46 protein-coding genes (1 of these 46 running past the window's edge) are annotated in these 57,671 nt (G+C 40.0%); 27 read left to right on the top strand and 19 right to left on the bottom strand.

Going from position 1 to position 57,671, the window contains the following annotated elements; all coding sequences use genetic code 11:
• Positions 1-1,147, top strand: the 3' portion of a protein-coding gene (locus B554_RS0102900; RefSeq protein WP_004698986.1) for an electron transfer flavoprotein-ubiquinone oxidoreductase. 566 nt of this gene lie to the left of the window's left edge; 1,147 of the gene's 1,713 nt are visible here — the last part of the coding sequence; the start codon falls outside the window, past its left edge; the stop codon is at positions 1,145-1,147.
• Between the two features lie 42 nt (positions 1,148-1,189).
• Here the strand turns inward: B554_RS0102900 and B554_RS18985 are convergent, their stop codons facing one another.
• Both B554_RS18985 and tusA read right to left on the bottom strand, forming a co-directional pair.
• Positions 1,190-1,570 carry a hypothetical protein gene (locus B554_RS18985; RefSeq protein WP_019456907.1) on the bottom strand — a complete coding sequence of 127 codons (381 nt, stop codon included), beginning with the start codon at positions 1,568-1,570 and terminating at the stop codon, positions 1,190-1,192.
• A 132-nt stretch (positions 1,571-1,702) separates the two neighbouring features.
• Positions 1,703-1,960 carry a sulfurtransferase TusA gene (gene tusA / locus B554_RS0102890; protein ID WP_002053527.1) on the bottom strand — a complete coding sequence of 86 codons (258 nt, stop codon included), beginning with the start codon at positions 1,958-1,960 and terminating at the stop codon, positions 1,703-1,705.
• Between the two features lie 184 nt (positions 1,961-2,144).
• Between tusA and B554_RS0102885 the strand changes: the two genes are divergently transcribed.
• Together B554_RS0102885 and lnt are read left to right on the top strand one after the other, a co-directional pair.
• A complete protein-coding gene (locus B554_RS0102885; RefSeq protein WP_004698992.1) occupies positions 2,145-2,984 on the top strand; it encodes an HlyC/CorC family transporter in 840 nt (279 codons plus the stop codon).
• Entirely contained in the window at positions 2,981-4,540 is a 1,560-nt protein-coding gene (gene lnt / locus B554_RS0102880; RefSeq protein ID WP_019456906.1) for an apolipoprotein N-acyltransferase, read from the top strand. Before B554_RS0102885 ends, lnt begins: the two co-directional genes overlap by 4 nt.
• A gap of 1 nt (position 4,541) precedes the next feature.
• Here lnt and B554_RS0102875 read toward each other — a convergent pair whose 3' ends face one another.
• Positions 4,542-4,880 (bottom strand): tRNA-binding protein, encoded by a 339-nt coding sequence (locus tag B554_RS0102875; protein ID WP_019456905.1) that lies wholly within the window; start codon positions 4,878-4,880, stop codon positions 4,542-4,544.
• 232 nt (positions 4,881-5,112) lie between these two features.
• Here B554_RS0102875 and B554_RS0102870 point away from each other — a divergent pair, with 232 nt between their 5' ends.
• On the top strand, positions 5,113-5,373 hold the full coding sequence (locus tag B554_RS0102870) for a DUF2798 domain-containing protein (RefSeq protein WP_019456904.1): 261 nt from the start codon (positions 5,113-5,115) through the stop codon (positions 5,371-5,373).
• A 59-nt stretch (positions 5,374-5,432) separates the two neighbouring features.
• On the opposite strand, the gene B554_RS0102865 is transcribed toward B554_RS0102870, so the two are convergent.
• The 3 genes from B554_RS0102865 to gspF form a co-directional block, all read right to left on the bottom strand.
• Complete coding sequence (locus tag B554_RS0102865; RefSeq protein ID WP_019456903.1) at positions 5,433-5,777, bottom strand: hypothetical protein; 345 nt, start codon at positions 5,775-5,777, stop codon at positions 5,433-5,435.
• A gap of 265 nt (positions 5,778-6,042) precedes the next feature.
• The gene (gspG, locus tag B554_RS0102860; protein WP_019456902.1) at positions 6,043-6,627 is read right to left on the bottom strand and encodes a type II secretion system major pseudopilin GspG; all 585 of its coding nucleotides are present in this window, start codon (positions 6,625-6,627) and stop codon (positions 6,043-6,045) included.
• A 23-nt stretch (positions 6,628-6,650) separates the two neighbouring features.
• Positions 6,651-7,856 carry a type II secretion system inner membrane protein GspF gene (gene gspF, locus B554_RS0102855; protein ID WP_004699003.1) on the bottom strand — a complete coding sequence of 402 codons (1,206 nt, stop codon included), beginning with the start codon at positions 7,854-7,856 and terminating at the stop codon, positions 6,651-6,653.
• 148 nt (positions 7,857-8,004) lie between these two features.
• On the opposite strand from gspF, the gene B554_RS0102850 reads away from it, so the two are divergent.
• The 6 genes from B554_RS0102850 (at position 8,005) to B554_RS0102825 (ending at position 15,395) form a co-directional block, all read left to right on the top strand.
• Positions 8,005-10,233 carry a primosomal protein N' gene (locus B554_RS0102850; protein ID WP_019456901.1) on the top strand — a complete coding sequence of 743 codons (2,229 nt, stop codon included), beginning with the start codon at positions 8,005-8,007 and terminating at the stop codon, positions 10,231-10,233.
• Positions 10,234-10,308: 75 nt separating this feature from the next.
• On the top strand, positions 10,309-12,150 hold the full coding sequence (locus B554_RS0102845; RefSeq protein ID WP_019456900.1) for a monovalent cation:proton antiporter-2 (CPA2) family protein: 1,842 nt from the start codon (positions 10,309-10,311) through the stop codon (positions 12,148-12,150).
• 165 nt (positions 12,151-12,315) lie between these two features.
• Positions 12,316-13,191 carry an Hsp33 family molecular chaperone HslO gene (locus tag B554_RS0102840; protein ID WP_004699009.1) on the top strand — a complete coding sequence of 292 codons (876 nt, stop codon included), beginning with the start codon at positions 12,316-12,318 and terminating at the stop codon, positions 13,189-13,191.
• A gap of 138 nt (positions 13,192-13,329) precedes the next feature.
• On the top strand, positions 13,330-13,941 hold the full coding sequence (locus B554_RS0102835) for a LysE family translocator (protein ID WP_019456899.1): 612 nt from the start codon (positions 13,330-13,332) through the stop codon (positions 13,939-13,941).
• Between the two features lie 150 nt (positions 13,942-14,091).
• Positions 14,092-15,054, top strand: a complete 963-nt coding sequence (locus B554_RS0102830) for a DnaJ C-terminal domain-containing protein (protein WP_019456898.1) — start codon at positions 14,092-14,094, stop codon at positions 15,052-15,054.
• 11 nt (positions 15,055-15,065) lie between these two features.
• Complete coding sequence (locus B554_RS0102825) at positions 15,066-15,395, top strand: chaperone modulator CbpM (protein ID WP_019456897.1); 330 nt, start codon at positions 15,066-15,068, stop codon at positions 15,393-15,395.
• 228 nt (positions 15,396-15,623) lie between these two features.
• Here B554_RS0102825 and B554_RS0102815 read toward each other — a convergent pair whose 3' ends face one another.
• The 3 genes from B554_RS0102815 to rpsO form a co-directional block, all read right to left on the bottom strand.
• Positions 15,624-16,835 (bottom strand): magnesium transporter CorA family protein, encoded by a 1,212-nt coding sequence (locus tag B554_RS0102815; protein WP_019456895.1) that lies wholly within the window; start codon positions 16,833-16,835, stop codon positions 15,624-15,626.
• 87 nt (positions 16,836-16,922) lie between these two features.
• Positions 16,923-19,010, bottom strand: a complete 2,088-nt coding sequence (gene pnp / locus B554_RS0102810) for a polyribonucleotide nucleotidyltransferase (RefSeq protein ID WP_171057767.1) — start codon at positions 19,008-19,010, stop codon at positions 16,923-16,925.
• A gap of 256 nt (positions 19,011-19,266) precedes the next feature.
• Entirely contained in the window at positions 19,267-19,536 is a 270-nt protein-coding gene (rpsO, locus tag B554_RS0102805; protein ID WP_001229357.1) for a 30S ribosomal protein S15, read from the bottom strand.
• Positions 19,537-19,748: 212 nt separating this feature from the next.
• On the opposite strand from rpsO, the gene B554_RS0102800 reads away from it, so the two are divergent.
• Complete coding sequence (locus B554_RS0102800) at positions 19,749-21,047, top strand: EstA family serine hydrolase (protein WP_025465061.1); 1,299 nt, start codon at positions 19,749-19,751, stop codon at positions 21,045-21,047.
• Between the two features lie 717 nt (positions 21,048-21,764).
• Here the strand turns inward: B554_RS0102800 and recD are convergent.
• The 3 genes from recD to B554_RS0102785 all read right to left on the bottom strand — a co-directional run bounded on the left by recD (position 21,765) and on the right by B554_RS0102785 (position 30,962).
• Positions 21,765-23,516 carry an exodeoxyribonuclease V subunit alpha gene (gene recD / locus B554_RS0102795; protein WP_019456892.1) on the bottom strand — a complete coding sequence of 584 codons (1,752 nt, stop codon included), beginning with the start codon at positions 23,514-23,516 and terminating at the stop codon, positions 21,765-21,767.
• Between the two features lie 108 nt (positions 23,517-23,624).
• Positions 23,625-27,323 carry a UvrD-helicase domain-containing protein gene (locus tag B554_RS0102790; protein WP_019456891.1) on the bottom strand — a complete coding sequence of 1,233 codons (3,699 nt, stop codon included), beginning with the start codon at positions 27,321-27,323 and terminating at the stop codon, positions 23,625-23,627.
• Between the two features lie 3 nt (positions 27,324-27,326).
• Positions 27,327-30,962 (bottom strand): exodeoxyribonuclease V subunit gamma, encoded by a 3,636-nt coding sequence (locus B554_RS0102785; protein ID WP_019456890.1) that lies wholly within the window; start codon positions 30,960-30,962, stop codon positions 27,327-27,329.
• Between the two features lie 170 nt (positions 30,963-31,132).
• On the opposite strand from B554_RS0102785, the gene B554_RS0102780 reads away from it, so the two are divergent.
• Together B554_RS0102780 and B554_RS0102775 are read left to right on the top strand one after the other, a co-directional pair.
• Positions 31,133-31,645, top strand: coding sequence for a hypothetical protein (locus B554_RS0102780; RefSeq protein WP_004699033.1), 513 nt, complete (start codon positions 31,133-31,135; stop codon positions 31,643-31,645).
• Positions 31,646-31,826: 181 nt separating this feature from the next.
• Positions 31,827-33,131 carry an MFS transporter gene (locus B554_RS0102775; protein ID WP_019456889.1) on the top strand — a complete coding sequence of 435 codons (1,305 nt, stop codon included), beginning with the start codon at positions 31,827-31,829 and terminating at the stop codon, positions 33,129-33,131.
• Positions 33,132-33,170: 39 nt separating this feature from the next.
• Here the strand turns inward: B554_RS0102775 and B554_RS0102770 are convergent, their stop codons facing one another.
• Positions 33,171-34,589 (bottom strand): polyphosphate--AMP phosphotransferase, encoded by a 1,419-nt coding sequence (locus tag B554_RS0102770; protein ID WP_019456888.1) that lies wholly within the window; start codon positions 34,587-34,589, stop codon positions 33,171-33,173.
• Positions 34,590-34,797: 208 nt separating this feature from the next.
• Between B554_RS0102770 and B554_RS0102765 the strand changes: the two genes are divergently transcribed.
• The 5 genes from B554_RS0102765 to B554_RS0102745 all read left to right on the top strand — a co-directional run bounded on the left by B554_RS0102765 (position 34,798) and on the right by B554_RS0102745 (position 39,822).
• Positions 34,798-35,505 carry an FFLEELY motif protein gene (locus B554_RS0102765; RefSeq protein WP_019456887.1) on the top strand — a complete coding sequence of 236 codons (708 nt, stop codon included), beginning with the start codon at positions 34,798-34,800 and terminating at the stop codon, positions 35,503-35,505.
• 147 nt (positions 35,506-35,652) lie between these two features.
• Positions 35,653-36,600 carry a bifunctional demethylmenaquinone methyltransferase/2-methoxy-6-polyprenyl-1,4-benzoquinol methylase UbiE gene (gene ubiE, locus B554_RS0102760; protein WP_004699042.1) on the top strand — a complete coding sequence of 316 codons (948 nt, stop codon included), beginning with the start codon at positions 35,653-35,655 and terminating at the stop codon, positions 36,598-36,600.
• A gap of 11 nt (positions 36,601-36,611) precedes the next feature.
• On the top strand, positions 36,612-37,280 hold the full coding sequence (locus B554_RS0102755) for an SCP2 domain-containing protein (protein WP_004699044.1): 669 nt from the start codon (positions 36,612-36,614) through the stop codon (positions 37,278-37,280).
• A gap of 12 nt (positions 37,281-37,292) precedes the next feature.
• Positions 37,293-38,912 carry an ABC1 kinase family protein gene (locus B554_RS0102750; protein WP_019456886.1) on the top strand — a complete coding sequence of 540 codons (1,620 nt, stop codon included), beginning with the start codon at positions 37,293-37,295 and terminating at the stop codon, positions 38,910-38,912.
• Between the two features lie 100 nt (positions 38,913-39,012).
• Positions 39,013-39,822: a helix-turn-helix domain-containing protein gene (locus B554_RS0102745; RefSeq protein ID WP_019456885.1), complete on the top strand. Its 810-nt coding sequence runs from the start codon at positions 39,013-39,015 to the stop codon at positions 39,820-39,822.
• Here the strand turns inward: B554_RS0102745 and B554_RS0102740 are convergent.
• A complete protein-coding gene (locus B554_RS0102740; protein ID WP_019456884.1) occupies positions 39,793-40,431 on the bottom strand; it encodes a LysE family transporter in 639 nt (212 codons plus the stop codon). The two genes, B554_RS0102745 and B554_RS0102740, sit on opposite strands and share 30 nt — an antisense overlap.
• Positions 40,431-41,729 carry a hypothetical protein gene (locus tag B554_RS0102735; protein ID WP_019456883.1) on the bottom strand — a complete coding sequence of 433 codons (1,299 nt, stop codon included), beginning with the start codon at positions 41,727-41,729 and terminating at the stop codon, positions 40,431-40,433. Before B554_RS0102735 ends, B554_RS0102740 begins: the two co-directional genes overlap by 1 nt.
• Before the next feature lie 242 nt (positions 41,730-41,971).
• Here B554_RS0102735 and hisIE point away from each other — a divergent pair, with 242 nt between their 5' ends.
• The 9 genes from hisIE (at position 41,972) to B554_RS0102690 (ending at position 52,220) form a co-directional block, all read left to right on the top strand.
• On the top strand, positions 41,972-42,745 hold the full coding sequence (gene hisIE / locus B554_RS0102730) for a bifunctional phosphoribosyl-AMP cyclohydrolase/phosphoribosyl-ATP diphosphatase HisIE (RefSeq protein ID WP_019456882.1): 774 nt from the start codon (positions 41,972-41,974) through the stop codon (positions 42,743-42,745).
• Positions 42,746-42,754: 9 nt separating this feature from the next.
• Entirely contained in the window at positions 42,755-44,257 is a 1,503-nt protein-coding gene (locus B554_RS0102725) for a UvrD-helicase domain-containing protein (protein ID WP_019456881.1), read from the top strand.
• A gap of 23 nt (positions 44,258-44,280) precedes the next feature.
• Positions 44,281-45,660, top strand: coding sequence for an AAA family ATPase (locus B554_RS0102720; protein WP_019456880.1), 1,380 nt, complete (start codon positions 44,281-44,283; stop codon positions 45,658-45,660).
• 315 nt (positions 45,661-45,975) lie between these two features.
• Positions 45,976-48,825: a monovalent cation/H+ antiporter subunit A gene (locus B554_RS0102715; protein WP_019456879.1), complete on the top strand. Its 2,850-nt coding sequence runs from the start codon at positions 45,976-45,978 to the stop codon at positions 48,823-48,825.
• Positions 48,822-49,190 carry a Na+/H+ antiporter subunit C gene (locus tag B554_RS0102710; protein ID WP_000624229.1) on the top strand — a complete coding sequence of 123 codons (369 nt, stop codon included), beginning with the start codon at positions 48,822-48,824 and terminating at the stop codon, positions 49,188-49,190. Before B554_RS0102715 ends, B554_RS0102710 begins: the two co-directional genes overlap by 4 nt.
• Complete coding sequence (locus B554_RS0102705) at positions 49,190-51,001, top strand: monovalent cation/H+ antiporter subunit D (protein ID WP_019456878.1); 1,812 nt, start codon at positions 49,190-49,192, stop codon at positions 50,999-51,001. The genes B554_RS0102710 and B554_RS0102705 overlap by 1 nt, the downstream gene beginning before the upstream one ends.
• 2 nt (positions 51,002-51,003) lie before the next feature.
• Complete coding sequence (locus B554_RS0102700) at positions 51,004-51,531, top strand: Na+/H+ antiporter subunit E (RefSeq protein ID WP_019456877.1); 528 nt, start codon at positions 51,004-51,006, stop codon at positions 51,529-51,531.
• Positions 51,528-51,803 (top strand): monovalent cation/H+ antiporter subunit F, encoded by a 276-nt coding sequence (locus tag B554_RS0102695; RefSeq protein ID WP_019456876.1) that lies wholly within the window; start codon positions 51,528-51,530, stop codon positions 51,801-51,803. The genes B554_RS0102700 and B554_RS0102695 overlap by 4 nt, the downstream gene beginning before the upstream one ends.
• A 12-nt stretch (positions 51,804-51,815) precedes the next feature.
• Positions 51,816-52,220 (top strand): Na+/H+ antiporter subunit G, encoded by a 405-nt coding sequence (locus tag B554_RS0102690; protein ID WP_004699064.1) that lies wholly within the window; start codon positions 51,816-51,818, stop codon positions 52,218-52,220.
• Between the two features lie 59 nt (positions 52,221-52,279).
• Here B554_RS0102690 and B554_RS0102685 read toward each other — a convergent pair whose 3' ends face one another.
• From B554_RS0102685 to rimP, 4 genes are read right to left on the bottom strand one after another with little or no spacing between them, the layout of a single operon-like run.
• Complete coding sequence (locus tag B554_RS0102685) at positions 52,280-52,681, bottom strand: ribosome-binding factor A (protein WP_002114836.1); 402 nt, start codon at positions 52,679-52,681, stop codon at positions 52,280-52,282.
• Positions 52,681-55,380, bottom strand: a complete 2,700-nt coding sequence (gene infB, locus B554_RS0102680) for a translation initiation factor IF-2 (protein WP_004699066.1) — start codon at positions 55,378-55,380, stop codon at positions 52,681-52,683. The genes B554_RS0102685 and infB overlap by 1 nt, the downstream gene beginning before the upstream one ends.
• Before the next feature lie 10 nt (positions 55,381-55,390).
• Complete coding sequence (nusA, locus tag B554_RS0102675; RefSeq protein WP_004699068.1) at positions 55,391-56,875, bottom strand: transcription termination factor NusA; 1,485 nt, start codon at positions 56,873-56,875, stop codon at positions 55,391-55,393.
• Between the two features lie 37 nt (positions 56,876-56,912).
• On the bottom strand, positions 56,913-57,437 hold the full coding sequence (rimP, locus tag B554_RS0102670; RefSeq protein WP_002157009.1) for a ribosome maturation factor RimP: 525 nt from the start codon (positions 57,435-57,437) through the stop codon (positions 56,913-56,915).
• Between the last annotated feature and the right edge of the window lie 234 nt (positions 57,438-57,671).

Here is a 57,671-nt window from a genome sequence, read left to right as displayed (position 1 = left end):
TGCTGAAGGTTGCCGTGGTCACTTAGGTAAACGCCTGATTGCAAAATATAACCTTGATAAAGATGCTGACCCTCAGCACTACGGTATCGGGATTAAAGAACTTTGGGAAATTGACCCAGCAAAACATAAGCCGGGCTTAGTGATGCATGGCGCTGGTTGGCCATTGGCTGAAACTGGTTCTTCTGGTGGTTGGTGGTTATACCACGCTGAAAACAACCAAGTGACTTTGGGTATGATCGTGGACTTGTCTTATGAAAATCCACACATGTATCCATTCATGGAAATGCAGCGCTGGAAAACTCACCCACTCATTAAACAATATTTAGAAGGTGGTAAGCGTATTTCTTACGGCGCACGTGCTGTAGTGAAAGGCGGCTTCAACTCATTGCCTAAATTGACTTTCCCAGGTGGTTGCTTAATTGGTGATGACGCAGGTTTCTTAAACTTTGCAAAAATCAAAGGCTCACACACTGCCATGAAATCAGGCATGTTATGTGGTGAGGCTGTATTTGAAGCGATTGCTGCTGGTGTAGAAAAAGGCGGTGACCTTGCAATTGCACGTGTTACTGAAGGCGAAGATTTATTCGTTAAAGAATTGACTTCATACACTGACAAATTTAACAACAGCTGGTTAAAAGAAGAGCTTTATAACTCTCGTAACTTTGGCCCAGCAATGCATAAATTTGGTCAATGGATTGGTGGTGCATTTAACTTTATCGACCAAAACGTCTTTAAAGTTCCATTTACTTTACATGACTTGAAGCAAGACTTTGCTGCATTGAAAACTGTTGATGCAACGAGCTTCAAACCAAACTATCCAAAACCAGATGGCAAGCTTACATTTGACCGTTTGTCTTCTGTGTTTATCTCAAACACTGTACATGAAGAAAACCAGCCAGCTCACTTGAAGCTTACTGATCCTTCAATTCCAGTGAATGTGAACTTACCAAAATGGGATGAGCCTGCTCAGCGCTACTGCCCTGCTGGTGTTTATGAAATCATGGAAAATGATGATGGTTCTAAACGCTTCCAGATTAACGCAGCAAACTGTGTTCACTGTAAGACTTGTGATATTAAAGACCCATCTCAAAACATTACTTGGGTAACGCCTGAAGGCGGCGGTGGTCCGAATTACCCTAACATGTAATAAAAAGCCCCGAATAATCGGGGCTTTTTTATTAGTATCCACTTATTGAAAAGGCGGTATTTTTGATACTTTTAAATTAAAATTCTTTTTATAGAAAATAAATGTGCCTAATAAAAATAAGCTAAGAAAACCAAAATTCCGCGCTACATCAATATACCAAGCTGATTTTCCAAATAATAAATCAATCATTAGCATAAATCCCATGAAACCTGTATGTAAGATGATGCTATTGTTAATTTTTGATTCTGGAGCAAAAGATGTATTTCTATAACCTAATATAATTGAACCGAGAATTATAAAAGTGAATAGAATTATGGTAGCCATAGTCTCAGTTAACCAAGAAACTTCTATACGTAACAAACCAGCAAGACATGCGAACCAAAGGAAAATAAATAAGCTTCGTTTTAGAAAATAATCTTTCATTTTTATATGTCATTTATATACTTAATTTTATAGATTATATAATGATTCTTATTTGTAAAAAATTATCATTTTAAAATAAATTAAATATTTAATGGCTCCCAACACTATTCATTAGAAGCCTTATTTATTCTATTAGCCCTTTTTCACCAAGTAATGAAATTCTTTATGACCATTTTCATCTAAGCGTTCTTCTTGCAAAAGCAACTCATGACCTAAATGCATACAAAATTTAGGAATATCCCACGATGTCGAATTGTCTGTTGCGAAGACCTCAACCACATCTCCAGACTTAGATTTACGAATGGCTTGATGCAACATCATGACAGGTTCCGGACAACGTAAACCACGTGTATTGAGTTGTACAGTAGGTGAAATAGGTTGTTCTGACATAACTAACTCGAACAAATAGAATTTTCACATTTTAGCATAAACCGATCACTGACTTATGAACTGTAACTGGTGTTTACATAACAATATGTGTTTTGTCTTTTACTTTGTTTTATAGATGCATAAGGGCCTTTTCTTCGGTATGATCAATGTATTCATTTGATACATTGAGTCTTTAGGAAAGATCATGCAAGAGGAACCGAGTCCGTCGTGGGGAATGCGAGGCTTACGAAAGTGGTTAGGTACAGCGCCAGAAACCCGAGATGAATTATTAAAACTAGTCCAAAATTCACGTCGTTTTTTAGAACCTGATACTGTTGCCATGCTTGAAGGTGTTCTTGACCTTCCTGCTACAAAAATTCGTGAAGTTATGACGCCGCGAACAGCAATGATCAGTATGCAAGAAGATGATCAGTTACTTGATATTCTTCACGTATTGGTTGAGTCTGCTCACTCACGTTTTCCAGTTTTCTCAGCTGACCAACCCGATAATGTTGTCGGTATTTTATTGGCAAAAGATTTATTGCCATTTTTGACTGAACCAAATACCAAATTAGATATTGGCTCGCTTATGCGCCAGCCATTATTTGTGCCTGAAAGCGCACGTTCAGATCAAGTTCTTCGTATGCTCAAACATACCCAAACCCATATCGCGATTGTCATTGATGAATATGGTTCAACGGCTGGTCTAGTTACGCTTGAAGATATTCTTGAAGAGATCGTGGGGGAAATTGAAGACGAACATGATACTGCTGATGAAGATGCTCAGTACATTGTTCCAGATAGTGACCACAGTGTAGCGAATGCATGGATGGTGCAGGCACTTACACCAATTGAACACTTCAACACTGTTTTAGATGCTGATTTTTCTGACGATGAAGTAGAAACTGTCGGCGGTTTATTGCTTCAAGAAATTGGTTTAGTCAGTGATTTACAAGGTCAGACTGTTGAACTTGGAAAGTGGTTATTTACGATTGTTGAAGCAGATGCCCGCACTATTCATCTGATTCGAGCTGTACGTCAATGAGAGCATACTTTGAAAAGCTGTTAGATACTTCGCAACAACAAAAACAGCTTCCTTTAATTTTTCCTTTGCTCATTGCTTTATTTTCAGGTGCCGTGTTCAGTTTTGCACTGGCACCTTATTATTGGTGGTGGCTGGCAATTTTGTCTCCTGCCCTACTCTATGCGACATTGCATAAACGCTCAGCCAAACAAGCATTTGCGATTGGCTGGAGTTATGGTTTTGGTTTATGGTTTGTAGGGGCTTTCTGGCTCTATACATCTATCCATGTATATGGCGATACCAATGCCTTTTTAAGCGTATGTATGATTGCTGTTATGGCTCTTGTGATGGGGTTATTTACAGCATTTCAAACTTGGGTTTATCGACGCTTCTTCCCTGAAACACCACTGACTTTCGCACCTCTCTGGATTGTTTTTGAGTGGGCTAAAACTTGGGTATTTACGGGTTTCCCGTGGCTATTTGTAGGTTACGCTTTTACTGAACGCCTACTCGATGGTTATGCACCGCTATTTGGTATTTATGCAATTTCCTTCGTGGCAATTGTTCTAGCGTGTGCTTTAGTCGAAGTTCTACGTAAGCGTATTTTTTGGGTTATCCCTGCTGCCCTATTGGTTTTGGGCGCATGGGGAGCATCATATATTCAGTTTGTACAACCTAAAGCCGCTAAACCGCTTAGTGTTTCGCTTATTCAAGGTAACATTCCACAAGATTTAAAATGGCTGACTGAATATCAAGTTAGAACATTAGAAATTTATGCAGGTTTGACTCAATCTGAATGGGGCCGTGACCTGATTGTATGGCCTGAGTCTTCAATTCCACTCTTCCAAACCGACATTGAACCGTTTTTGGATGCAATGGATGCGCAGGCGAAAAAGAACCATACTGCGTGGGTAACTGGCATTCCTTATTGGGATGTCGCGAAATCACATCAAGTTGGTAGTCCTCAGTATTACAACAGTATTATGGCTTCTGGTAGTGACTCAAGCGGTCTCTATAAAAAGCAGCGTCTCGTACCTTTTGGTGAATATATTCCGCTTTCAGGTTTACTGTCATGGGTTCTACCAGCCATGCAAAATGATATTAGCATGAGCGGTTTTACACGTGGCGAGAGCAACCAGAAACCACTCTTAATTAAAGGGCATGCGCTTGCTGCTGCAATTTGTTATGAAGTGGCTTATCCGAACCTGACACGACGTAATGCAGAAGATAGTGACTTCTTGGTGACTGTATCTAATGATGCTTGGTTTACGGGTACTGCTGGCCCATGGCAACATTTACAAATGGTACAAATGCGCGCGAAAGAAAATGGTCGCTGGTTTATACGTGCAACCAACACAGGTGTAACAGCATTTATTGATCAAAATGGTCATATCACTGAACAAGCACCAATTGATAAAGAGTTTGTCTTGAGAGGTGATTTACCGGCCATGCAAGGTCAAACTCTCTATAACCGTCTAGGTGATTACCCAATTTTAGGATTTGCAGTATTACTGTTGGTTTTAGGTTGGATCTATCGTCCACGTCAAGTTGATGTGTCTTATAAATCACGTCGCTAAATTATAATAGCTTTGTACCCAGAGGCACTTCAAACTCTGGGATACAAAGTGCTACATCGCCATCTGCGTTATGAAACCCTGTCACCAAGCATTCTGATTGAATAGGCCCGATTTGTTTTTTAGGGAAATTTACGACAGCAACTACTAATTTACCAATCAAGTCATGAGGTTGATAAAGTTTAGTAATCTGAGCACTCGATTTACGTACACCCAATTCTTCACCAAAATCTACATGCAAAATATAAGCAGGTTTACGCGCTTTTTCAAAAACCTCAGCTTGAATAATTTTACCCACACGAAGCTCTACTTTTAAAAAATCATTCCACTCGATCTGTTCCACTTTATATTTCTCATATTCTTAAATCTTCAAATCAAAAATACATAATATAAAAAAATAAATTATTTATGTTTAATTTGAAAATTCCATGTTAAATTAAGTCCGCTGATTCAAAAGCCGTAAACGTTTACGTCAATCAACGTTCCAACATACCTCCAACAAGGCTTGGAGCTATTTGTTCAAAATATTTTTATATTTTGAATGGCACGGGCGTTTGTTGGTTTACGGAGTCAAAATGGAAAACCAAAAAACTTTCTATAGTTTTAAGAAACTTCCAAGTCGCTATACTGCTATTGTTTTACCTTTTTTTCTATCCATCATTATGACTTTTGTAGTGTCCATGGTCAGTACTTTACGAAGTTTAGGATTAGAAGAGTTTTCTATAAATGTCTGGATGTCAGCATGGATCATTTCTTGGTTAATTGCTTTTCCAACACTACTTTTGGTATTACCTGTCGTTCGTAAAATCACGGCACTATTAGTAGAGCCTGTTTAAAAAATGAAAACGTAGATATTGAGTCTACGTTTTATCTAAAAATTTGGTTTTAAATATCGTTAAAAAGCGATTGATAATTGCAAAGATAAATAAGCAACTAAGCTTGATAAAAAGACCATGGGTACATAGCGATAAGCTTTAAAAAGTAATTGTTCATATTTAGAAGATATTTGTTTAGCTTGCCATACACTCGCTTTTAATGCAGTGAAAAAACTCACCATTAACCATGCGCTCACAATACTTAATGCAAAGAAGCCAATCATGATTTGACTGCTACCTTCTGTACTCAGCCATAGTTTTAATGAAACTTCAGCAATGGGTAATAATGCTAAAATCAATAGGACAGACTTAAGCATCGCCCAATGAAACTGATTTAGTTCATCAAGTACGAGAAATGCTTTCATTTAATCTCTCCCATAGTTTTATAAAGTAATTTTTATTTATTATGCAAAGCTTTTATTTAAATATATAGCTTATTTCCCCTCATATTTTAACTTTCTTGTAACTATTAAATATGGGAATAATTCTTATTTTAAATCTCAAATATAATTATTAACTTTATTGTTTTATTTTCAACAGCTTATTATATTTTTGTGATTAAGAAAGATTATCAATTCGAATTATCAATTTCTCTTACTCTCCGAATCGATAATCTCTCTTATATTTTAATTAAGGCTGATAATAAATATCGGCATCGTTACCTTCACCACCTTCTTTACCATCTGCACCAAATGAATATAAGTCAAAAGGATGGCCGTCTTTTCCAGGAATGACATATTGAATATCATTTTTCCAACTGTCTTTAGGGTAACCACCTTTCACATAACCACCCGGCATCCAGTTTTTTGCTGTAGCAGGTTGGTTAATAAGTGCATCTAGTCCACCTTCTTGCATAGTTGGGAAATGCCCGTTATCAAGCTTGTACTGATCTAAAGCACCCGCTACACCCTTCAAGGTAATTTGAGTCGTATCGATTTTAGCTTTTTCACTACGGCCCATAACGTTCGGTACGATTAAAGCAGCCAACACGCCTAAAATTACAATAACGACCATAACTTCAATAAGGGTAAAGCCTGACGCACGTTTCATTCGAGCACCGCTCGAACGTGCCGCAAGTCCGAAAGCTGTGCTTGAGGAACAAACATCTGATACAGAGCTATGCTCGGAATAGCACGTTGGCTCAAGCTGATTTGAAACCGCAGCTTCACTATGTTGTTTCATCACTGTTTCGCTTTGAATATTTTTTACTTTCATCATTATCTCTAATATCAAAGTTATTAAATCATATTGTTCATATTTACGATTGGCAGCATAACCGCGATTACAATAACCAGCACAATGCTTGCCATTAATACCAGCATAAGCGGTTCAAGTAATGCCAATAAGGTTGAAATAAATGTCGTCACCTCACGGTCTTGCATAGTCGACGCACGTTCCAGCATACGGTCAAGCTCACCTGATGCCTCACCACTTCGAATCATTTGTACCATCATTGGTGGGAAATAACCACTGCGCTCCAATTGCGTGCCCAAGTTACCACCTTCTGTGACACGTTCAGCAGCATGAGCAATTGAGTCACGGATCACCCAGTTATTGGTCACAGCAGCACCAATTTTTAAAGCGTCTACCAAAGGCACGCCTGAACGAGTCAAAATAGATAAAGTACTGGCAAAGCGTGCAGCATTAATACCACGGGACAGTTTACCGAATAATGGCAATTTGAGTGTTAAGCGATCAAAAGCATAATGACCAGCCGTTGTTTTTAAAAACCGCACAAAGGCAACAACGCCTATCACAGCAAAAAGAATAATAAACACCCACGCATGGCGAATAAAATCACTCGCTTTCATTAAAGCGACTGTAATCCATGGTAAGGCATCTTTACTTTGATCGAAGGTTTTTACAATCTCTGGTACAACATAGGTCATTAATCCCATCACAATACCAAATGACATCAGCATTAAAATGATGGGGTAAATCATGGCACCTTGAACTTTCTTTTGCATGGCAAAACGGTTCTCAGTGTAGTCGGACAACTGATCTAAAATCAGATCTAAATGACCTGAACGCTCACCTGCCGCAACCGTTGCAATATAAAGGTCAGGAAAACGACCTGACTGTTGCATGCCTTGCGCGAGTGAATGCCCTTCCAATACTCTTGAACGAACCGAGAGTAAAAGATTTTGCACATGTGCTTTTTCACTTTGCCTGCTCACGGCGCGTAAAGCTTCTTCTAGAGGAATTGCAGCAGCAACCAAAACTGAAAGTTGTCTGGTCATCAGTGCCAAATCATAAGCACTAAACTTTTTCTGGAATAACCCGTGGCTTTGATGCTTATCTTTTTGTTCAACAGGATCAACGCTAATCGGAGTCCATGCTTTATCGCGTAATTGTTGGCGAATCTGACGTGCTGAGTCTCCCTCAAGCACCCCCTTTTGCTGCTTCCCTGAAGCATCAATAGCAGTAAATTGATATGCAGGCATGGTAATGTTCTAATTTTCCAAAAATAATAGTCGCTGCTGTTGCATCTATGCTACGCAATCATTCATATTCATTCTATAGCCTGTGTAGAATACCCAAGTCCTCTTCACGACGCTATGCCGTTTTTTAAAATTGACGAAATGAGCATCTATGACCATAACGCCAAAACCTGATTCAGTTGTTTATCGTGTGCGTGTTGCCGTACCTGTGCATCTGTACGACACTTTTGACTATACACTCACCAAAGCACAATATGAACGGGCTCAGGTAGGTTCACGCGTCGCGATTTCATTTGGACGGCAAAACCTGATTGGTATTATTACTGAAAAAGTTGACCCACAAGAATCATTTACAGGCACCTTTCAGCTTAAAGCCATTTCTGAACTTTTAGATGATGAACCTATTTTAGATGAACAAGTTTTAAGTTTATTGACATGGTCTGCCCAGTATTACCAATTTCCGATTGGTGAAGTGATGCAAACGGCCCTACCCGCGTTATTGCGTCAGGGTAAACCAATGGATGTATTGTTTCATCTATGGAAAATCATTCCTTGTGACAATGTTGAAGCCTTGTTAAAGCGTTCCATTAAGCAACAAGATGCATATCAAATTTTAAAATTACATCCTGCCGGAACTACAGAAAATATTCTTAATTTAAGTGGTGTAGAAACTGCGACACTTAAAGCACTTCAAAAGAAAGGACTGATAGACTGTACACTTGAGCCTCATGATTTTAGCCCAGCACCTGTGCAATTGGCTCAAATGCCACTTACCCTAAATGATGATCAAAAGAAGGCAACTCAGCACGTCATTAATGCACAGCATCAATACCAAGCATTTTTACTAGATGGCTTAACTGGAAGTGGTAAAACTGAAGTTTATTTGCATATCATGCATGAGGTGTTAAAACAAGGTAAGCAAGTCCTAGTATTGGTTCCTGAAATTGGCTTAACCCCTCAAACTATTTCGCGCTTTAAGTCTCGTTTTAACTGCGATATTGCTTTATTGCATTCAGGCTTAAATGACTCTAAACGCTTACAAGCATGGCAACAGGCACAAACTGGTAAAGCATCTATTATTTTAGGGACTCGTTCCGCCATTTATACACCGCTGCCACGTCTGGGCCTCATCATTTTAGATGAAGAACACGACCTGTCTTATAAGCAGCAAGAAGGCTTCCGTTATCATGCGCGTGATGTCGCACTGTACCGAGGCCACTCACAAAACTGCCCTGTTATTTTAGGTTCGGCGACTCCAAGCATCGACAGTTATCACTTAGTAGAAACTGGTAAGTTAACTTCACTGCAACTGAACCAGCGTGCAGGCCACGCGCTTTTACCTAAAATGCATTTGATAGATCTTAAAGTTGTCAAAAAGCAGCATGGTATTAGCCAGCCTTTAATCGAGCAAATTAAAAATACCCTAGCAAGAAAAGAACAGGTTTTAATTTTTTTAAACCGTCGTGGTTATGCACCTGTATTGGTTTGTGAAAGCTGTGGATGGCAAGCAAATTGTCCACATTGCGATGCACATTTTACGTTGCATACTCAGCCTTATTCTTATTTGCATTGTCACCACTGTGGCACAGTTCATCGCTTGCCAGACCACTGCCCTGAGTGTCAGCAGAAGAGTTTAAAAACTTTAGGTGCCGGAACAGCCAAAGTTGAAGAGCACTTACAAGAGTTATTCCCAGATTATGATGTGATTCGAGTCGATCGTGACAGCACCAGTCGTGTCGGTAGTTGGCAAAAAATCTATGATCGTATTCATCAAAACAAACCCACAATTTTGCTTGGTACTCAAATGTTGGCAAAGGGTCACCATTTTCCACATGTGACCTTGGTTGCTATTTTAGATATTGATGCAGGTTTACTGAGTGTCGATATTCGGGCGCCAGAACGTACTGCGCAGTTGATTGTACAAGTCGCTGGTCGTGCAGGTCGTGGAGAACACAAAGGTCATGTTTATTTACAGACTTTAAGGCCAGATCATCCTTTACTCACCACACTCATCGAAAAAGATTATCGGGCAGTCGCAAAACAAACTCTGGCTGAGCGTAAAGTTGCATTACTGCCGCCTTATCGTTATGCAGTTTTAATTCGTGCTGAATCGAAAAATCGTGACTATACATTGCATTTTTTAAATGAAGCTGCCGAGCAACTTCGCCAAATTGCAGGTGATATTATTGATATTTGGGGGCCGATTCCAGCACCAATGGAACGTAAAGCGGGACGTTACCGCGCCCATATGGTGATTTTGTCTGCCGACCGTGCTCGTCTGCATTTTTACTTAAGACAATGGTGGGCTCAGTTGGTTCATGCACCAAGACAGCATCAACTTAGACTCTCTATTGATGTTGACCCGCAAGAATTTAGTTAGATGATTTGAATATCATGGTGTGAAGAAGCCCTTTTGGCTTTACACTTAAAAAGATCAATACATTCGGGGTAATGAATGTCATTCCTACTGCAAGCAACAATTTTTCTTGGAGCTTCTCTGATTTTAGTCCCTTTGGGTAAACGCTTAGGGATTGCAACAGTTTTAGGTTATTTATTTACGGGCATCCTTCTTGGCCCAAGTGTTTTAAATATTGCCCATGACCCTGAAGCCATTATGGAACTGGCTGAGTTTGGGGTCATCTTACTTATGTTCCTCATTGGCTTAGAGTTACGTCCACAACGTTTATGGGAAATGCGTGACTCCATTTTCGTGATGGGAAGTTTGCAAGTGGTGATTACGGGCGTAATTCTCATGCTCACCGTATTGCTACTATTTCAGCAACAACTTGCTGCCAGCTTTGTCATTGGTTTTGCCCTCGCACTGTCTTCTACAGCCTTTGTATTACAACTACTGACCGAAAAACAACAGCTCAACACCACCTATGGCCAGCAATCGTTTTCAATTCTGCTTTTCCAAGATATTGCAGCGATTCCTTTACTGGCAGTGATTCCACTGTTGGCAGGAACTGAATCTACCCATCATGGTATTGCTTATTTTGCGGCCATCATTGCAACATTCAGTGGTCTATTCCTATTTAGTCGTTATGTGATGCGTCCATTTTTCCGTTTCGTTGCAAAAAGTGGTGCAACTGAACTGATTACCGCGGTGGGGTTATTTATTATCCTTGCTGTTGTGCTACTCATGGATACTTTAGGAATTAGCACGACACTAGGCGCTTTTCTTACTGGGGTTCTTTTAGCCGACTCTGAATTCCGTCATGAACTTGAAGCAAGTATTGCTCCATTTAAAGGACTATTACTTGGTTTGTTCTTTATGACTGTGGGTATGACCACGCAACTGTCGTTACTGATTGAAATGCCTTGGCTCATTATTGGTGGAGCGGTCGGTCTGTTGGTGATAAAAACCCTCGTGTTAACTGCGATTGCCCGCTATAAAAAATACAGTTGGAACAATAGTCTGCTGCTTGGAACTTGCTTGGCTCAAGGTGGTGAATTTGCTTTTGTCATTTTAAGTCTTGCGAAAAGTGAAAAAGTTTTAACTGATGCTTTATTAGAGCCTGTTACGCTAATTGTGACGTTGTCGATGGTCCTTACACCAGTAATTTACTGGATTATGGCAACTAAAATCATTCCTTTGTTTAATAAAGAACGTCCACCTGAGTATGATGAGATTCCTCAGCAAGATAATCCAATTATCATCGCTGGGTTTGGTCGCTTTGGACAAATTATTGCACGTATTGCCCGCTTGCAGCACTTAGGCTTTACTGCGATCGACAACAACCTTCATCAAGTGGACTTTGTGCGTCGATATGGCGGTAAACTCTATTACGGTGATGTCACGCAACCTGATTTACTTCGCTCGGCAGGCATTGAAAAAGCCCAAGTATTTATTTTGGCAATTGATGATGTCGAAGACTCTATGAATGTTGCACGACATTTAAGATTGAACTATCCACACATAAAGCTACTAGCACGCGCTCGTGACCGCCATCATGTACACCTGTTAAGAGATTTAGGTGTTGAACATATTTGGCGTGAAACCTATTTATCATCATTAGGTATGGCTTATCGCGCTTTACGCGAACTCGGTATTTCTGATGAACAGGCTTATAATAATATCGAAATCTTTCGAGATTATGATGAGAAATTACTCATACAGCAGCAAAGCATTTATACCGATGAACAAAAGGTTTTTGAAACCCATCGTAATGCGCTGGCTGAACTTGAGCATCTATTTGAAAGCGATGCACAGCAAGCCACATCAAGACATGACGTTAACTTAAAGCGTCATTTACAACCAAATCGTATCGACATTACACGAGATCACGAAGAATAACTTGAGATTTCGCAAAATGGCTATATTAAGGACTTATTCACATTGCCTAAATGATTGAGACAATCGGTACAAAAGTTGCCGTTGTCCTGCTTGCAGCTTCGCTGCATTCCCTAAGCTTGATTAAACCGAAGTTGTTATAATCTGCTTAGGGCCCTGGAGAATATTATGTCTGATTTACGCCAACGCTTTTATATAGAGGACTTTCCTGTTCGCGGTGAAGTAGTTCATCTAGAAGAAGCATTACAAACTATTTTAGCTCAACGCGACTACATGCCTGCGGTTAAAATTCTACTAGGCGAGATGTTGAGCGCGACTGCATTACTTGCAAGTACTTTAAAAATCAAAGGCCGTATCAGCTTGCAAATCCAGGCTAGCGGCTCTTTCAAATGGGCTATGGCTGAATGTAATCACTTAGGTGAAGTTCGTGCTTTAGCAGACTACGAAACAGATCCACGTTTTGTTGAAGCAACTGACAGCAGTACAGTCCTTGGTGCTTTAGTTAATCCAATTTTATTTATTAACATCGAGCCTGAGCATGGTGAGCGTTATCAAGGGATCGTACCTCTTGACCAAACAAATCTAGCAGGTTGTTTGATGCAGTATTATGATTTATCTGCTCAAATTCCAACTCGTATTGTATTGGCAAGTACAGCTAAACGTTCTGGTGGTTTACTCATTCAGTTATTACCTCGTCATGATGAGGAAGAGCAAAAACTGGTTGATGAAGACCTATGGCCACGTTTGACTATGCTGACTGAAACGCTTAAGCCTGAAGAATTAACAGAACTTTCAGCGAATGAGATTTTGTATCGTCTGTATAACGAAGAAGAAGTACGCTTGCCAGAAGTTGAACACTTAAAATTTGGCTGTACGTGTTCTAAAGAACGTTGTGCTAAAGCATTACTTCAAATTGGTGTTGATGCTGTTCATGAAACACTGGAAGCTCAGAACCCAATTCAAATGGATTGTCAGTTCTGTAACACCCGTTATGAGTTCACTGCTGAAGAAGCACTAGGTTTGTTTGGCGAACATTTGAGTTAATTACTCACTTCATAAAAAGGCGGTCAAACCGCCTTTTTTATTTATCTATAGTTTTTTGATGATAATTTTCAGCATCTTATTTTAAATCAGTTAATATGAGCTTACTTTATAGCCTAATAAACAAGATGCTTATATTTCATGAATTATTTTGATTATTTTCTCTTTATTTTTAGTGTCATTATTATGATTGCTACACCTGGCCCAGTCATGATTTTAGTGGCAAGCGCTGGGCTTAAAGGTGGCTATAAAAAAGCACTGGAAACCATTTTTGGTACAAATCTCGCATCACTGGTTTTAATTTTTATTTCAGTACTCGTACTCAAAGGAGTACTCGGTATTAATGAAAGCTATTTAAATATTATTCGTTTTTTAGGCTGTCTCTATATTGGCTATTTAGGATTTAGTATTCTTAAAGAAGTGATTCAAGCTCCACATCCTGAAGCAATACAAACCGTTTCTGCCCAAAATGGTGGTTTTAAAAAGGGCTTTTTGGTCGGTATTTCAAATCCTAAAGATATTATTTTCTTTTCAGCTTTCTTTCCTCAGTTTGTCTCTATTTCACCTAACTTAAATTTCAGTCTAACTGTTCTTACCCTGACATGGATTGTTTTAGATTTTTTAACCCTGTCTTTAGTGTATGTATTTTTCCGCCGTCTTTCTAACAGCCACTTATACCCTAAAATACTCGGCTTATGCGGCCTATTGCTTTTATTAATTGCCTTATACGGTTTATATCAGACTTTTATGTAAAGATTGAGAGGCATAACCCTAATCGACTTATGTCTCTTCCAGCTTGCCTCTCCATTTCTGTAAGAGAACAACTCTTATACAATCTAGCTCATTGAAAGCCTTAAAAATTGTTTCATAATGAAATAAACAACACCATCGTGATAAAACATTATGGCCAAAAATTATTATGAAGAATTAGGGGTTACACGAGAAGCCTCTGCTGATGAAATTAAAAAAGCATATCGGAAATTAGCTCGTAAATATCATCCCGATATCAGCAAAGAAAAAGATGCAGAAGAAAAAATGCAGGCGATTAACGTTGCCTATGACACCTTAAGCAATGCAGAAAAAAAAGCTGAATATGACCAAATGTTAGACCACCCACAGGGCTTTAATGACTTTGGTCAAGGTGCAGCTCAAGGTGGATTTGATGGCGCGCGTTTTTATCGTCAGGGCTTTACGGGCGGCGGTGGCGAACAAGCTGATTTTAGCGGTTTCGAGGATTTGTTCGGCCGTTTTGGTGCTGGTTTTGGCGGTGGGCAACAACAATACCAAAGACAACAACGCAGTTACCGAGGTGAAGATCAGCATGCCAGCATAGAGGTTGATCTTGATATTGCCTACCATGGATCAACACAACAGATTACCTTACAAATTCCGACTGTGAATGTCTATGGTGAGCCTGAGGTACAACGTAAAACCCTACAGGTGAAAATACCGAAAGGCATGAAGGAAGGCCAACAAATTCGCCTAAGCGGACAAGGACAAAGTGGTATCAATGGTGGTGCCAACGGCGATCTTTATATCGAGATTCAATATAAAGATACCGATCGTGTTCATGTCGAAGGCAGTGATGTATATTTAACTGTAGATGTAGCACCTTGGGAGGCTGCATTAGGTCAAGGTATTGAGGTAAAAACACCTGCTGGGTCGTTACATGTCAATTTACCTAAAAATGCAAAACAAGGACAACAGCTACGTTTAAAAGACAAAGGGATACCAAATAAAACGCCAGGCCATCTTTATTTAATTTTAAATATTGTATTCCCGCCTGCACATTCTGAAAAAGAAAAAGAAGCGTATCAGCAATTGGCTGAAGCCTTTGCTTCATTCGAACCTCGTTCATCTCATTAGGGAGCAAGATCATGACAACCATCCATTATCGAGAAATTGTATGTGACGGCCACACCTTTAGTGCTGAAGTCGTTGATGAACAATCTACATTTGACTTACAACAATTTGCCCAAGCCTGTGGTCAAAGCCCGGACTGGATTTTAGAGCTTATTGAGTACGACATTTTAGTGATTGAAAGTACCCCTGAGAAACATCAGTTCATGGGTGAAGATGTCGTTCGTGCTCGTAAAGCTTACCGTTTACAACGAGACTTTGATGCAAGTTTGGCAGCAGTTGCGGTGATGTTAGATTTGATTGATGAAGTGCAACAACTTAGAAAACAGTTGAAGCATTTTCATTAAGATTTTTCTTCTAAATAATATTTCACACAGGTATGAGCTAACGTGATGGGCGGCATGAATGCCGCCTTTTGGGCTGCGGTAACATGGATGTACCGTCAGCCCAAGAAAGGGGTTTTGTTACTTTTGCCCAGTCAAAAGTAAGGATATGCCTATGCAATAAGTATCAAATTAATCCCTAAATTTGAGGCAGTACTAACAAATCAACTTTACTGATTTTGAAAATTCCTATTACTTCAACCGAGTAATCTTCTCCACTTCCTTCAAAGTCTGCTTAATCGGTTCATATTCCAAAAACCAGAACAAATTCATACGCTCTTGGCGGTGCTGCTGAGCCAATAAATCAATAACACTTTTCTCGCCACGCCCTACCAAATGCTGTCGATAGAAGTAGTAAAGCAAGAAAACCGTACTGAGCAACATGACACCAAGCATAATCCAGAACCCCACTGGCGACTTAAGCCCTGGAATAAACTCAAAGTTCATTCCATAAATACCTGTTAAGAGTGTAAGCGGTGCAAATACGGCCGTAATAATGGCAAGAATACGCATATTTTCATTGGTCTGGTTTGCAATCGCTGAGAAATGCAAATCAATTGCCGACTGAATAGCGCTACGTAAACGTAAAGTATGCTTTTGAATACGTTCGACATGACTCATTAAATCATTCAAACGAACTAACAGAAGATCTTGAGAACTATGTGTCCGCTCACCAATCACATGATGATAATTTTCTACAATTTCATCTCGAAACTCTTGTAAGGTTTCGATTTGCTCTTCGCATAAATTTTCGACCTGTTGAAAGGCCATGTTTTCATGAAACAGTTGATGCCATTGTTTAAAACGGCGATTGCCCTGTAATAGCTGTTGTTGCCAATGCTCGACCCTTCTAGTTAAAGGTGAACGAATATCAAGATAACCATCCACCATGCTATTGAGCAGACGTAAACACAAATCTACAGGTGAATTAGGCAACTTACGGGTTTTGTTTTGCTCTTCTAAGGTTTTACATAAAATATTTTCAAGACGCTGAATATAATTTTCAATCGACTTGTTGCCCTGCTCACGTACGCTAATCAGAACTTTAGGCGTAAAAATAAAACTAATTGGCGTGGTAGCTAAGCCAAATACACTCTCGTGAGTTTCCCCATTTTTAATTTCATCATCAGGTGTCACAAGCTTTTTGAAAATGAGCAGATCATATTCTTCAAGCGTATCAAAGGCACAAGGATGCTCAATATTGGCAATATCTCGCATATGAAATTCATTAATTGCGACATCTGAAAGCTGCTGAATTTTTTGTTGCCATTCTTCATTATGGTTAACAACATCAGATCTCACACTATCAATCCAGAAAAACTCTAGAACATGTTCAGTGTGCTTTTCTCGGCTCAAAAAAACATAGCCATCCTTTTGATGACGATAAAAATAATAAATCTGCATACCACGTCGATCTATTTGTGTGTTACTTGCATCATGCCATAAAAAAAGCCCGCATCAAGCGGACTTTTTTATTAGTGAGTTAAGCAATTATGCTTGCTCAATATCTTTCATAGTCAATTTGATACGACCACGGTTGTCAACATCAGCAACTTGTACTTTAACTTCCTGACCTTCTTTAAGAACGTCAGTTACGTTCGCAATACGCTCATTCGAGATTTGCGAAATGTGAAGAAGACCATCAGTACCAGGCATAATGTTTACGAACGCACCAAATTCTACGATACGGATAACTTTACCGTCATAGATTTTACCTGGCTCAACTTCAGCAGTAATCGCTTGGATTTTTGCAATTGCAGCTTTAGCAGCAGCTTTAGTTTCACCAAATACGCGAACTGTACCGTTATCTTCAATATCAATAGCAGCTTTAGTTTCTTCAGTAATTTGACGGATAGTTGCACCACCTTTACCAATTACGTCACGGATTTTGTCCGGATTAATAGTAATTACTTCAAATGTTGGAGCATGCATTGAAATTTCAGGACGAGCGCGTGAAATTACTTTGTTCATTTCATTAAGGATGTGCATACGACCAGCAAATGCTTGGTTTAACGCAACCTCCATAATTTCTTCAGTAATACCTTCGATCTTGATGTCCATTTGAAGTGCAGTAATACCGTTTGCAGAACCTGCTACTTTAAAGTCCATGTCACCAAGGTGGTCTTCGTCACCTAAGATGTCTGAAAGTACCGCAAAACGATCGCCTTCTTTCACTAAGCCCATTGCGATACCCGCAACTGGCGCTTTAAGTGGAACACCTGCATCCATAAGAGATAATGACGCACCACATACAGAAGCCATTGAAGATGAACCGTTAGATTCAGTAATGTCAGATACAATACGAATAACGTATGGGAAGCGGTCAGCAGCAGGAAGAACAGCTTGAACACCACGACGTGCTAAACGACCATGACCAATTTCACGACGTTTAGGACCAGACTCACGACCTGTTTCACCTACAGAGTATGCAGGGAAGTTGTAGTGCAACATGAAGTTGTCAGTTTTAGTGCCAGAAAGCGTATCAACCATTAACGCATCACGAGTATTACCCAATGTTGTTGTTACTAACGCCTGAGTTTCACCACGTGTAAATAATGCAGAACCGTGTGCACGGTCTAATACGCCAACTTGAACGTCGATCGCACGAACAGTTTTAGTATCACGACCATCAATACGTGGCTTACCAGACAAGATGTTGTCACGTACTGTACGGTATTTAAGGTCTTCAAATAATTCGTTTACTTCGTCAGCAAGACCTGTTTCGTCATTTTCAGGAACGAACTGAGCTACAGCTTCTGCATAAAGTGCATCTAATGCTGCATAACGATCTTGTTTAACCGCAATCGTATACGCTTCAGAAATTTTAGCTTCGAAAGCTGCTTTTAATTGCTCACGAAGTGTTTCATTTTTAGCTGGAGCAACCCAAGTTGATTCCACTGCACCGGCAGCAGCAGCAAATTCTTTAATTGCTTGAATCGCGATTTGCATTTCGTCATGACCGAAAAGCACAGCACCAAGCATTTGGTCTTCTGAAAGTTCTTTTGCTTCAGATTCAACCATTAATACAGCAGACTCTGTACCAGCAACCACAAGGTCAAGGTCAGATTGAGCAAGTTGTTCAAAATTCGGATTTAAAACGTATTCACCGTTAATTAAACCAACTCGTGCGCCACCAATTGGACCACGGAAAGGAGTACCAGCAATAGACAATGCTGCTGATGTACCAAGCATTGCTGCGATATCAGCATCCATAGTTTTGTCAGAAGAAACAACTGTTGCTGTTACTTGAATTTCGTTGAAATAACCTTCTGGGAACAATGGACGAATTGGGCGGTCAATAAGACGTGAAATTAAAGTTTCAGCTTCAGACGCTCGACCTTCACGCTTACCGTAACCACCAGGGATACGACCCGCTGCATATTGTTTTTCTTGATAGTTAACTGTTAACGGGAAAAAGTCTTGACCCGCTTTTGCTTTAGGTTGAGCAACAACTGCAACTAAAACAGTTACACCACCCATTGTGATTAAAACTGTATTCGCTTGACGAGCAACGCGACCCGTTTCTAAAACGACTTGATGTTGACCGAATTGGAATTCTTTACGAACGATGTTAAACATTGACATGTATTGTATTTTCCTAATTTTATTCTAGTGAGACCCCTAAGGTTTGGCATTCAGACTACACCAATTGGTAGATAAATGACAAAGCTTAGAAGCCATCACACTAGACCAAAAATTTTAAATAATATTAAACGCAAAGAAGGAGCGCACAAGCGCCCCTTCTATAAATCGCCTAACGGTGATTAGACGAAACTTTCTTTTCAGGAACAAAGCATAACAACATGCGATAAACCGAAAACAAAGCAAAATCGAATTAACGACGTAGACCTAAAGCACCGATCAAAGCAGTGTAACGCTCGTGGTCTTTACCATTTAAGTAGTCAAGTAATTTACGACGTTGGTTAACCATACGGATCAAACCGCGACGGCTATGGTGGTCGTGTTTGTGAGCTTTAAAGTGACCTTGTAAATCATTGATTTGAGCAGTCAATAAAGCTACTTGTACTTCTGGTGAACCAGTGTCGTTTTCAGCGCGAGCAAATTTAGCAATGATCTCTGCGCGGTCTGCATTAGTTAAAGCCATTCGATTTCTCCGAGATGCTTAAAAAATAAAATGATATGAATCAGTTGAGCGCAACTGACTGCCGTGCATCACTACAGCAAGTCGCCTATTTTAAGGTATCTATATATGGATTGCAAAATTGTTTTCAGTTACCTGTCATTTTAGACACTGACATCAGCGTCCGAACCCTGCACACTTGGCCTTCAATAAAAAGAAAGAAGCGCGAGGGACGTGTGAAAATATTTTCGGCTAACACCTGTCCAGTACCAGACGATATTGGATCAGTCATTCATCACAAAGATGAGGTGCCTGCTGAACAAGGTGGAATGAATGAACATCAGGTTCAAAAGATCTGGAAAAGTATTGAGTCGCTTTATAAAACTGGAAATTATCCACTCATTACATTTTGTTTACGCAGACAGGGGAAAATTTTATTAAATCGAAGCATCGGCTATGCTCAGGGGAACTCTCCAGCAGGTCTGCAAAATAATGCACTCATTGCAACGCCTGACACTCCTGTTTGTTTATTTTCAGCCTCAAAAATGATTACTGCCATGCTGATTCATCTTTTAGATGAAAAAGGTGAAATCAACTTACTCGATCCTGTCAGTTATTACATTCCAGAATATGGTGTAAATGGGAAGCGCCGTGCGACGATCTTTCATTTATTAGCACATCGTGGCGGCATCCCTTATATAGACGGCGAAGTCACTCCTGAACTGCTTTTTGATAAAGATGAAATTTTAAAGCGTCTATATGCAGCAAGACCCGTTTCTCCTGCAGGTAATCACCTCGCCTATCATGCTGTAACTGCAGGTTACATTTTGGGAGAAATTATTGAACGGGTCACAGGACAAGATCTTCGTCAGTTTGTACATGAGACCATCGAAAAACCGATGGGTATGCCCTATTTTAACTATGGTTTGAAGCCAGAATATCGTGCAAAAGTCGCACTCAATTGTGCAACAGGCTTACATCCTCGCTTGGGGACAGATCATTATCTCAATCATGTATTAGGCGGCGGTTTACAACTCGCTGTAGATGTCACTAATGACAGCCGCTTTATGGATACGATTTGTCCTGCCGGTAACATTTATACGAGTGCCGAACAGGCTGGACGTTTTTTCGAAATGCTCTTGAGTGGTGGAAGTTATCAAGGCAAACAAGTTTTAAGTGAGAAAACAATTTTTAGAGCAACTCTACCGACCACAGGAGTTAATATTGACCGAACCTTATTAATCCCGATGCGTTATGCATTAGGTCCAATGCTCGGTAGCAATCCGGTAGGTTTATTTGGTCCAATGACTGGTCAAGCTTTTGGTCATCTTGGTTTTTCCAATATTTTATGTTGGGCCGATCCAGAGCGTGATATTAGTGTTTCTCTGTTGACTACTGGAAAATCCGTAGTAGGTACTCATCTGCCTGCTTTGGCAAATCTGCTCTATCAAATTTCTAGCCAATGTCCTCGAATTCCTAGAGATCAACGTCGTTCATTGTTCGGTAGTGACTCACATGAAACAGATCTAGTTTAAATAGCAATAATCTAGCTATAAAATAAAAAACCCAAGCATTTCTGCTTGGGTTTTTGGCGCTGTAGTTCTTATTTATCGTGTTTATCGCTGTTCTTATTGTTATATGTGAGATGCTTTATACATCTTTCTTCTAGTTTTACTCACTTCCGTTGTTTTTATTTCTATTTCCTTATGGGATGTATTCTCTCATATCCAATTATGAAGAAAAGTAGTATTTTTCTTATCATCATGTAAGCAAAAACGTACAGGTCTGTCTAATATTTAGCGTTTGTCTGTAACAGCTAAATAACGTACGGTTCTGTATAACATTTAACTTAACAATTCACAGGAAAAATGACTATTTAAGAATCATATTACAAATAAATATATTAATACGATTGGTTTAAATTGTTGATAATAAGGACAAGAAATCCTGTGAAATACATAAAGATTTATTTAATTTATTTGACATGATAAAAACTCAAAATATAAAAAAGCCCTGTAGTCTCTCCCAAAACTACAAGGCTTAGCGGCTGTAAGTTTCCTCTTTATTCACCTACTTCATTGTAAGTTCGCAGTCTCTCGACTTAAGTTATTATTATTGTGCGATTTTGCCCGACATTCCTTGCCAAGCTCGTTGTGCGTTTATAATCTCAAAAACAGGGGGTGTTCTCTAGCAGCAAATATCTCGAATCTATGTAAGCTTTTTCTTACAAAGGTCAAAATATTAAGTTTGACTTAACGAACTAACCGATTAACCTTTTCAACTAAACCGCTTCTTCTTGTCGTACGAACTGTAAAAGATTGTAATAAAGCCTCAGGGTAAACCAAAAGACTCACTACCTTTTTCGCTCGTGTAATCGCAGTGTAAATAAGTTCTTGGCTTAGCAAATTCTTGGCAGCCTGATCGAGAACTACAGCAGTATGTGTAAATTCAGAGCCTTGCGATTTGTGAATGGTTAAGGCAAATGCACTTTGAATACTTTTAGGTAGTCTGTTTGCAGCAACCCATTTATTTAAACTAGGAAAATACACTTCAAACTGTTGAGGCTGAGTACGGTGTTCAAAACATAAACCAATGTCACCATTTGAAATGCCAAGTTGGTAATCGTTATAAGTCATCATAACTGGACGACCAACATACCATCCTCCTAAGGTCACGATACCTAGCTGTTGTTGTAACCAACGTTCGGCATATTGATTAAGTTGCTGTAAGCCAAATGGTCCATGACGTACAGCAGTTAAAATACGGTAGTCATCGAATGATTTAACTATATTTTCAATATGCTCAATTGAGCGATCATCTTGTAAATAAGCTTTTAGGCTTTGCACATAGCCTTGAAAACCCACCATCAATTTTTGATAGTAAGCTTCTAGCTCTATAGATGCCCCCTCAGGTAAGTATTCAAGCTGAACCACATCGGGCATATTAGCTTCTAAAGGAATTGAACGTAACTCTGAAACCTGAACAATATCAATTTCAAATTGCTGTAGAACCTTCTCATGATTGATCTGACTGGTTTGCATTTGAATAAATCGTGCCACTTGCCCAATTAACGCACCTTCTGCAAAACGGCGGCTGGTTTGAAGGTGAACACGGTTTTCAGACAAAGCGTCGATTTGCTGTAAATCTGCAAGTACCGCTCCAACATCTACTGAAGCAAGCTGGTTGGCATCGCCTAGCAAAATAATTCGGCAAGACTCAGGCACCGCTTCAAATAATAAAGTTGCCAGATTTAAATCCAGCATAGAGGCCTCATCCACCACAATAACGTCATAAGGCAAAGTCTGCTTTTGATTAAAAAGTGGAGTTTGACTATGCCCCATACCCAATAAGCGATGAATAGTTTGGGTACTTTGGTTTCTTAGTTCATCACTAACTAGTCCTGACTCAAGAAGCTTAGGGTCGTTAAACGAGTTTTGTAAGGCTTCTTGCATACGCTGTGCAGCTTTACCCGTCGGAGCAGCCATCGCCACACGAATATGCGGGATGGCTTGGCTAAGTACAGCAATAATACGAGCCAACGTATACGTCTTACCTGTCCCCGGCCCACCTGTAATGATACTTAAGCTCTGCTGAGTCACCATTTGCAAAGCAGCTTGCTGATGTGGGTCAGTGAGTAAGTTTAAATGCTCTTCACACGAAACTGGTTGAATTGGTTGTTGCTTTAATCGACGAATTTGCTCAGCTAGACGTTGCTCTAGGTTCCAATATCGGTATAATGCCAACCCCTGCCCGTCGTGGACACAAGGGGCAACTTGAGACATCGCTTGTTCTGCGGATATCGCCATTTGACCAAGTGTTTCTGTTTCTTCTGGGCTAATCGCAATACAACTGTCACCTTGCAAGCTCGCTTCAATAAGCTGCTGCAAAAAACAAGCTGCCTCTGGAGCTTGTGTCTGTGCAGTAAACGGAGCTTGATTTAGAAAGGTACTCCAAGTCGTCAACCAGCTTAAATCGCTTTGTTCAGGGCTATTTAGATTGTCCACACACTTATCCACCTAGTTTTCCACACGCTTGTCCACATGGTTATAGACAGGATTATCCACACCCCAAGTATTTGTTAATTCTAAAATTAGATCATTTATCAGCATTTTTTATGCAATTTTATCCTCAGCAAAGTACCCTAAAATAGCATCAAGTCGTAGAACAAATTCTGTACTTGGCTGCCAATAATAATAACCCTGCTCAGCTTCGCCATTCATACCACGCAAGTAAAGATAAGTCGCCCCACCTAGGTGTTGCTCAATATCATAATTTTGCATTTTGACTTTTAAATAACGATGTAGCGCAACCAAATACAAGCCCGCTTGCAACCAATAACTGGCTAAAGACATACTTTGAGCAATACTTTCTACACTGTAATCGGCAAGGTTTTCACCCAAGTAGTTACTCTTATAGTCAGCAATGTGATAACGCTGCCCATCAAAATAAACCAAGTCTATCGAACCATTTAAATAACGTGCAGAACGAGCCTCTAATAACTCAGGCATTTCCATTCCATATTCAGCAAACAGCTGCTGAATACGTTTCATGGCTAACACCCGATCTGACAAGGCCAAATAAAAAGGACACTCTGATAAATAGTGCTCTGGTTGCAACTGATTTAGGCGAAAACCTTGATATAACGGCGTGTTTAGAATCTCTTGCAGCCATGTCGCCACAGCGTGATAAAGCGAATATTCCGCTTCTTGTTTTTCGGGAAAGCTTTCTTGGTATTTGATTAATAAATCTTGCCACAAACTACTATAGTCATTTTTAAAACGACGACGTATTTCACTTACCCACTCATCTGCACATTGAAAATCAATATGTTCAAAAATTTCATGTAAGAAATTACCTGCAAGTGTTCCTCTAGGAAAGTTGCTTTTGATCCAGCTAATTGGCTGTGCTGCGGTCACTTCAACAGAAATAACCTGATCGAGTTCATCTTCGGCTAAAACAGCTTCATAGCTCTGGCTCGTAAGTAAATCTGTACCTACTTTATGTCTTAAATGCTGTGCCAGATAACTAAAACTGGTTTTGCCTCTCGAATAAAAGCGCTGGTCAGGAAAGTGTTGTGCCTGTATTTCAATAATATTGATGTGTTGATTTAAATGCATGGCAACAGGTGGTTGCTCCAAAATCATTTCATCGCAACAACAACGGTGCTGGAAAGGTTCAGCTCTGTTTTTCCAAAAAGCTAAACCTGAAACAGACTTGCCATCTGTATCTTGCATAAGCGCATAAACACGATGACTAGCACGGGTTAAAGCCACGTACCAAAGGCGGTTCTGTTCCGCCAAAGCCCGTTCTTCATGCTGCTTCAGTTCGGTTTCGTTTAAATATGCTTTATCGGCAATCGCAACAACTCGTTGTGTTACGGTTTGAGCAGATTCAGGCGTAGTGACATCTTGAGTTGAGAAATTAAGTGTTTTGTTATTTTCACGAAATGGCTTATCAGCCCCAAGCAAAAAGACAATTTTAAACTCAAGTCCTTTCGACTGGTGAATAGTCATGAGCTGTACGCCAGCTTCACTCGACAATCTACGCTCTAGCTCCCACTCACGGTCAAGCGGTGACTGTAATTGCTTGAGATACCAATGATAGAGATTTTGCGCACCCTGATATTTCTCGCTATGTTGGCTTAAAATTTCGGTCAAATGACGCAAGTTCACCACAACCCGCTCATTATCTTTACTCTGGACAGCAACTAGATTTTTCCAAATGCCAAATTGGTTTAAACATTGCTGCCATGCCACTAAAAAGCCCTGAGCTGACCAAAGCTCCCGAATAGCATCAAAGCCTGTCATAAACTGGCTTAAACCTTCAGCTGTTTGCTCAAGTTGCAACAGTTGTTTTAGATCCATAGCAAACAATCGGCTAATCAAAGCTCGTTTCACTTTTGCCTCATCGTAAGGATGAAGAATCGCGGTGAGTAAGGCTCCAACATCTTGAGCAATTGTACAATCAAAAACACTTCGTTTTGATGGCCGGTTAACGCGTATTCCTAAACGTTCTAATTCAAACTGAACTTTATCAAGGCCATCATGATTGCGTGACAAGACCGCAATATCATCTTCATTTAAAGCTTGGGTCTGAGTATCTCTTTGAAGATATAACTGCCCAGTATGTGACTGATTGAGTAAATCCCGAATCTTCCATGCTACTTGCTGTGCTTCCGTTTCCTTGTCTTTCAGTAGAAGCCAACGTAAAGGGTGCGGGTTAGACTGATTTTGATCGACTAAAGCTGGGTGAGGTCGAGTCCCTGCCCGAATTGAGTCATATTGAACTTGCTCACCGAAGTCGATTTGCCTTTGAAACAAGGCATCAACCACTTCAACCAAGTCAGCGACTGAACGATGGTTATGAATTAATTTATATTCTCGACCATGCTTTGCCTGAATATCTTTATAGGCATTTAAAAAGGTAAGCATGTCCCCACCACGGAAACCGTAAATTGCCTGCTTACGGTCACCCACCATAATCATGCAACCTTTTTGGTAACGCTCTGGATGACGCCAAATGCTGGCGAGCATATCGTCTTGGTCTTGGTTAGTGTCTTGAAATTCATCGACTAAAATTAAGGGATATCGAGCCTGCACAAATACGGCGAAACGTTGCCCCTGCTCGCCCTTTAAAGCTTCTGACAAAGTACGAATTTGCTGAGAAAAAGTCGTCTCACCCTTATTTTGTAAAACCTGAGGTAAACGTTTTTTCACCTCTACACACAAATAGGCTTTTAAATAAATATGAAGCTGATCGAACTGTTCAGCGTAGTCTTTCAGCACACCAAATAACTGCTGAATCTGCTGAATACAAGGATGTTGATAGAATCCATCTGAAATTTCGGCAGGACATTTTTTAAAAACTTTCTGATCGGTAAGTTGGCCTAAAAACTTAAAAACGAGTTCCCGTTGTGCTGCCAAAGATCCATCAAAAACTAAAATACTGTCGCTTTGCGTTAGAACTTGTAAAAGCTGCGGTAAACACTCGCTAAATAATTTGTTAAACGCCCCATTACGAAATATCGTGCCGCTTACATGTTTATAGTGTTCGCCATCAAGCAGGTAATACGGCTCTAAAAGGCTTAAGTCAATTTCTGATGCCAACTGTTTGAGCTGCGCAAGTTGTTCAAATTCAATGGTAGGCTTTTCGGGAAGTTTAAAGTGAGCCGAACTAAAGTTCAGTGAGTCTTCGACCAGTTTGACAAAACTGTCGACACTTTTTAACTCACCTGCCAGATACAACGCATCAATCACAGTTTGAGGCTGAGACTGTATCCATTCACGTAGTACATCATGAATCAGTTGGCGGCTATAGGTTTTAGCATCATCGGTAATTTGAGCACGTTCAATTTTGCCGCTCTCAAAAGCAAACTCACGTAATAGTTTTTGGCTAAAGCTATCGAGTGTTCCGACAAACAACTCATCTAGCTGATCGATGACGAGCTTTAAACGCTCACAGGCATAGGCAATACGTGTCGCAAAATGCTTGAGAACATGTTGCAGTAATAAGTCAGATTCAAGCTCAGCCTGTAAAAGAATCTCTTTTTCAGTCAGACTCCGCTTAGTATCTAAGTAACGGTAGGTTTCGACCAGACGTGCACGAATTCGGCTTTTCAACTCGGCCGCAGCAGCACGGGTAAACGTGGTCGCAATGACTTGGCGCGGTAAATATTTCTCAAGGAAAATACGTACCATCAAACTCGACAGTGTATAGGTTTTCCCGGTACCCGCCGAAGCTTCAATTAAGTGCAATCCGCTAAATTCAATATCAGTAATAGGTTGATAAGACACCTGTACTCTTGAGTTCATGCCTTACTCCGAATATTGAAATTGAAAAACTGGATGATACAAATCATATGCAAACTCATCACAAGCGTGTTGAAGCAATGCTTGTGCATCTTGTTCTTGCAAAATAAAACGCCAGTCCTTATGCAACTTACACGCTTCATTTTGAGTCATATCGATAGCGGTAAATGACCCAGTTTCATTCCAGTATTTTAACAGCTCGGTATAGCTCTTCTCATCCAGTTTTGTTTTTTCTGTCGGATTGGTTGTTTCCCACTGATATGCCTTAGCTTTTTCCAGAGGCTTTAGCATTAAAGCTGCTGGTAGCACCAGTGGTTGCTGTTGAGCATAACGCCAGATCTTAAACCACGGTTGTAAATACTGTCGAGCTTGCGCCGAACTAATACCTTTACAGATCACGGTCTGATCACTAAAAACTACAATACGGCGTCTTTTAGCCCCTGCACTTCCTTCATTTAAATAAGCCAACCAAAGCAGGTACTCTAACCAGACTTTTGCACGTCTTTTTGCCCGAGCACTTGATGCTTCCATGCTGACCCAATCCTGAGTTTCAGATTTTGGCACTGTAATATTCATATGCAGCTGTTTGGCAATTCGCCAGACTCGCTGCGTGGTTTGTGTCACGGCTGATGCATAGTGATGAAGACGTTCAAGCAAACATTCCTGTTCGAAAATGCCCTGTTGCCATGCACTGTATTGAACTTTGCCTACAGGTAATTGATCAAGTAGAGCCTCAGGCTGCGCCTGTTGTTCATTTTGCTGTAAAAAATGTCGAATGGTATAACGGCCTAAACCACCTAAAAGCAAAGGTTCATTTTGATCTAGCTCCCCCACACTTCCCAAATTTTCGACACCTAAAGTTTTTAAATAAAGGCGTGCAGGGAAAGTCACATCCTGTATCCACTGATGGCTATCTAAAACCAGCATGTCAGGTATTTCCAAAGGATAAGATGTATTCGCCCAAGGCTTAAGAACACCAGATGCTTGTTGAATTTGCATCGCCACGTTAAACCAATGATCTTGATAGCGAATATAGCTGTTATCCGCCATGAAACCTTTAGGGTCAAACGGCTGTAAATAATGTAAATGATAGAGTTGCTTTAATTGAGACGGAATTTCAATGCCTTCAATGACCTCTCGTTCAGGTGCATTTGGCTCCGGTTTTACAATAAGCGCAAGATGCTCACGGAACTCTTGAAGAATACTTGAAGGGTCTCTCACTTCACCGTCATTGACATCAAAACCGTTATAAAACAGCCATAGATTTTCTTGAGCTAAAAGTAAGGCGTCTAAGAAAGCGCCTTGGTCATCCTCAAGACGGGAACGGTCACCTAGTTGTTGACGTAAAGCATCCATCAAATCAAATGGCACGTGGGTATCACGGTTTGGAAACTGCCCTGCATCAAGGTTCAACATCACAATTAAGCGATAAGGTAAGGGACGAATTTGTCCAATCTGGGCAAAGGTAATCTGCCCAGTCGGTTCAGCTTGTGCCGTCTGGTTTTCTAAAGTTCGCTGAATCTCATCGAGGATATAAGGCAAAGGCAAGGTAATTTTACGTAAGGTGCCTGTTTCTGCCTCGGCATAGTAACTCGCAAGCGTTAACATACGCTCTTGTTTTTTCACAATTTCTCGAGCAGTTTTTAAAGCAACAACACCAGCCTGTTCAAACTCGACTATATCTTGCGACAACACTTGCAGCCAGTATTCTACTGTATGTACTTTTCTTTGCTCGTGCATAATCAGCCAATCACGGCGCTCATTTAAATCTTGATAAATCTGAATGAGCGTACCAATCAGCTCAAAATCGCCTGGTTGAACTTTAGCGTAACTCAGCACCTGATTAAATGTAGCATGTTCGGGAATTGCAATGCCGAGCGCTAACCGCTCTAAAGCAAATTTAAAACTATAACGATAATCATCGTCGCCGTCACATAAGCTACGTTTCAGATGCTCTGCATCAAGACCACGTTTAAACCCTGCATCGGCCAGTAATGCCAAAACTCGCTCTACTTGAGCATATTCAAGAGCATAGCACTGCTGCGTCGCATGTAAACCAAGCCAATCAGCGAAATCATCAAAGCTAAATCGTCCTTGCATAAGGTGAATACGCCCAATCACGGCACGCCATGCATTGAGTGCATCAAGTGAGGCAATACCTGCAATTTTTACGGGTAAATGCACACCTTGCTCAGTTGCCGTAGCTGGAAAAACACTTCGTATTAAAGGCTCAACTTCTGCCAAATTAGGCACTAAAACCAGAATATCATTTGGGCGACGCGGCTGTTCATACGGTTTAGCCAACCAGCCAATCAACTGCTCCTTCAATACTTCAAGTTGTCGCAACGTTGAGTGGCAAACATGAATTTGAATGGAGTCATCGTTCGATGCGAGTTCATATTGCTTAGGCTGTGGTTCCACCAAATGCAAAATATCTGACTGAACTTTGCCAAGTAAACTTTCAGGAAAATCATCTACAAAGGCGTCGACCCATTTACCTTCCTCACCAGTAGACAAGTTCGAAAGTAATGAGAAGTGGTCGCGGGCTTGTTTGCCCAGTCTTGTTAAAAGTGGATGTCTCGACTCACGCGCCTCAGCATTAAAGTTAAGCGTAAATTTATCAAAAAAATCGGCAATTTCAGCATCGGTCGCTTGAGGATTTTTCGCTATAAAACGCTCTTTCACACCTAAGTCATAACGCTGTTTCCACAGCGGATCGACACTATCGGCCCAATATTCCTGTGAAGGGTTATAGTGCAAAATCAAAACATCAATGTATTGCCCTAAACGGCGCAAAAATTGAAGCTGGCTAGGCGGTAAATCTAGCAAAGTAAAAACGACAATTTGCTCTGGCAAACGAGATAATGCCTTCTTCTGGCGCTCAGGATGGTCTAATTCCTGCCAAAACAGCTCGTCAATTTGCTGCATTTGCATAAAATCATCATGAAAATGCTGCTGCCATAACCAGCGCTGCCAACGTTCTAACTCTTGTGTTTGCTGCAAAGTAAAAGCAGAAATTTCTTTATCTTTCTGCGCAATATACTTTTCGATATCAAGTGCTCGGCCTTGTCCCCACGCTGCTAACCAGTTATTTGGACAAGTACAGGTATTTTCACAACCACGTTGGCACTGTCCCCGATAGACCATATAGTTACTAAATAAATCGGCAACCTGCTCGGCAACCCAATACAACATTTTTTGTTTTTTTAGCTGTTTCTCAATCCCTTGTTCAAGTCGATCTGCGCTGTCATAAATACGCTGAACAATAGAATGTAATGGATGAGAGTCATCTATACTCATTTCATCAGGCTGAATAAATTCTTGTAAGGCTTGATGTACACGCCATTTAAAAATCAAGCGTGGAATATTCGCTTTACGAACCTGTTCTTTATGCGCAGTAAGAACCTGTTGATAGGCGTACCACTGAAAACCGCGAACTCGTTGATGGAACTGGTAATTGGCCGTCATTCCTTGTTGTTCTGCAAGTTTTTGTATCAGCCACTGCTCAACTGCAGGACTAGGTACAATAAAATGCTGGGCTTTCAAAACCTGTAAAGGATGCGTAGAAGGTTGGGACGTAGATGCGAGTACGCCCTGCAACAACACATCAATACGTTGACTTTGAATAACATGGATGCCCATTTATTTCATACCCTACTCGCATAATTTATGCACAAAATCATAAACATTCATTACTATACAACTGAATCTGACTATGTCACGTTGGTTTAAACACAGCATAATCTAACTTTAGGTGTCACTTGCCTTGTGTTTGGAAGGCACCATTAAGGAACCCATTACAGGTAAACATTATGAAAATTGATAACATTCCTGACTATATTGATCCTAGCCTAAATCTGGAACAAATTCGCGATGAGTGCCACGATCTCATTCAGAAAAGAGCTTACGTGTCTGCTGGTGCAGCAATTGTACCGATTCCTTTTTTTGACGTGGTCGTAGATTTGGGAATTTTGACACAGCTTATTCCCGATATTAATGCTCGCTTTGGCTTAGCACCTGAACATGTCAGCGTCTATGATCCAAAAACAAAAACTATTCATTGGGATGAATTGCGTAAACGTGGCTTTCAATTTTCAGGTTTTATGGTCGCGCGTACAACCGTTAAAAAAACCTTTAATGGTTTCTTTGGCAAAATCGTAACCAAACAAGTGACAAAATTTATACCATTAGGCGGACAAATTGTTGCAGCAAGTTTAGGTTATTTTATGATGAAAAAAATAGCACAAACTCATCTAAATGATAGCTATAACCTTGCTAAACGCATTCAACAAAAGGGAATCAACTCTACAGTACTTGAGAGTTAATACAATCCTATCGTAATTTTTTAAGGCACGTGACTGTGCCTTATTTTTTGCTTTTAAAATTTACACAATAAAACAAAAGATATATTAAAAACTGTAATCTTCACTTATTTTTTTAAGTTTTACTAAAGTTTAAAAGTCTATTATTCAGTCTACAATGCCAAATGAAATACGGAGAGTCATTGTGGAATATGGACAATCAACATCCCGTTTACGTGCCATTTTTAATGTAACCAGTGGCAACTTCCTAGAACAATATGACTTTTTCCTCTTCGGTCTATATGCAAAAGCGATAGGTGAAACTTTTTTTCATTCTGATAGCAGCTATGCCGCACTAATGAAAACTTTTTTGGTATTTGCCGTTAGCTTTTTGATGCGACCAATTGGCGCACTCGTCTTAGGTCCATATGTCGATCGAATTGGCCGCCGAAAAGGATTAATGGTCACCTTAAGTATTATGGCACTTGGTTCCTTGTTAATTGCATTAACACCTGGATATGCCACCATCGGATTTGCAGCCACTGTCTTAATATTTGTTGGTCGTCTAGCCCAAGGTTTCTCAGCTGGAGTTGAACTAGGTGGTGTCTCCGTTTATTTATCTGAAATTGCTGAACCACATAACCGTGGGTTTATTACCAGTTGGCAATCTGCTAGCCAACAAGTTGCTGTAATTTTTGCTGCCACATTAGGCTATTTAGTCAGCTTAGCGTTTACGAAAGCACAAGTTGATGCTTGGGCTTGGCGTATTCCATTTTTTGTTGGTTGTGCAATTATTCCGTTTATATTCTGGTTACGTAAATCTTTAGCCGAAACCGAAGCTTTTGCCTCTCGAAAAGAGCATCCAACTACTAAACAAATTATGTCAACGCTTGCAGCGAATTGGAAAATTGTAGTCGTTGGGATGTGTATGGTTGCAACAACTACAACCATGTTCTATTTCATTACAGTTTACACCCCAACTTATGGAAAAGAAGTTCTACATTTAACAACTGCAGAAAGCTTATTTGCAACGGTAATGGTCGGGGCAAGTAACTTTATTCTATTACCTATAGGTGGTTATTTATCAGATAAAATTGGTCGAAAACCATTATTGATCACCACAACAGTTTTAATTTTTGTAAGTGCTTATCCACTATTAAGCTGGCTGACTCAAAACATTAGTTTGGCACACATGTTAGTTTCACTACTTTGGCTATCTCTGCTCTATAGTTTCTATAACGGCGCATTGGTCGTTTCCCTCACTGAAATGATGCCAAGCTCTGTAAGAATTGCTGGGTTCTCTGTAGCGTATAGTCTTGCCACATCTATATTTGGTGGGTTAACGCCTATGATTGCCACATATCTTGTACAAGAATCTGGCAGCAAAAGTATGCCTGCTTTCTGGTTAATGTTTGCCGCAATCATTAGTTTAATTGCAACGCTTATTGTATTTCGCAATCGGAAAACTCTTGCTATAGAATCTCCATCAATGAATGATCAACTTGCATAATCAAATAAGCAGTAATATTTAAACAGTTAAAGGCAGACCTTAGTCTGCCTTTAACTGTTTTAAAATCGCTCTTAACACCTCTAACCGAGCTGTATATTTGTCATCAGTCGCAACAATATGCCAAGGCGCATACTCAGTGCTCGTCCGTTCAAACATATCTGCCGCCGCTTTTAAATAATCATCCCATTTATCACGATTACGCCAGTCTTCTGCGGTAATTTTAAAGCGTTTATGCGGTGTCTCTTCTCTGGCTTTAAAACGCTGCTCTTGCTCATCTTTACTAATCGCTAGCCAAATTTTCACTACAATGGTTTGACTATCAAACAAATCTTTTTCAAAGCGGTTAATCTCATCATATGCTCTTTGCCACTCTAAAGGTGACGCAAACTCTTCAACTCGCTCAACGAGTACGCGACCATACCATGTCCGGTCAAAAATCGTAATTTTTTCAGCTTCATTAATACGGTTCCAGAAACGCCATAAATAAGGATGTCTCGCTTCAAAACGTTCAGGGGCTCCAATACAGTGAATTTCATATTCACGCGGATCTAAATTTTTAACAATTCGTTTAATGGCACCACCTTTACCTGCGGCATCCATTCCTTCAAACGCAATCACCACATTTCGTTTATCAAAGCGCATGCTATCTGCAATTCTTTTGCTCAGTTTATCGAGCTCTTTTTTATATTCGGCTTTATCGAGCTGTTCCTGAGCAGGTTTTAACAAACTTTCAGGAATCTTTGCTTGCTGCCATTTTCCTTTGACTTCACTTTCATGCTCAGGTAAATCACGCATATTTTGCAAAAGATATTGGGCAAAAAACTGATCACGCTGTGTTTCATCTTCCCCATCAATAATGTACCAATCATCGGTAAAACGGCGGCGTAAATTTTGCAAAGTGTCATATTGTTTTTTATTACGCCAGTCTAAGCCGTGGAGTTTATGCCAGTGCTGTTCAGAAGGGTCTATTTTATCTAACCGTTTTTGCAATGATTTCCAAGAAAGGTCAAACCAGACTTTAATCACATCGACATAATTATTTTTTAAGTCTTGCTCAAATGAACGCATATTTTCAACATACGCATCAAAACGTGCCTCATCCAAAGGCTCTGCAACATGAGTTGCTGTGACAAGCAAGTCGCTATACCAATTGCCAAACATCACCACAATTTGGCCTTCAGTTGGAATAAATTCTGAATAAAACTGCCAAAATGCTTCTGTATCGGTGAGCATACGTGGCGCATCTGCTTTTACGCGCAAATATCTCGGGTCTAACCATTCGCGAAGCTGCTTAACTGCCTCCCCCTTTCCAGCAAGCTCAATACCACTCATTAATATCAATGTACTTTTAGCATTAGGCTTACCTCGACTATCTTTTAAAGCATATTGTGCTTCAATCAAATCGACTGAAAGCTGTTCTTTATCTCGAATTTCGAATTTCGGTTGTTGTTTACTCATAGTCTGGAGCTCTAATCTTTTATTGTTTAATTTCGATGATCTTTAACTTATGCGCTTAAATGATGAATTGCTATACAAATTATGTCATTGCGGCAAGATTTCACTTAAAAATTGACGCATAAATCATTTTTTTACATCTACTCGCCATAGTAGAAGGTTACAATGCCTCTTATGATTTTTTGTAAATAGCCCAATATTAGAGCCTTACATGTCTAAACTCGCTGCTTTTGATGATCTTTTACAACAATATAAAACATTTAATTATCATGATAATCCTGTGCTTGCCCAACGTTTGCAAGATGTACAAACATGGCTAAAAGAGAGGATGAAAGATACCCATCATGACTTTTTTAATTTGCCAGAGCATAAGCTCATGTCAGAGTATTTTTTAAACCGTTTATATGGTGGCCCAGAGTTCGATGCGCTTGCTGCACAAATTGAACGTCTATTGAAATATGCCCATAAAGCCGAAAAAGTATTGCCTGAAAATGCGATTAAAACCGGAACTAAATCGGTAAGTTTGGCTGTGCTTGCGACTCAACTTGATGAGCAAGTGGCCATGCAACTTCTCGCAGACTACCCAGCAGATACCGTACTCACCGACGAGATCATGCGCTTAACCTTAATCAAGCTTGATCAAGCAGAAGCCCGTTATCAACAGCTTGCTCTTCTTGACGATCTAGGGATCGCTTTAGACAAATACATGCGTTCATTTATGATGTTCACTGCATTTAAAATGTGTAAAGGAATTGCTCAAAAATATCATTTCGAATTGATGTATGATTTTATTCAAGATGGTTTTAGTGCGATGAAACCGTTAAAATCTGCCGAGAGCTTTATCAAGACTTTTACGGAAAAAGAACGCCAAATTGTTGAAAATGTACATTCAGGGCATCCGAATCCGTTTAGAGTGTGATAAGGTCGGCACATAGAAAAACTCAACCTCACGAAGTTGAGATTTTATTCATTATATTTGCATGATGATGCCTGTAAAAATAGACAAAATCTGTCATCATGCAGAACTTATTCCGTTTCACTTGAGTTTGAGTCTAGGAGAGACAATATGTCTAACGAAAACCAAAAGCCAACATCTCCAACTGAGCAGGCACAAAGTTCAGACAAAGTTAGCCCATTCCTAAGCTCACCTTTACCGCAAGGTACACCTCAAGGGCAACAACAATCTTTACAGCAAACACTAACAGATACACCTGTTAGTGGTTCTGTACCTAAATATAATTTACCACGTGGCGCTGGTAACACTGGCAACGTTGGTGAAACAACACACTTTGGTTACTCAACAGTTAGAACTGAAGATAAAGCTCAAAAAGTTGCTGAAGTTTTCCACTCGGTTGCAAGCAAATATGACTTGATGAATGACTTGATGTCATTTGGTATTCACCGTCTATGGAAGCGCTTTGCAATTAATATGTCTGGTGTTCGCCGTGGTCAACACGTGTTGGATATTGCGGGCGGTACAGGCGACTTAGCAAAAGTATTTAGCCGTGAAGTAGGTCCGCAAGGTCATGTGGTACTTTCAGACATTAACGAGTCTATGCTGAATGTTGGTCGTGACCGTCTGATCGATGCAGGCTGTACCAATGTCGATTTCGTTCTTGCCAATGCAGAAACATTAGAGCCATTTGCAGATAACAGCTTTGACCTTGTAACTATTAGCTTTGGTTTACGTAACGTAACTGATAAAGATGCAGCACTTGCTTCTATGTTCCGTGTACTTAAGCCAGGTGGCCGTTTACTGATTCTTGAATTCTCTAAACCTGTATTTGAACCATTCTCAAAACTTTATGATCTTTATTCATTCACTGCTTTACCGATTATGGGTAAATTGGTTGCCAATGACTCAGAAAGCTATAAGTACTTAGCTGAATCAATTCGTATGCATCCAGACCAACGTACTTTAAAAGGTATGATGGAAAATGCTGGTTTCCAGAACTGTGACTATCACAACTTAACTGCTGGTATCGTTGCCGTTCACCGTGGCTTCAAACTGTAAGGTATAGCGATATGTGGTCGATTCTGGCACTCGGTGCAGTCGAACGTATCATTCATCATCTGATCGATCTGGATGCATTAACCCGCATTCAGCTCAATCAGTTACAAGGCAAAATGTTGCGTGTTGTGATTGATAGCCCGCAGCTTTCTGTCGATGTATTCTTTGACCAAGAAAAAGTACGTCTTGAACCTACTGCAACTGGGCATAGCGAAAAACCTTCTATTTTTGAACAACGCCCTTTTGATCCGCAATTCAAAATTTCTGAAGCAACAGCAACTTTGCATGTCAAAGATGTGGTTGAACTCATCAAACTATTGGTGAGTGATGCAGACCAGATTGGTAATATCCCACTAGAAGGTGACTATCACCTATTACAAGATATTCAAAAAATTATGCAGCAAGCTGAACCTGATTTAGCTGCGCATTTATCAAAATGGGTTGGTCCTCAACTCGCTCATGAAATTGGCAAGATTCAGCTTGCACCAAAGCATTTAAAACGTTCTCTTCAAAGCCATCTATTTTTTGCTGAAGATGCTTTAAAAGAAGACAGTGGTTTATTTGCCCCACGTTGGGAAATGGACAATTTAAATCAAGCTACGCGTAAGCTTAATCAAGATATTGACCGTCTAGAAGCTAAATTGCAGCAGCTCAATGCACAACTACAACCCACTCAAGACTAGGTAAGACTGTATATGATTCCGCACGTTTCACGTTTACTCGAACTTTGGCGTATTGCAGCGCACTATAGACTCGATACGTTATTCCCTGCGGATGAATTACCTGTTAAAGCTCAGCGTGCATTAAGTGTTATTAAAATGCATCCTGCTGCATGGTCGAGTCGCGAACGTAAAAATCCTTTAAAGCTCAAAGAGGCTTTAGAAGAGATGGGTCCACTTGCAATCAAACTTGGACAATTACTTTCAACTCGACGCGATTTAATTCCACCTGAAATACTCGCTCAATTGGTCTTACTTCAAGATCAGGTAAAACCTTTTGATAGCAATGTCGCCAAACAACGTATTCAAGAATCATTAAAAGCTGATGTAAATACCTTGTTTGCACGATTTGATGACCAGCCATTAGCGGCTGCTTCAATTGCACAAGTTCATACTGCTGCTTTGCACGATGGTCGAGAAGTCGTTGTTAAAGTGACTCGCCCTGACATTCGTAATCAAATTTTGCAAGACTTTGAGATTTTGGCATGGTTAGGCAACACATTAGAAAGTCGCCTTGAAGCTGCTCGTGCCTTACATCTCTCTGAAATTATTCAAGACTACCGCCAGATTATTTTAAATGAGCTGGACTTGAGTATCGAAGCAGACAACACTCGTCGTATGCGCCATTACTTTACTGGCTCAACCATGATGTACGTGCCTGAAGTCTACATGGATACCAAAGATGTCATGGTGGCTGAACGTATTACTGGTGTGCCTATTTCAGATACGGCAACCTTTGACCGTCTAGGCATGGATCGCGCACAACTTGCAGAAAAAGGACTAACCATTTTCTTTACGCAAGTATTCCGCGATAACTTTTTCCATGCTGACATGCATCCCGGCAATGTCTTTGTAGAAACAATTAACCCAAGCAATCCACGCTTTATTGCACTCGACTGTGCAATTATGGGTGAGTTATCTAAGCATGACCAGATGACCATTGCCCGCATGTTGCTTGCTGTAATGAACAGCAACTTTATGCAGCTCATTCAAATTGTGCATCAAGCTGGCTGGATTCCACCAGGTACAGACCAAGATGCGCTATCGCGTGAAATGCGTCGCACAGTTGGTCCAATGGTATCTAAACCAATGGATCAACTTGATTTTGCGGGCATCTTGATTCAAGTGATGGATATTGCCCGTCGCTTCCATTTAGAGATTCCACCGCAACTCATGTTGTTGCTAAAGACTTTAGTGCATGTTGAAGGCCTAGGGACCGATCTTTATCCGCAGCTCGACATCTGGAAATTGGCAAAACCAATTTTGACAGAATGGGTCAAAGCCAACATGAACCCAGTCAAAAATATAAAAGAGTTAGGACAGCAATTACCTGACCTGCTTTTAGGTGCCCAAGATTTCCCAAGCTTAATTGTTGACAGTTTAAATGGTTTAAAAAATCAGTCTGCTTGGCAAGACCGTCAGTTACGCGAAATGCAGCAACTTCGTTTGCAAATAGAACATCAACAACGCCGCAGTTGGATATTTGGCAGTACCATGCTGATTTTGCTCACCATCGCGATTATTAGCCCTTGGTTTGTTTCTATTATTTTAATTGTGCTAAGCAGTTTATTAGCGCTTTGGCGTATATTAAAATAATTAAAAAGGTTCTTAATTTATTCAAGTTTTTTTAAGACTTGAAAATAAATGATGTATATGATTTATTCAGTTCATATGCATCAGATTAAGAGAATGCCAAGTGCTTATTTCATCGGAATGGTTTAGCATCAATCAGATAGAATGTTCTCGCACAATTGCTTGCAATGATGCCTATCCACGTCATGTGCATGATGAATATGTAATTAGCGCTAATATTTCAGGAATTGAAGAAATTTGGCTAAATGGCAAACAAGATTCTGTAAAAGCAAAACAAGTTACTATATATAATCCTACATCAATACAATCTTCTCGATTTAGTAACAATCAAGTTGAATTTTTTAGTATTCATCTTCCCCAGTGCGCACTACGTGCTTTTGTATCTGAAAATAATATCTATAGCAGTAATACTGCTCCAGTATTAAAAGAAGGAATTATAAAAAATACTGAGTTATTCAATGCCATTATTTCATTTAATCAAAAAGATGACTCACCTTTTAATAAAGAACAACAGTTATTATTGCTTTTAGGCCAACTTGTTGAAGACAAAATTTATCTCGATGCTCAAGCCAAATCGGCAGTATTATTTATTCAAGAATATATGCGCGCGCATTTGACAGCAAAGCTGTCACTCGATGAACTTGCTCACATGAGTGGTTTAAGCAAATATTATTTCGTGCGTGCATTTAAACAACATGTTGGAATGCCGCCACTCCAATATCACATGCAACTACGCTTAAATGCAGCAAGAAACCTACTAAGAAACAATATGAATTCTGTAGAAGCCGCCATGAGCCTTGGCTTTTATGATCAAAGCCATTTTATTCATGCTTTTAGAAAAACGATGGGGGTAACCCCCCACCATTATTTGACACAAATTAACTCAGGAAAGAATAAATTCTTTATAACCTGAATAAATCACATAAAATGAGAAATAAGCAAAAATCACAGCAGAAGCAATATAAGAATACTTTAAAATATTTTTGCCTAATATCTTACTGCCAAAGCCACCAACACCAGATAGTACTGCAGCCCAGAATATACCTGCTATAAAAAAACCTAGCAGAAACCATGAGACTGCAAAAGAACCATTGTTTCCCATTCTAGAAATGAGTGCTCCACCTACTGTAGCAAACCATAAAATTGCTGTAGGAGAAGACATCGCTAATATCATCCCCTTACCAAAAGACTTAAAGGAAGTCTCCTCTTTAACAACTTTTTGTAGTTGAATCTCTTGTTTTTTTTGTAAGGCTTCTTTTAGCATTTTGATAGTAAACCAGATGAGTATTGCTCCACCACCAATCCATAATAACCATCGTATTGGTTCATATTGCAGTAGAATACTCATACCCGCCAAGGCTAAAACAGCATAAATCAGGTCACCGACACAGGTTCCGATACCTAGCCAAAGTCCTTGAAAATAGCCACGTTGCATTGCTAAATTAATAATCGCAATATTAGCAATACCAATATCTAAACAGAGTGACAAACTAAGAAGAAAACCATTTGAAAACGGTTCCATTAAGCGCACTCCTTAACTCTTTGACTATATTCAATTACATCTACTGTTTTACCAAGACGGATTATAATTTCTTCAGCATCTTTTTTATTATGATGAGGAGAGTATTTTTGAATGAACATCAATCCCTTTTCAATATCATCACTCAAAACAGTTTCACTCAACTCTTTTACTAACTTCTCAAAGGCAGGAATAAGAATATCAAGATTAACATTTATATGATTATTAGAAATATCAATTACTTTTTCTTCAATTAAATACTTTAATTGGATATAAGCAGAGCCAGCATCAGGAAAATCGCACGCTCCTCTTCTTAAATAACGGAATAATTCTAAAAGGTAAATTTTCCCTAAAATTTCTTTATCTAAATCAAGTTCATGTTTTGTATGTTCCGTCGTACACATTAAAAATCCAAAAAGATCTGCTAGAGATTCTTGAATTACCATTGATCCCCATCGATCCATTTTACTTAGCAGATCAAATCTCGTACAAGAACGAACAATAGAATGACCTAAATCATGCCCCCGAAACCATGCTATTAAATATCGAGAACATATACTAATATCAGGAATTTCTATTTTATCCCATCCAAATAATTTCGTCTCTTTACGAGAAAATTTTTCAAACATTGTTAGATATGTATTTGCAAATACAACTGTTCTTTTAACAGGTGAATATTTAATGCCTTCATCTTCTGGAAAGAAGTAAGCAAAATGTTTTGGGTAACCATTAGCCTCACCAGCGACTGCTAATAGATCAACTATTTTATAAGAGCAAAATGGTAGTGCTATAAGGTCCTCATTAATTGTATTTTTTAGCCAGCCAAGGTTTTTGTTGAACAATTTATCTACAGTGTCTGAAATATTCTGTAACTCATTATTAGGAATTCCAAACCATGCCGAATGATACTGGGATTTTGATTTTCCTATCCAAGTAGACATATATCCTATGCCTTGAAGAAGCTCATTTTCATTAAGAGCAGCAATTCTTGGTAACAGTTCACTCTGTAATTTTTCATCTTGCAAAATTTCTGCTCTCATCATTAATGATTTTTTTGTGTCCTCATCATTAAATTCTTGTGTCAATCTCAAGCATATAAAAGCCAGCTTTTCTTTCATTATTTTAATTAAGCCATCATGATTTTCTTGATTAAGAGGTTGAATATTATTAATCGCATCACTAATACGAATTGCTTGATTTATAAGCTCTAGCGCCTTTGGAGAAAAATTATTTGGAAGAGGAATGTCCATCATATGGACATGGTAATGAGAAGATAAAGGCCAAAACTTAGTCGAGAACATGATTTGCTCCGTTGTATTAAATTATATTTTCAACTAAACCACGCCATGCCTTAATCTGTATTGGAAAAAATTGCCACACTACAAAGTTCAATTATCTACTCATTAAATACTCGGTGCTGTTCCTTTTGAAATGAAATAGAAATATAGAAAGAATTATTCCTAAACACAGCTTTCATACCGTAAACTATAGTCACCGTTTTTACGGTTCATTTTTACTCATATAACACTTTTGGTGATTCCTCATGAACAATACGCAATGGCTCGATGAAGTAAAATTTAACGAACAAGGTCTTATCCCTGCCATTGCTCAACATCATCAAACCGGACGTATTTTGATGGTAGCGTGGATGAACCGTGAATCACTTGCACTCACAGCAGAAAAAAATCAGGCTGTATACTTCTCTCGTTCTCGCCAAAAACTCTGGCACAAGGGTGAAGAATCAGGCCATTTTCAAACAGTTTATGAAATTCGTTTGGACTGCGACGCCGATGTAATTATTCTACAAATTGAACAACACGGTGGTATCGCGTGCCATACAGGTCGTGAGTCTTGTTTCTACCGTAAACTTACCCCACAGGGTTGGGAAATTGTCGATGCACAATTAAAAGACCCTACTGCAATTTATGGTGACAAAGCTAAAACTGAAAGCCACGATCACGCTCATACCACTGAACAAGTTGATGTGCTTGCTCACTTAGGGCAATTAATGCAAGAGCGTAAGCAAGCAGAAGCAGACACTTCATATGTGGCAAGCCTCTACAAAAAAGGCATAAATAAAATCTTAGAAAAAGTCGGCGAAGAAAGCGTAGAAACTATTATTGCTGCGAAAGACTACGCTGCTCAAAATACAGAAAGCAATTTAAATGACTTGATTTATGAAACTGCCGATTTGTGGTTCCATAGCATTGTCATGTTGGGTTATTTCGATCTTAATCCACAACTTATTATTGACGAATTAGCTCGTCGTCAGGGTTTATCTGGTTTAGTTGAAAAAGCTAACCGCAACAAGGTTTAAAATCACTCAGTGTCGAATATCGAAAAACCTAAAGCCACCTATGAGCAAGCAATTGCCATAGATAATGGACGTCTTGGGCAATCATTTAAAGTGATTGCCTATGCAGGTACAGGTAAAACCACCACATTACAAATGATTAGCGATGCCATGCCTGAACGGCGTGGTATGTACCTAGCATTCAACAAGGCCATTGCAGGCGAAGCTCAGAACAAATTTCATCGCAATGTAGACTGCCGTACTTTCCACTCGCTCGCGTTTCGTAGTGTGCCGCGTGGTGTGACTGATAAATTACGCTTGCCGCGCTTAAGTCCAAGCTTCATTGCAAAAGAATATCGACTAGAACCGATTACCTTGCGACGTATGATGGGTGGGCGTTATGAAAAATACGTCTTAATGCCAAGCCGCCTCGCAAGCCTTATCGCAAATGCGGTGAGCTATTTCTGTTCGACTAGCTCACAATACCCCGCTCCTCGACATATTCAGGCACCTAACTGGTTACATCCAGACGATATTACTGAGCTACAAGCCCACCTTTACCCTGCTGTTGAACGGCGCTGGTTAGAGTCTATCGACCCGAACCATCAAGCCGGAATTGGTCACGATATTTATCTTAAGCTTTGGGCCTTGTCTGAACCTAACATTCCAGCCGATTATGTCTTATTTGATGAAGCCCAAGATGCTGATCCTTTAATGCTGGGGATTTTACTTCGTCAAAAAAGTACGCAGGTTATTTATGTAGGCGATGCACATCAGCAAATCTACGCGTGGCGCGGTGCAGTAAATGCCATGCAACAGCTGCCTTTGCCAGAGTCTCGCCTCACTACTTCTTTCCGTTTTGGAGAGGCAATTGCCGATGTTGCCAATGCTTTGCTAGGTGGCTTAAATGAGACAGTTCCTCTGCTTGGCAATCCGAACCAAAAATCAAGTGTCGTCAATAAGCCTCATACCAAAATGCGTGATGCGATTTTGTGTCGTACCAATGCTCGGGCAATGGAGCTTTTATTAGCTGGTTTAGTTCACGGTGATAAAGTAAGTTTGCAGGCAGACCATCAAAAATTAAACCGTTTTGTAGATGCCGCAAGCCTCTTGAAACAAGGGAAACGAGTTACTGACGTTCCCGAGTTGGCATGGTTTAACTCATGGCATGATGTTCATGAATATTGTGAAACCAATGAAGGAAGTGACATTAAACCCTTGGTTAAACTGGTAGATGATCACGGCACTGACCCACTGAAAAAAGCGCTTGCAAAGATTACCCCACTTGAACAGGCTGACTATGTCATCTCTACCGCCCATAAAGCAAAAGGCTTAGAGTGGAATCGTGTCCATATTGAAGATGACTATCAATTTAAAATTAATGGCTTAGAGCATAAGATTACAGATGAAGAATTAAGATTACTTTACGTGGCCTGTACTCGTGCTAAAGTAAGTCTAAACATCCATCATCTTTATGATCTGATACAACAATTAAAAGTAAGGGCGCCTTTAAGTCTTCGAAAGTCGGTTGGTTGAAGCGCTCATAATTAGGTGAGCCTATGAGACTTGAATCTATCCAATTTAAACATGTTGCTCTGTTTCATGATCTAAAGATCCAGTTTGAATATGATAAACAACCAATTACTTTAATTTTAGGTGAACAGGCAACCGGAAAAAGTATGTTGCTCAAGCATATTTATAATGCCTTAACATGGTTTCCTGCTCGCTTGAAAGATGTCCGTACTCCGGGCGTGGTTATGCCTGATCAAGACATTACCCTTTCTCGTTTGCAGTCTAAAATAGAAGTCAGTATTCATATTCCTTCAGAGTTTGGTCAACTCCCTGAAACAACTTCAGCACAGCAGACTGACACCTCACTTTGTAGCTGGAAACTGTTTAAGACCTTAAATTCGAGTGGAATAGGCATGAGTCAAGTCGAAACTCAACAACTCGATCAAGCCATTGCACTTTATCATCAAGTAACGAGAAAAGACCCACTTCAAGGTCTGCCCTTACTTGCCTATTATCCATCTGAGCGCTTTGTTAACGATATAAGTTTGCTCAACAAAAACCTACCGGGCATTACCCAATCTATTTCTGCTTACGATATTAGTTTAATTCCATTTACAACGTTTACTCGCTTTTTTGAATGGTTACGGGAAATTAGCGATATTGAAAATGCACAAGCAGCTCATGTTGTACAAAAAATTATTTCACAACAATCAAATCCAGAAGATCAGGACGAACTTTTACGCCAACTTCAAATCGAATTGGCAGGACAACCAAAGCAACTTCCCTCTCCAAATTTATACGCACTCAAATCAGCGTTAAAAACTGTTTTTCCTGAGCTTTCTGAGCTCTATTTACAATATCATCCAAAGCTTCAACTTATGGCCCATTATCAAGGTGAGATTTTAACGTTTCAGCAACTTTCAAATACCACAAAAACATGGATTGCTTTGGTAGGTGATATTGTTCGTAGACTTTGTTTGCTCAATCCATTGAGCCTAAACCCTTGCCTTGAAGGCGAAGGAGTTTTGTTAATTGACCAGATTGATTCGCAATTAGATGCTCTGCATTGTTCTGAAATTTTAAATCGTCTGCATCAAGCCTTTCCGCGTTTACAAATTATTGTGACTGGAAGCCGTGAAGAATTACTTGAACATGCAGTTACCTACCAATGTCTTAAATTAGAACATGGCAAGGTTACTCAACTTGATTTAAATACCACTCAACAGCAGCTTGAACACCTTTATACGCTATTGCAAAGAGATGAAACAGTTCCTCATGTCGATACGCTACCACTTGATACTCAACCTTCGATAACTCAAATCGACAGTTTGTACCAACAAATCCAAGGCTTAAATGAACAGCAAAAAATTGAATTATTACGTATGATTCATACAGGAGATACTTCAGAAGAAACTTCTTCGCTATGAAACGTTATTATTCATTTAGTGCAATTTTTATAATAAAAACCTCATTCGCTAAATATACGATGAAATCTGGTTTTTAAGCTGAAAAATCACTAGATGTTGTTACCGCATGTAATAACATCAGATTTTTAATGATTTTTTAGTGTACAATAAATTTCATTTTGCGTTTTTATTATTCAAGTTGCGCAATACAACTTGTTTCTCGCTTTATTTTTCTAATTTGGTCGGGTTTTCAGAATATAAGCTTTGGAAATCTCTTTGAATTCCTATCTATTCTGAAATGAAAATTTCACCTTTAGGCTTCGGTCTAAATTATATATGGATACGAGTGTGCTACCGATAATTATCTTATTACCGTTAATATTAGGCACCACCCTTGTTTCATTGCTTCAACGGTTTTCACGTGGAGTAACGGCTTTAGGGGCAATCGGAGTCAGTTTAACCAGTTTTGGTTTATTACTGACTCAAGCTAAAACAGTGCTTAGTGGTGCGAGCATTCAACAAAGTTGGGATTGGTTACCACAACTTGGGATTAATCTGAGCTTTAGACTTGATGCCCTTGGTTTATTATTTTCTCTTCTTATTACCGGTATCGGTACACTCATTTATATTTATGCCTATTACTATTTAGGCCCTAAAAATTCACTAAGTAAACTCTATTTATTACTCATGCTGTTTATGGCAGCTATGTTGGGTATTTCTCTTTCCAATAATTTAATTATTTTATTAGTCTTTTGGGAACTTACCAGTATTTCATCCTTCTTATTAGTGGGTTACTGGAGTCATTACGAGGCAGCCCAGCGTGGCTCACGTATGGCACTTACCATCACAGGAATGGGTGGACTCGCTATGTTAGGTGGATTTGTCTTATTAGGACAAATCACAGGTACCTACGAAATTAATGATATTGTCGGAATGAAAGATCTCATTCAAAGTCATCATCTTTTCGTTCCAGCGCTTTTGCTTATTTTACTCGGTGCTTTTACAAAAAGTGCGCAGTTCCCTTTCCATTTTTGGTTACCCAATGCAATGGCTGCACCAACTCCGGTGTCGGCTTATTTGCACTCCGCAACCATGGTTAAGGCTGGTATTTTCTTATTAGCTCGTCTTGCACCTATCTTTATTGGTGCCGCGCTTTATCACAACATCGTTACTTTTGTAGGCCTATTTACGCTCTGTATGGCCGCATGCTTTGCAATCTTTAAAGAAGATTTAAAAGGACTGTTAGCCTATTCAACCATTAGTCATTTAGGTCTGATTGTCTGCTTGCTTGGTATTGGCTCACCTTTAGCTGTTGCAGCAGCGGTTTTTCATATTATTAACCATGCAACATTTAAAGCTGCGCTGTTTATGATTGCAGGGATTATTGACCATGAAACTGGTACACGTGATCTTAGAAAGTTAAGTGGGGTATGGCAATTACTGCCGTTTACCGCCACACTTACCATGATTACTGCAGCATCAATGGCAGGTGTTCCGCTCACCAATGGCTTTATTTCAAAAGAAATGTTCTTTACCGAACTGTTAGCAAACCTTTCAGGTTCAACAGTTATCTTTGCCAGCATTGTTGCGACTCTTGCTGGTATTTTTGCAGTGAGTTATTCAATCCGATTAGTACACGGCGTGTTCTTTGACGGTCCAATTGGTAAACAAGTGCCAAATAAAAATGCGCATGAACCACCAATTGGCATGCGAGCACCAGCCATACTACTTGCAGCACTCTGTATTTTAGTGGGTATTTTCCCATCCTTACTGGTCGAGCCTTTAGTTAACAGTGTGACACGCGCAAGTCTCATGCAGCCTGATTTTGCAGGAACTCATCTTGCGATCTGGCATGGATTCAATGCACCTTTAATCATGAGTATTATTGCCTTAGTGGGCGGTACACTTTTCTATTTTGCTTTAGCAAAAGACGGCATGATTCGTAAAATCGACCTCGATCCAAGACTTGGTCGCTTACAAGGTCGTATTTTGTTTGATTTATTTTTAAAACATTTATTATTAACTAGCCGCAAAATCAAACAAAAAACTGAGAATGGTTCTCTACAAAGTTACCTGTTCCTCATCATTGCTTTTAGCATCATCATGGTTACCCTGCCTTTAATCAATCAAGGGCTTACAACAGGTACACGTGAACTGACACATGCACCATGGATTGCTATTGTTCTTTGGCTAACATTATTCTCTGGTTGCTGGATGATGCTCTGGTTTCATCATGAGCGTATCAAAGCAGTACTGATTAGCGGTGCAATTGGTCTTGTGGTTACCATGGTATTTGTCACCATGTCGGCACCAGACTTAGCGTTGACTCAAATTACAGTCGATGTAGTTACTACTGTATTGCTGTTAATGAGTTTATCTCTACTTCCCCAACTTACACCGTATGAATCTCTTCGTTCTCGACGTTTAAGAGATGCAGCTTTAGCAATTATTGGTGGTTTAGGTATCGGCTGGATTACGTGGCTCATTTTAACTCGTGATCACAATTCAATTTCATGGTTCTTTGCGCAGCAATCTTTACCACTAGGTGGTGGTTCAAACATTGTAAATGTCATTTTAGTCGACTTCCGTGGCTTCGATACCTTCGGTGAAATTACTGTACTCGGCATTGCTGCGATTGGAGCACTTTGCTTAATGGATGGTATGCGAGTACACGGCACCACCATGACACAAGGCCTCACCTATCGCTTTAACCCATCTCCGCTCATGTTCCGTATTACGGCATCATGGGTACTGCCTTTGGCACTTGTCGTAAGTGTCTACATCTTTATGCGCGGACATAATTATCCTGGCGGTGGCTTCATTGCAGGTCTAATTACCTCAATGGCACTGATTATTCAATATATTGCTTTAGGTCAAGATCAAGCGGAACAAATGCTAAAAGCACAATCTGGTCGTCTATACGAAGTCTGGATTGGTTCGGGTTTAACAATTGCAGGCTTAACTGGAATTGCCGCATGGTTCTGGGCACGACCATTCTTAACTAGTGCTCATGTCTATGTTGAATTACCAATTTTAGGAAAACTACATCTGGCTTCAGCAGCGAGCTTCGATTTGGGTGTGTATATCACAGTGGTAGGTGCCACGATGCTACTTATCTCTGTATTAGGGGACTCTCGCCATTCGAGTATGTCTGGTCCTGTACCTCATGGGGAGAAATCATCATGATCAGTTTAGAATTCTTACTGGCCTCTGCCATTGGGCTACTTGTTGCGACAGGCATTTATCTCATTTTACGTGCACGTACATTCCCTGTTGTATTGGGATTAGCTGTACTCGGTTATGCAGTTAACCTATTTTTGTTTGCGATGGGCCGCTTACAAGTGAGCTCACCTGCAATTTTAACTGAAACGACGAATATTACAGACCCCCTTCCTCAAGCACTTGTTTTAACTGCGATTGTTATCGGCTTTGCGACTACAGCATTCATTGTGCAACTAGCATTACGAAGCCGTTATGAATCAGGTAGTGATCATGTTGATGCTAAAGAAGATATTTCCCCAACATACGACCCACGTGAGGATGAGCCGTGATGTTTGATTTTTTATCTTTTTGGCAAGCAAATACACCTATTTTCAGCATCCTCATTCCTGCTTTTACTGGTTTTATCTTATTACTTCTAGGTAATCCTGGCGCTGGCGCATTGAAAGAAGATTGGCGACAACCTTGGCGTCGTGGCATTAGTTTAGTCTCAGCAGTTGCAGGCTTAGCCACTGCTGTTAATTATCTTATTGTTGCAAATACCGGACAAATTACGGTTTATCAGTTGAGTGAGTGGTCAGCTCCTTTTGGTATTGTCTTGGTACTCGACCGACTCTCTGCATTTATGCTGGTTTTAACCTATGCATTAGCAGTTCCAGTTCTATGGTATGCCAGCGCAAATTGGGATACACGTGGACGCTATTTCCACGCCATATTCCATTTTCTTTTAATGGGGTTATGCGGAGCATTTCTCACAGGTGACTTATTCAACCTGTTCGTTTTCTTTGAAATTTTGCTTATGGCTTCTTATGTCCTGCTACTACATGGACAAGGGAAGCCACGATTTCAACTTGGCGTACACTATGTCATTATCAATCTTTTAGCCTCTGCCCTATTCTTAATTGGCCTTGGTATGATTTATGGCAGTGTAGGCAGTCTAAATATGACTGACGTTTCACGCCTTTTACCAACTTTAGATGCAGACCAGCATAAATTAGCAGTTGCTGGTGCCCTACTCTTATTTGTTGTATTTGGTATTAAAGCTGCCATGTTACCGGTTGGTTTTTGGCTACCAAAAACTTATGCCGTTGCAAGTACGCCCGTTGCAGCAATTTTTACCATTATGACCAAAGTGGGGATTTATGCCATTTTACGTGTCAATGGAACAGTATTTAACGATGTAATCAGTCAGGAAATCTTTAAAGGTTGGCTCCTTCCAATTGGTTTAGTCACTTCTTTATATGGTGTGATTGCAGCAATTGGTGCAGATCGTCTCAGACGTTTTGTTGGTTTTATGGTGCTGTCTTCGATTGGCACTCTATTGACCGCAATAGCAATGTCAAACACGCAAGCATGGTCAGGAGCATTGTTCTATCTCGTACACAGTACACTAATTGGCGCTGCGTTTTACCTGTTCTGTGGCTGGATGACTTCACAACGTGGTGACTTTAAAGATCACTTAAAGATTGCTCCAAGAATCAAGCAAGAAAAAGCAGCGATGCTGACTTATTTTTTAATTGCAATGATGCTTGCCGGGTTACCGCCTTTTAGTGGCTTCTTTGGGAAAGTATTTATTCTACAAGCGACTGTTGAAACTGCATATCAAGGCTGGATCATTGGAGTCGTGCTTGTAGTAAGTCTATTAAGCATTATTGCGTTAACACGTATCGGGTTTATTTTATTCTGGAGAGCTTCAGTACCAGAAGAAGACCCAAAAAATCCTGCTTACATGAGTTATCAAGCTCTACCTGTAAAAGCACCACCACGTAATGATTCGGTCATTTATATTCTGCTTGCAGGCTTGATCACTTATGCAGTGTTTGCTTCACCCGTATTGCACTATACAACTGGTACAGCTCAACAAATTCAAAACCATGCGCTCTATCAGCAGTCTATTCTTAAGACTGACCAAAATGGTGAAACTATTAGTGTTCAGCCTTATGACTCATCTTATTTACCAGAAACAAAATATGGTGGAGAAGTTGAAGATCATAATGCCTATCTCGTTCCTGACATTATTTCTAAAGACACTTTTAACGGTGAGCATATTTCCGAATATAAGCGCCGCCAAATTCAGCAGCAAGAAAAATTGCTAACACCAACGATTGCTGATGAAAGTCAACTGAAACCTATGGAGCCTTAACAATGCAGCTATCTAAATTGCTTGAACGTTGGTTCCCACATCCATTTGTTTCTTTTTTGATTATTATTTTCTGGTTAATGCTCTCGCATAGTCTTGATGCCAGCGACCTACTTATGGCTGTAATTTTGGGTCTTGTGATTCCGCGTTTAGTTCGACCTTTTATTACCAGAACACCGCACATCCATTGGCAACCAGCAATAAAACTATTTTTTGTTGTACTTTGGGATATTGTTATTTCCAATTTTCGTGTTGCAAAACTGGTATTAGGGCCGCCTAAAAAATTACATCCTAAGTGGTACCGTGTGCCTTTAGAAACGGAACATGAACAGGTGAATTCATTACTGGCAATGATTATTACCACAACACCGGGAACTGTCTCAGCTGGTATTGATCAAGAGCGTGGTGATATTCTGGTGCACTCACTCAGTACACAAAATACCGAAAGTGATGTGCAAGACATCAAACAACGCTATGAAGCTCCGCTCATGGAAATTTTTGATGTAAAAAGCAAATCGGAGGACAACATATGACCATCCTACCTTATGCTCTTGGTATTAGCATGATTGCTATCACAATCTCTATGTTACTTTGCTTGTTTCGAATGGTGATGGGGCCATCAATTGTAGATCGTCTTTTGGCACTCGATACGCTTTTTCTAAATGCAACTTGTCTGATTGTTGTATTAGGTATCTATTGGACAACCACCTCTTTATTTGAAGGGGCATTATTGGTTGCCATGCTAGGGTTTGTTTCGACAGCTGCTTTGGCACGTTATTTCACAACTGGTCATGTGATCGATTAAAGGGAGGTCAAAATGCAATTTACAATGGAAATTATTGTTTCGATCTTTCTGGTTTTCGGTGCATTCTTTATGTTGGTCGGGTCGATCGGAATGGTACGCCTACCCGATCTATTCATGCGCTTACATGCACCTACCAAATCGAGCACGTTGGGTTTAGGTAGCTTTTTAATTGCTTCAATGATCTTTTTTGCTTTCCAAGGCCGCTTTGGTTTTGCCGAACTATTGATCACACTTTTGGCTTTTATTACAGCTCCTGTTTCAGCCAATTTAATAGCACAAGCGGCACTACATCTACGCTTACGCTCACTCAGTGGTGAGGTTCCTGAAGCTATAGAACGTCCATTACCATGGGATCGTTATAAAATCGGACAACGCTTTTCACAGAATAAACCTCCGATGGATCCACCTAAACATTAAGTAAAATGTTGAATAATAAAAAAGCCACCCCAAGGTGGCTTTTTTATTTTGAGTTTTAATTACTCTTGGTCATCTGACTTACGTTCCGGTAAATCTTGTACCGCTTTTTCAATAAGACCAAACATATAGTTACCATATGCGTTCGTCTTATCGTAATGGAAACGTAAACGAGGCGTAATACGAGTTTTAATACGACGGCTTAACTCATGACGCAAGAAACCAGAAGCTTTATTTAATACATCTAAAGTTTCTTTATTTGCTGCTTCACTTTGTTCATCACCTAGCTCACGTCCCATAACAGTAACGTAAACTTCAGCATATCCCATATCCGCACTGACTTTCACCGCAGAGATGGTCACTAGACCACCTAAGCGAGGATCTTTAAGCTCTTGACGGATTAGCTCAGACAACTCGCGTTGTACTGAATCCGCCATGCGCTTTAAGCGTTGGCTACCCGCCATTAAAGACTCCGTTTAATCAATTGAACATCGTATACTTCAATCTTGTCTTGTACTTTGATGTCTTTATAACCTTTCACCGCAAGACCACATTCCATACCGGCACGAACTTCCTCAACCACATCTTTATAACGACGTAATGATTCAAGTTCACCTTGGAACACAACCACGTCATCACGTAATACGCGAATCGGTTTATTACGATGCAATGTACCTTCAAGTACCATACAGCCTGCTGCTGCACCAAACTTACTTGAGTGGAATACTTCACGTACTTCAGCAACACCCAAGATTGTTTCACGGTGTTCAGGAGCAAGTTTACCGCTCATGGCATCTTTCACATCATCAATTAATTCATAAATGATGCTGTAGTAACGAATATCGATACCATCTTGGTCACTGCGTTGACGAGCAGCTGTATCAGCACGAACGTTAAAGCCTAACAATACAGCTTCTGAAGATTCAGCAAGAATCACATCAGACTCAGTAATCGCACCAACACCTGAACTAATTACACGAACTTTTACTTCATCAGTAGATAGTTCATATAAAGCTGCATTTAATGCTTCTAAAGTACCACGTACGTCAGTTCTTAAAACAACGTTCACTGTAGGAACGTCTTTTTTGCCCATTGACGACATAATATTTTCAAGACGCATTGCACTTTGACGATCAATACGTTTTTGACGTTCACGGTCAGCACGAGCATCAGCAACTTCACGTGCTTTCTTCTCGTCATTTACAACAAGAACTTCATCACCTGCCATTGGAGCATCTGGAAGACCCAGAATTTCTACTGGAATAGATGGTCCTGCTGATTTAATTGGCTTACCGTTTTCATCAGACATTGCACGGACACGACCATAAGATGAACCTGCAAGAACAAGGTCACCAATATTTAATGTACCGTTTTGAACAAGAATAGAAGTTACTGCACCACGGCCTTTATCAACACGTGCTTCAATAACAACACCTTGCGCAGCACCTTCAGCAGATGCTTTTAATTCCATCAATTCTGATTGAATAAGAATTAAATCAAGGAGTTCATCAATACCTTGTCCAGTATGTGCAGAAACCTTAGCAATCGGAACATCACCACCCCATTCTTCTGGAACGATTTGTTTCGTTGTTAATTCGTTTAACACACGGTCTGGATCAGCAGATTCTTTATCCATTTTGTTGATTGCAACAATAATTGGAGTACCTGCTGCACGTGCATGATCAATTGCTTCTGCAGTTTGTGGCATTACACCGTCATCTGCCGCAACAACCAATACCACGATATCTGTCGCTTTAGCACCACGTGCACGCATTGAAGTAAACGCAGCATGTCCCGGTGTATCAAGGAATGTAATGATTCCTTTGTCTGTTTCAACGTGATACGCACCAATATGCTGGGTAATACCACCTGCTTCACCAGCCGCCACTTTTGAACGACGGATACGGTCAAGCAATGATGTTTTACCATGGTCAACGTGACCCATAATCGTAACAACTGGTGGACGAGTTGTTTGCTCACCACGTGCTTCTTCAGCCGCTTCAAGCAAGTTATCTTCCGCTTGTGTATCAGAAACTAGAACAGGGTTATGGCCCATTTCTTCTACAACAAGTGCTGCTGTATCTTGGTCAATCGCTTGATCTTGGTTAACCAACTCACCCATTTTCATAAGTGTTTTGATAACTTCACGTACTTTAATCGCCATTTTTTGAGCAAGATCGGCAACAACAATACTTGAACCGATTTCTACATCGTAGACTTGCTTTTTAACTGGCTTTTCAAATCCATGCTTATTTGCTTGGCTTGATTTTAAACCACGTTTGTTATGGTTAACGAAGCTTTGCTCTTCTTGACCACGACGACCGCCTTTCTTACCAGCACGCGGGTTAGTAGTTGCACCACCACGTTTAATTTCACGGTCTTCTTGCTTGAACGAATCTTCATAAGCTTGGCCAACAAGACCTGAAGCAAGTGGAGAATCATCAATTACGCGAATTGTTGTCGTTGTATCATCATTTGAATACTTAGACGCCATTTTGCGCATTTGTTCAAGTGTACGTTGTTGAGCCTCTTCAGCGGCTTTACGACGTGCAGCTTCTTCAGTTGCTTTTAACTGAGCTGTCTGTGCTTCACGCGCTTTCTTTTGCTCTAAAGTTTCTGCTGGTTTTGGTGCAGGTTTTACTGTACCACCACCACGTTTTTTCACTACAACAGCAGCTTTAGGTGCTGACTGTGCAGCACTATCTTGTTGGTGAGCAGCACGCATCGCATCTAAAGTTGCTTTTGCTTTTTGCTCTGTTTGAAGACGCGCTTTTTGCTCTGCAGTATCACGCGCTTGTTGATCTGCACGTGTTTTAGCTTCTGCTTCTGCACGCGCTTTAGCTTCTGCTGCAATTTGTTCTGGGTTTGGCTTAGCAAAAACTTGTTTTTTACGTACTTCTACGTTAATTGTTTTTGCTTTACCTGAAGTACTTGCAACTTTAGCGGTACTGGTTGTTTTACGTTTCAACGCAATTTTTCCTGTGTTACCACTTTCCTGACCATGTACTTTTTTCAAATGATTGACCAAAGTATCCTGTTGTTCAGTGGTAATAATGTCGTCTGCTGTACGTTGAGGCAAACCTGCTTCACGAGCCTGTTCTAGGAGCTTCTCAACAGGACGTCCTACAGTGAGAGCTAACTCTTTAATCGACTTGTCCGTCATATTTCATCTCCTAGTTAAACCATGATTCGCGAGCTTTCATGATCAATTGACCAGCTTTTTCATGATCAAGACCTTCAATATCAGAGATATCGTCAGTAGCCTGATCTGCCAAATCATCAACGGTAATAATACCGCGAGCGGCAAGCGAGTAAGCGATCTCAGAAGTCATGCCTTCCATAGTGAGGAGGTCTGCGCTCGGTTCTTGAATATTTTCTTGCTGTTTCAAAGCATCAGTAAGAGCTGCTTCTTTTGCACGACTTTGCAATAACTCAACCAATTCAGCGTCAAGCTCAATTTCGTCAAAAGTTTCAGCAGGCACATAAGCAATCTCTTCTAAAGAAGTGAAGCCCATTTCTACCAATGCCATTGCTAAATCTTCTTCAATATCTAAACGTGATACAAACATGTCAAGATACTGCTGAGCTTCATTTTGCTGACGAGCACGATACTCTTCTTCAAGCATCATGTCGAGTTTATAACCAGTTAAATCAGAAGCCAAACGAACGTTTTGACCTTGTGAGCCAATCGCACGAGCCAATTGATCGCTGGTTGCAAAAATAATGTCGGCACTTCTTGCATCTTCATCAAGCACGATGCCTGAAACATCAGCTGGTTCTAATGCACTTGCAATGTATTGAGCTGGATCATCAGACCAAACCACTACATCAATACGTTCACCATTTAACTCTTGTTGCACAGCTTGGATACGCGTACCACGCATACCAATACACGCACCTACAGGGTCAATACGGTGATCATTTGTTTTCACTGCAATTTTAGCACGAACACCCGGTTGACGTGCTGCTGCTTTAATTTCAATGATTTCTTCAGAAATTTCAGGAATTTCTTTTTTCATTAAAGCAATTAACATTTCAGGCTTAGCGCGTGATAACAACAACTGAGCGCCACGACCTTCACGGTTAACATTATATAAAATAGCGTTTACACGTTGCTTTGGACGAAGAATTTCTTTAGGAATCATTTCTTCACGTGCAAGATAAGCTTCTGCGTTGTCGCCTAAGTCGATAATAAAGCCATCTTTGGTTTGTTTTTTCACTTCACCGTAAATCAACTCACCAACTTTAGACTCGTATGCATCAGCAACTAAAGCACGCTCAGCTTCACGAATTTTTTGTACGATAACTTGTTTTGCAATTTGTGCAGCAATACGACCAAACTCGATAGATTCCACTTCGAGCTCACGTACATCACCAATTGACCATTTAGATGGGTCAAGATCAGAAATCGCGTCTTGGCAAGCTGGCATTTCATGATCTTCATCTGCCACAACAGTCCATTGACGGAATGTACGGTAATCACCTGTTTTACGATCAATTTCTACACGAAGCTGAGCTTCTTCAGCATGTGTACCTTCGTAAAATCTTTTCTTCGTTGCAGCAACTAGAGCTTGTTCTAAAGCCTCGAAGATCGCTTCACGACTAACACCTTTTTCATTACTAACCGTTTCTACAACGGTAAGAATTTCGCGGCCCATAAGTCACCTACCGATTTCTTATATAATTTAAATAAATTTAATCTTGATAGATCAAGTTTGCTTTATCGATATTGTTGCTGTCGATATCAAGCACATGCTTTCCTTCAACTTCAACCTTAATCTCTTCATTTTCAAGGTCTACAGCAAGGAGTTTTGCTTGAAATTTACGGCGATTTTCTACTGCTGCAATTAAACGCAAAGCAACCTGTTGTCCAATGTAACTTTGCAATTGTTCGAGTTGAAAAAATGGGCGATCCCAACCTGGTGAAGAAACTTCTAATGAATACTCACCTGAAATCGGGTCATGAACATCTAACATTGCGCCGACTTGTTGTGTAACTCGTACACAATCTTGCACACCAATACCACGACCTTGTTCTACTTCACCATCTTCATTAATCACTGGTTCAGCATTTTCATCAACTGGTCTATCGATATAAATACGCAATAATGAACGTTTACCTTGTGGAAGGAATTCGATTCCCCACAGGTCAACACCACATGCTTGCACTGCTGGGGCAATCATGTCATACAATGCTTGGGATTTATTTGATAATTTCATTTACTCTCGTCATTCTCGTGCGATTCAATCGGTTGTTTTAACCGACACAGACCTACTATAGTGAAGCATGACTATTTGACCAATTGATGTCGACACTACACGATAGCGATACGATAACCAATAAAAAAGGGCGTTAATCGCCCCTATGTAGCACAGAAAACAATAGTCCACTGTGCAAAAAGGCCCACTTGTCTGTGAGCCTCTTTTAAGAAACTTGGTAGCGGGAGCTGGATT

The organism is Acinetobacter sp. GG2, from assembly GCF_000292385.1.
In the GTDB taxonomy this organism is placed as follows: Bacteria; Pseudomonadota; Gammaproteobacteria; order Pseudomonadales; family Moraxellaceae; genus Acinetobacter; species Acinetobacter seifertii.
The sequence above is the reverse complement of the archived record's forward strand: the minus strand, read 5'-3'. Positions and strand labels throughout refer to the sequence as shown.

Excerpts from the sequence above, each read along its gene's own strand:
- infB (WP_004699066.1), bottom strand. The coding sequence starts at position 55,380 with ATGACGGACAAGTCGATTAAAGAGTTAGCTCTCACTGTAGGACGTCCT.
- B554_RS18985 (WP_019456907.1), bottom strand. The coding sequence starts at position 1,570 with ATGAAAGATTATTTTCTAAAACGAAGCTTATTTATTTTCCTTTGGTTC.
- tusA (WP_002053527.1), bottom strand. The coding sequence starts at position 1,960 with ATGTCAGAACAACCTATTTCACCTACTGTACAACTCAATACACGTGGT.
- B554_RS0102710 (WP_000624229.1), top strand. The coding sequence starts at position 48,822 with ATGATCAGTTTAGAATTCTTACTGGCCTCTGCCATTGGGCTACTTGTT.
- nusA (WP_004699068.1), bottom strand. The coding sequence starts at position 56,875 with ATGGGCCGCGAAATTCTTACCGTTGTAGAAACGGTTAGTAATGAAAAA.
- B554_RS0102825 (WP_019456897.1), top strand. The coding sequence starts at position 15,066 with ATGACAACCATCCATTATCGAGAAATTGTATGTGACGGCCACACCTTT.
- B554_RS0102765 (WP_019456887.1), top strand. The coding sequence starts at position 34,798 with ATGTCTAAACTCGCTGCTTTTGATGATCTTTTACAACAATATAAAACA.
- ubiE (WP_004699042.1), top strand. The coding sequence starts at position 35,653 with ATGTCTAACGAAAACCAAAAGCCAACATCTCCAACTGAGCAGGCACAA.
- B554_RS0102780 (WP_004699033.1), top strand. The coding sequence starts at position 31,133 with ATGAAAATTGATAACATTCCTGACTATATTGATCCTAGCCTAAATCTG.
- rpsO (WP_001229357.1), bottom strand. The coding sequence starts at position 19,536 with ATGGCTTTAACTAATGCAGACCGCGCAGAGATCATTGCTAAATTTGCT.
- B554_RS0102840 (WP_004699009.1), top strand. The coding sequence starts at position 12,316 with ATGTCTGATTTACGCCAACGCTTTTATATAGAGGACTTTCCTGTTCGC.
- B554_RS0102750 (WP_019456886.1), top strand. The coding sequence starts at position 37,293 with ATGATTCCGCACGTTTCACGTTTACTCGAACTTTGGCGTATTGCAGCG.
- gspG (WP_019456902.1), bottom strand. The coding sequence starts at position 6,627 with ATGAAAGTAAAAAATATTCAAAGCGAAACAGTGATGAAACAACATAGT.
- B554_RS0102845 (WP_019456900.1), top strand. The coding sequence starts at position 10,309 with ATGTCATTCCTACTGCAAGCAACAATTTTTCTTGGAGCTTCTCTGATT.
- B554_RS0102740 (WP_019456884.1), bottom strand. The coding sequence starts at position 40,431 with ATGGAACCGTTTTCAAATGGTTTTCTTCTTAGTTTGTCACTCTGTTTA.
- B554_RS0102830 (WP_019456898.1), top strand. The coding sequence starts at position 14,092 with ATGGCCAAAAATTATTATGAAGAATTAGGGGTTACACGAGAAGCCTCT.
- gspF (WP_004699003.1), bottom strand. The coding sequence starts at position 7,856 with ATGCCTGCATATCAATTTACTGCTATTGATGCTTCAGGGAAGCAGCAA.
- B554_RS0102785 (WP_019456890.1), bottom strand. The coding sequence starts at position 30,962 with ATGGGCATCCATGTTATTCAAAGTCAACGTATTGATGTGTTGTTGCAG.
- B554_RS0102850 (WP_019456901.1), top strand. The coding sequence starts at position 8,005 with ATGACCATAACGCCAAAACCTGATTCAGTTGTTTATCGTGTGCGTGTT.
- B554_RS0102835 (WP_019456899.1), top strand. The coding sequence starts at position 13,330 with ATGAATTATTTTGATTATTTTCTCTTTATTTTTAGTGTCATTATTATG.
- hisIE (WP_019456882.1), top strand. The coding sequence starts at position 41,972 with ATGAACAATACGCAATGGCTCGATGAAGTAAAATTTAACGAACAAGGT.
- lnt (WP_019456906.1), top strand. The coding sequence starts at position 2,981 with ATGAGAGCATACTTTGAAAAGCTGTTAGATACTTCGCAACAACAAAAA.
- B554_RS0102700 (WP_019456877.1), top strand. The coding sequence starts at position 51,004 with ATGCAGCTATCTAAATTGCTTGAACGTTGGTTCCCACATCCATTTGTT.
- B554_RS0102815 (WP_019456895.1), bottom strand. The coding sequence starts at position 16,835 with ATGCAGATTTATTATTTTTATCGTCATCAAAAGGATGGCTATGTTTTT.
- B554_RS0102690 (WP_004699064.1), top strand. The coding sequence starts at position 51,816 with ATGCAATTTACAATGGAAATTATTGTTTCGATCTTTCTGGTTTTCGGT.
- B554_RS0102715 (WP_019456879.1), top strand. The coding sequence starts at position 45,976 with ATGGATACGAGTGTGCTACCGATAATTATCTTATTACCGTTAATATTA.
- B554_RS0102870 (WP_019456904.1), top strand. The coding sequence starts at position 5,113 with ATGGAAAACCAAAAAACTTTCTATAGTTTTAAGAAACTTCCAAGTCGC.
- B554_RS0102885 (WP_004698992.1), top strand. The coding sequence starts at position 2,145 with ATGCAAGAGGAACCGAGTCCGTCGTGGGGAATGCGAGGCTTACGAAAG.
- B554_RS0102755 (WP_004699044.1), top strand. The coding sequence starts at position 36,612 with ATGTGGTCGATTCTGGCACTCGGTGCAGTCGAACGTATCATTCATCAT.
- B554_RS0102695 (WP_019456876.1), top strand. The coding sequence starts at position 51,528 with ATGACCATCCTACCTTATGCTCTTGGTATTAGCATGATTGCTATCACA.
- pnp (WP_171057767.1), bottom strand. The coding sequence starts at position 19,010 with ATGTTTAACATCGTTCGTAAAGAATTCCAATTCGGTCAACATCAAGTC.
- B554_RS0102685 (WP_002114836.1), bottom strand. The coding sequence starts at position 52,681 with ATGGCGGGTAGCCAACGCTTAAAGCGCATGGCGGATTCAGTACAACGC.
- rimP (WP_002157009.1), bottom strand. The coding sequence starts at position 57,437 with ATGAAATTATCAAATAAATCCCAAGCATTGTATGACATGATTGCCCCA.
- B554_RS0102705 (WP_019456878.1), top strand. The coding sequence starts at position 49,190 with ATGTTTGATTTTTTATCTTTTTGGCAAGCAAATACACCTATTTTCAGC.
- B554_RS0102720 (WP_019456880.1), top strand. The coding sequence starts at position 44,281 with ATGAGACTTGAATCTATCCAATTTAAACATGTTGCTCTGTTTCATGAT.
- B554_RS0102865 (WP_019456903.1), bottom strand. The coding sequence starts at position 5,777 with ATGAAAGCATTTCTCGTACTTGATGAACTAAATCAGTTTCATTGGGCG.
- B554_RS0102770 (WP_019456888.1), bottom strand. The coding sequence starts at position 34,589 with ATGAGTAAACAACAACCGAAATTCGAAATTCGAGATAAAGAACAGCTT.
- B554_RS0102735 (WP_019456883.1), bottom strand. The coding sequence starts at position 41,729 with ATGTTCTCGACTAAGTTTTGGCCTTTATCTTCTCATTACCATGTCCAT.
- B554_RS0102790 (WP_019456891.1), bottom strand. The coding sequence starts at position 27,323 with ATGAACTCAAGAGTACAGGTGTCTTATCAACCTATTACTGATATTGAA.